Origin of the sequence: Allobosea sp. Root483D1, from assembly GCF_001429505.1 — a bacterium.
GTDB lineage: Bacteria > Pseudomonadota > Alphaproteobacteria > Rhizobiales > Beijerinckiaceae > Allobosea.
Window position 1 is genome coordinate 370601 of the sequence record NZ_LMJW01000020.1, and the last position, 56560, is coordinate 427160.

Here is a 56560-nt window from a genome sequence, read left to right on the forward strand (position 1 = left end):
GCCGGTCGACACCGATGCCGGCCGGCATGATCAGCGGCAGCAGCAGCGAGGCCAGGAAGATCACCGCGATGATCGGCACGCCGCGCCAGAACTCGATGAACAGCACCGAGATCAGCTTGACCACCTTCAGCTCGGACTGCCGGCCGAGCGCAAGCAGGATGCCGAGCGGGATCGCGATCAGGCTGGCATAGATCGAGATGAAGACGGTCAGCATCAGCCCGCCCCATTCGCGGGTCTCGATCGCACGCAGGCCGAGGCCGCCGCCGAGGAGCCAGACGCCGAGCGGCGGCAGGATGACGAGCGCGGCGAGGCCGAGGCCCAGCTTCAGCCGCTTCGGCGCGAAGACGATCGCTGCGCCGGAGAGCGCGAAGGCGAGCCCGGCGAGGTTCGGCCGCCAGCGTTCCTCCAGGGGATAGAATCCGTACATGAACTGGCCGAAGCGCGCCTTGACGAAGACCCAGCAGGCGCCGGTGCCGGTGCAGTCGTTGCGGGTCTGGCCGCTCCAGGTTGCGTCGATCAGGGCCCAGCGGACGATCGGGACGGCGATCCAGGCGATCGCTGCGGCGAGCAGCAGCGTCACCGTGGTGATGGTCGGGGTGCCGAACAGGCGCTCGCGCCAGCTGGTCGAAAGGTTTGCGGCGGCTCTCATCGGGTCACCAGCGCGATGCGGGCATTATACCAGTTCATGAAGGCGGAGACGGCGAGGCCGATGACGAGATAGACCGCGAGCGTCATGGCGATGATCTCGATCGCCTGGCCGGTGTTGTTGAGCGCCGAGCCCATGAACAGGCTGACCACGTCGGGATAGGCGATGGCGGCGCCGAAGGACGAGTTCTTCAGCACGTTGAGATACTGGTTGGTCATCGGCGGCGTCATCACCCTGAGCGCCTGCGGGATGGTGACGAGCCGCAGTGTCTGGGCGGGCCGAAGGCCAAGCGCGCTCGACGCCTCGATCTGGCCGTGCGGGACCGACTGGATGCCGCCGCGCACGATCTCGGCGATGAAGCCGGCAGTGTAGGTGACCAAGGCCGCCAGCAGCGCGACGAATTCCGGGATGACGACGAAGCCGCCGCGATAGTTGAAGCCGCGCAGCACCGGGATGTCCCAGCGCGTCGCCAATGTCGCCCAGGCCAGCGCCAGCACGGGGATGAGCAGGAGCAGGACGAGGCCGACGCGCAGGATCGGTGCGTCCTGGCCGGTCGCTTCCTTGCGCCGCCTGGCCCAGCGCAGGAAGAGCCAGTGCAGCAGGCAGGAGATCGCGATCGCGATGAAGGCGTATCTGAAGTTCGCGCCCGCATCGGGCAGCGGGATGGTCAGGCCGCGATTGTTGATGAAGGCGACGCCGAAGACCGAGAGGCTCTCACGCGGGGCGGGCAAAGCGGCGATGACGCCGAAATACCAGAACAGCACGAAGAACAGCAGCGGGATGTTGCGGACGAACTCGACATAGGCGCCGGCGATCGCCTGCACCAGCCAGATCGAGGAGAGCCGGGCGATGCCGATGAGGAAGCCGAGCGCCGTCGACAGCACCAGCGCGATCACCGTCACCAGCATCGTGTTGGCGACGCCGGCCCAGAACAGCGCGAGGATGTTGTCCGACTGGGTGTAGTTGGTCAGGACGAAGGGCACCTCGATGCCCGAGGTGCGCCAGAGGAAGTCGAAGCCCGAGGCGATGCCGGCCTGGACCATGTTCTGCGAGGCGTTGCGGATGAAATAGACCAGCAGCGCCACAAGGCCGATCAGCAACGCCGCCTGGTAGAAGACGTCGCGGACGCGCTTGTCATTGATGAAGGCGAGGACTTTGCTCAAGGGGCGTCCGTCCGGCTTGCTGCGTCATTCTCGGGCGCAGCGGAGCTGCGACCCGAGAATCTCCTGACACGAAGGCTGGTTTCCGAAATGGTCGGGTCAAGCCCGACCATGACGCGGTTGTCTCACTGGAACGGCGGGGTGAAGAGCAGGCCGCCCTTGGTCCAGAGCTGGTTCTGGCCGCGCTCGAGCTTCAGCGGCGAAGCCAGGCCGACGGTGCGCTCATAGCTCTCGCCATAGTTCCCGACCTGCTTGATCGCCTTGTACATCCAGTCGTCGGGCAGGCCCATCATCGCGCCGAAGCCGCCTTCGGCGCCGAGCAGGCGGCGGACCTCGGTGTTCTTCGAGTTCGCCTTCATCTCGTCGACGTTCTTGGAGGTGACGCCGAGCATCTCGGCGGCGATGGTGCCGTTCAGCACCCAGCGCACGATCAGCTGCCAGCGCTCGTCGCCATAGCGGGTCACCGGGCCCTGCGGGTCGTTCGAGATCGGCTTGGTCAGGATGACGTGGTCGTCCGGAACCTTGAGCTTGGCGCGCTGGCCGGCGAGGGCGCCGACGCCGGCGGTGTAGGCGTCGCAACGGCCGCTGTCATAGGCGGTGATGGCGTCGTCGTTCTTCTGGAAGTTGGTGATGGTGACCTTGAGGTTGCGCTCGCGGAACCAGTCGGCGGCGTTCTTCTCCTCGGTCGAGCCGGCGGCGACGCAGACCGAGGCGCCGTCGAGATCCTCGGCCGACTTCACATTGGCCTTCTTGCGGACGATGAAGGTCTGGCCCTCGTAGAAGTTGATGCCCTGGAAGTTGAGGCCGAGCGTGGCGTTGCGCGAGAAGGTGATGGTCGAGTTGCGCGAGAGCACGTCGACCTGGCCCGATTGCAGGATCGGCCAGCGCTGCTGCACCGACGTCGGCGTGTACTTCACCTTGGTGGCGTCGCCGAGCACGGCGGCGGCGAGCGCGCGGCAGTAATCGACGTCGAGACCGGTCCATTCGCCCTTGTCGTTGGCGAAGGAGAAGCCGGGCAGGCCGAGATGCACGCCGCATTCGAGATGGCCGCGCGCCTTGATCGCGTCGAGCGTCGGGCTGGGCGCGAGCTGCTGCGCGGAAGCGGCGAGGGTGCCGGCGGCGAGCAGCGCCGCGGCGAAAGTGATTGTCTTCATGTCCGTTCCCCATCCTGCGGCGTCATGACGCCACGTCTGGGCGACTATGCAACAGCCTGGCGGGGGAAGGTAAGGGGGGTAGGGGAGGTTTCCTGCCAGAGGCTGACGCGGCCGTTCGGTCGGCTACCAGCCGCGCTGGGCCTTGATCGCCCGCTTCTGCATGTCCTTCTGCTGGCGCCAGTAGTCCTTCTGCGCGTCGTTCTGCATGCGCTGCCAGTCGCGGATGCGGTCCTTTCGCGAGGTCGCGTCGCGATAGTCGTTCCAGTCGTAGTGATCGTCATGGACGTCGTCGTCGCCGAGCGTATCGAAGAATTTTCGCAATGCCGAGCGAGCGGGTTCGATCGGCAAGACAGAGGTCATCTCGGGCAGAGGCGCGAAGACTGGTGCGGCGGAGACATTGGAGCCGATGGCGAAGGTGAGGCCCAGCGAGAGGAGGGCGATGCGGATCGTCATGATGATGCTCCCTCCCGTCACTGCGCCGAGCGCGGGAAGGCATGCGGCAACTCGGGGCTGAGCCAGCGCATCTGCGTGATCTTGCCGGCAGCGTCGGTCTCGAAGCGCAGCCGAACGAAAGGCTCGCCGCCGGACATCTCAGCCGGTGCGACGAAGGCGCCGACCGGCGCCAGCCGCGCCTGGAACAAATAGGGGTCGTCCCTGTTCGGCTCGAGCAGGAGCTGCGCCTCGGTCTTTTCCAGCGTCAGGCCAAGCTTGCCCTCCATGAGTGCGACGGTGGCGTCGCCGAGGACGGATGAAGCGTAGCTGCCGGCAAAGGCGGCTGCGAGCGGCGAAAGCGGGCCGGGCACGAAGCCGGCGGCCTCGGTCTTGGCCGCCTCGCGACGGGTTTTCGCAGCGGCGGCCGCGAGCGCAACGTTATCGACGGCGGGGTTGCCGAGCACGCGATCGTAGAACCACATCGCCAGCGCGTCCGGCATGCCGCCATTCTCGAGATTGGTCAGGATGACGATGCCGGTCTTTCCATCAGGCAGGAAGCCGGCATGGGCGCCGAAGCCGGAGGTGCCGCCATTGTGCCAGATGATCCGGCCGGGCGGCGTCGCGGTCGCGACCCAGCCGACGGCATAGGAGGTGCGCTCGTTCATGGCGACGCGCGGCGTCCAGGTGACGTCGAGATTGTCCTCGGAGACCAGGACCTTGCCCTCGAACTGGCCGCGGCCGAGCTGCAGGCGCAACCATCTGCCCATGTCGGGAATGTTCGAGTTGAGCGCCCCGGCTGGCCCGAGCGCGTAGGGGAAGGAGGGGTGGAAGGGCACGGCGACGGGCTTGTCGGCGAGGCGATGGCCCTGCGCATGGTTGGGCGCGGCGGTGATCGCCTCGGCCGTCGCCGTCGTCGCGCTCATGCCGAGCGGAGAGAGCAGGCTCGCCTTCAGGGAATCGAACCAGGACGGCGCGCCATTGGCCTTGGCGACGATCTCGCCACCGACGACATGCGGGATGTTCAGATAGCGGAAATCGGAGCGGAACATCCCGAGCTGCGGGGCGACGCGCAGCGAGCGGATCAGCGTCTGCTTGTCGTAGCCGAGCATGGTGAGCGCGTCGTTGACGTAAGGCGTCAGGCCGGAGCGCTGGGCGGCGAGGTCGAGCACGCGGAAATCGCGGGTGACCCAGGGGTCGGCGAGCTGGAAATCGGGAACATGGTCGATGACCGGGTCGGTCCAGCCAAGCCGGCCGGCATCGACCGCCTGCGCCAGTGTGGTGGCGAGGAAGGCTTTTGTGGTCGAGCCGACCTGGAAGATCGTCTCGGGCGTGACCGGATCAGGCTTGCCGAGCGCGCGGACGCCGAAGCCCTTGGTGTAGATCAGCTTGTCGTCATGGACGATGCCGACGGCGACACCCGGCACGGAGAAGGCCTTCATGCCCTCGGCGACCTGCTTCTCGAAATCGGGCAGCAGCGCTTCGATGGAGGCCTGGGTCGGCTGCTGTGCCTCCGCCTTCGTCACATTGGCCGTGGCGGCGAGGCCGAGCAGGAGCGCGGCTCCGATGATGGGCTTCATTCAATATCCCCCAGGCATCGACTAGGCCAACAGACCGTGCTGCCGAAAGCGGGCCTGCCCGCCGGCGCCGGCACGATCACACGCCAGGTTCTGACTATAAGTAAATCGGATCTGGAGATTGTGACGGGATCGGCGACCCGGCCGAGACGCTGCTCAGCCGGGCAGGAAGGCGAGCTTTCCGTCCTCGCCCCTGATGGTCTCGATCGCAGTGCCGTAGAGCGCCCCGAGTCGCTCCGGCGTCAACAGTTCGCTCGCCTTGCCGCTGGCGAGCGCCCGGCCGTCGCGCAGGAGCAGCGCCCGGTCGGCATAGCGTAGCGCCTGGTTCGGGTCGTGGGTGGTGAAGAGCACGCCGAGACCCTCGGTTGCGAGACGGCGGATCTGGCTCATCACCTTGCCCTGGTTGCCGAAGTCGAGGCTCGCCGTCGGCTCGTCGAGGATGACGTAGCGCGGCTCCTGCGCCAGCGCCCGGGCGATCATCACGAGCTGGCGCTCGCCGCCGGAAATCTCGGTGTAGGGACGCTCCGCCAGATGGGCGATGCCGAGCCGGTCCAGCATCGCGGAGACCATTTCTCGATCATGAGAGGAGGGCGCGGCGAACAGACTTGAGCGGGCGGTGCGCCCCATCAGCACGATCTCGCTGACCGCGAAGGCAAAGGTGCCGGCATGGACCTGCGGCACATAGGCGAGGGCACGGGCCCGTTCGCCGATGGAGAGATCGGCTAGCGGCCTGCCATCGAGCGTGAGCGAACCGCCCTTCGCCGGTAGCAGGCCGAGCAAGGTCTTCAGCAGCGTGGTCTTGCCATGGCCGTTCGGGCCAAGCAGGGCCAGCACCTCTCCGCCAGCGAGGTCGAGCGCGATGTCGCGGCCGATCTCGCGGTCACGGTAGCCGTAGGCGAGGACGGAGGCTTCGAGGCTCATGACCAGCCTCCGCGCGCCGAGGCGAGCAGCCAGATGAAGAAGGGCGTGCCGATCACGGCGGTGAGGATGCCGAGCGGCGTCTCGACCGGGGCGGCAGTGCGCGCCAGCGTGTCGATGGCGAGGAGATAGCCGCCGCCGAGCAGCGCCGCCGTCGGCATCAGCCGGCCGAAATCGGGTCCGACGAGGAAGCGAGCGAGATGCGGCACGACGAGGCCGACCCAGCCGATGATGCCGGCGGCTGCGACGCTAGCCGCCGTCACCAGCGTCGCGGAGGCGATGATGGCGATACGCAGCGGGCCGGTGGCGAGGCCGAGCGCACGCGCCTCTTCCTCCGGCAGCGACATCACGTTCATCCGCCAGCGCAATGCCAGCAGGACGATGGCGCCGATCAGGACCGGGCCTAGCAGGGGGATCAGGTCGGGCTTGGCCGTGCCGGCTAGGCTGCCGAGCAGCCAGAAAGTCATGGCCGGGAGCTGGTTGTACGGGTCGGCCCAGTACTTCACCAGCCCGATGCCGGCGCCGAGCAGCGAGCCGACGACGACGCCGGTCAATACCAGTACCAGCACGGGATCGCCGCGCCGGATCGTCGAGCCGACCGCATAGACCGCGCCGACCGCGACAAGCCCGCCGACGAAGGCGGCGAGCTGGATGCCGAACAGGCCGAGCGAGAGATAGATACCGATGACGGCGCCGAGCGCCGCGCCGGAGGATGCCCCGAGGATGTCGGGCGAGACCAGCGGATTGCGGAACAGGCCCTGGAAGGCGCAGCCGGCAATGGCGAGCGCCGCCCCGCACAGGATCGCCGCGAGGATGCGCGGGCCGCGGATGTTCCAGACCACGGTCTCGACCTGCGCCGGCAGGCCGGAGGGATCGCCCGAGACGAGCGACCAGACGAGGCGGCCGAGATCGCCGGGCGCGACCGGATAGCGGCCGAGCGCAAAGGCGGCGAGTACAGCCAGCGCGAGCAGGACGAGGGCGATCAGATTGCCGCGCAGGGAGGAGGTCATGAGATCAACGGGTTTTAGTCCACCACGGAACCACGACATGGTCATCCCGGACAAGCCGCGCAGCGGCGCCGATCCGGGACCCATGCCTGAACCGTTCCGGAATGGATCCCGGGTCTCCGCTGCGCTGCGCCCGGGATGACACGACGATTTGAGACATCACCCCCGCCCTGCCAGCACGCGGTCGAGCTGGGCCTCGCTCGGCGTCACCTGGTAGAACAGGGTGTGGAAGTCGCGGGCGAGCTTGCGGATGTCCTCCGGGAATTGCGCGGGATAGAGCAACTTCGCCAGCCACCACAGGCCGATCGCCCGGTTGACCGAGGGCGGGAAGTCGACCCAGCCGAAAGGCAATTTCGGCGAGAGATGGACGCGGCCCTCGCGCACCGCCTTGACCCCGGCCCAGTTCGGATCGCTGCGCACGCTCTCAGCAAAGGCGAGGTCGATGGTGACTATGACGTCCGGGTTCCAGGCCAGAACCTGTTCGAGCGAGACCTGGGCGAGGCCGCTGCCTTGCTGTTCGGCGGCGGCGTTGCGAGCGCCGAGGAAGCTGAGCGTCTCGACATTGATCGAGCCGCCGAGCCCGGTCTCGAGCCCGCGCGGGCCGCGTGCATAGTAGACGCTCGGGCGCTTCCCGGTCGGGATCGCAGCGATGCGTCCGCGGATCGTCGCGAAACTGTCTTCGCACCAGCGCGCCAGCGTCTCGGCGCGCTCGCTCCGGCCGGTAAGCTGGCCGAGGATGCGGTAGCTCGCCGGGGTCTGGTCAAAGCGGCCGTCGAGCAGGGCATAGGGGATGCCGGTCTGCTGCTGCACGCGCTCGGCGAGCTCGACATAGGTGCGGCCGGTCGAGCCGGAATCGATGATCAGGTCGGGCCTGGCCTGGAGCACGGCTTCGAGATTGGCGCTGTTGCCGCGACCGGTGATGCGGCCGACCTCCGGCCGATCGCCGATCCCGGACAGCAGGAATTCGCGCTCCTCCGGCCGGTTGGCGCGGGGCCAGCCGAGCAGCAGGTCGGGCGCGAGGGTGTAGATCAGGATCGCCGCCGGCGGCCCTGCCGGAAAGATGCGCTCGACTTTGCCGGGAACCGGTACCTCGCGGGCGGCGCCGTCGCGGATCGTGGCAGCACGGGCGAAACGCGGGGCGGCCAGCGTCGCGCCAAGGCCGGCGAGGACGCAGCGGCGGTCAGGATGCAGCATGGGAGGCTTCCGTTGTCCCGTGCGAATGACTGCAGCGAAATGGCTTGATGTCGAGGAGCGGCGTGCCGTCGAGGCAGTCGAGCCCGCGCACCAGCAGGACGCCATCCTCGATGCCTTCGAGCTTCACCCGCGACAATGCGATCGGGTTCGGCCGGACCGGCGAGCGCAGTGCGAAGGTGCCGAGCGTGCCGCCGCCGCGTGGTGTCTGCGTCAGCAGATCGCGCCGCGCCTCATGCATCCAGTAGAGCAAATCGAGTTCGGCGAAGGTCTCGATGCCCTTGAGCGCTGCCTGCCAGTACGGATCGATCTCCACCCGGCATAGCGGCCCGTCTTGCCGGCCCTGGCGCGGACAGTCATCGCGCGTCGCAAACGGCGTGCGGATGCGGCCGATGAAGACGAGCCGGGCGTCGGCCCGCTCGGGCAGGGGCGCTTCGGTCTCGCCTGGCCGGGTCGCTTGCCAATCCATGATGTCGCCTTTCCGCTATCCCGCGCGTGGCAGACCCGGCGCCAAGAAGCCATGCCGTGCCAGAAACGACTGACCCTGCGGCGAGAGGATGAACATGGCGAGCCGATAGCCACCCGGCGAGGCCTTGTTCAGCACCGTCAGGCCGTAATCGGCGCCGACAGCGAGCTGGTCCGGCAGGCGCAGCATCGCGATCCCCGGCTGTTCGTTCGCAAGCGGCTGGGCATTGGTACAATAGGCCAGGAAGATGTCGGCCTCGCCGCTCGCCAGCTTGTGACCGTAGACATTGAGCCCGTCCGGCGCCGGCGTGCACTCCGGTCCGCCGGTGAGCTTCAGGGCTTTGGCTTCGAGCGCCGCCTTTGCACCGGGCTTCAGCGCCTCCGCTCTGGCAAAGACAGCGAAGGCATAATCGCCGGATGGGTCGGCCTTCGGCGACGAAGTGCCGAGCCTGACCTTGGGATCGAGCATCAGGTCGAGCAGGGTTGCTGCCGTGGCAACCAGCCCTGGCCGCAGGAAGGCGCAGAGCTCGTTGCGGGCGAAGAGCACGGCGGGACCGGCGAGGCCGGCGCGGGCCAACGCTTGCGGATGCTCCAGATTGGCCGAGGCGAAGACCTCGCCGGCCTCGCCTCGGACGAGCCGATCTTTGAGCAGGCCGGAGGCGCCGAATTGCAAGGAGACGGGAACACCCGTCTCGCTTTGGAAGGCGTCAGCAATGTCGAGCAGCGCCGCGCGCAGGCTGCCGGCAGCGTGCAGGCTCACCGGGGCTGGCGCAGTCAAGATCTCAGTTCCCCTCGCGCGGCAGGCTAGGCGCGACGAAACCGTGCCTCGCCAGGATGCGCTGCCCGTCCGGCGAGAGGATGTACATGGCCAGCCGATAGGCGTTCGGCGAGGCTCCGTTCATCACCGTCAGCCCATAATCGGCGCCGACCAGCAGCTTCTCCGGCAACCTGACCATGCGGACCCCGGGCTGCTCGCGGGCGATCGGGTCGGCATTGGTGCAATAGCCGAGGAAGAGGTCGGCGGCGCCGGTCGCCAGCAGATAGCCGGTGCCGTTGCGGTCCTGCGGGGTCGGGGCGCTGTTTGGGCCGCCGACGAGCTGCAGTGCCTTGGCCTCCAGCGCTGCCTTGGCGCCGGCTTTCAGCTTCTCGGCCTTGGCGAAGACCTGCCAGGCATAGTCGCCGGATGGGTCGGCCTTCGGCGTCGAGGTGCCGAGCTTGACCTTTGGATCGAGCATGCGCGCGAGCAGCGTGTTGCTGGTCACGTCCAGTCCGGGGCGCGCGAAGGCGCAGGTCTCGTTACGAACGAACAGCACGACCGGACCGGCCTTGCCATCCTTCGCCAGCGCGAGCGGGTGATCCATGTTCGCCGAGGCGAAGACCTCGGCCGGCTCGCCCTTGGCGAGAGCCTCGCGCAGCAGGCCGGAGGGACGGAAGCTGGTCTTGACCGGAATGCTCGCCGAGGTTTCGAAGGCTTTCGCGACCTCGGTCAGCGCGTTCTTCAGGCTGCCGGCGGCGTGGAGCAGCACCGGCTTCTCGGCTTGTTGCGCCGATGCGAGCGCCGGCCACAGGCCGACGAGAGCGATGAGAGCGAGCTTGCGCATCAGGTTCACGCCCCCGCCTGCCCGGCATTCGGGAAGAACAGCTGCTGGCCGTCGATCTTGTAGTCGGCGATCGCCTTCTGGCCTTCCGGGCTGGTCAGCCAGTCGGCGAAGAGCTTGCCGTCATTGACCTTCACATGCGGGTGCTTGGCGGGGTTCACCGACATCACGCCGTATTGGTTGAACAGGCGCTTGTCGCCCTCGACGGAGATGACGAGATCGCCGCGGTTCTTGAACGAGATCCAGGTGGCGCGGTCGGAGAGGACATAGGCGCCCATGGCGCCCGAGGTGTTGAGCGCCGCGCCCATGCCCTGGCCGATCTCGCGATACCAGGGGCCCTTCTGCGCAGCGATGTCGATGCCCGCGACCTTCCAGAGATTGAGCTCGGCGGCATGGGTGCCCGACTTGTCGCCGCGCGAGACGAAGGGCGCTGCCTTCTCCTGGATCGTCTTCAGCGCCGCGACGATGTCCTTCGTGCCGGCAACGCCGGCCGGGTCGGCTTTCGGGCCGATCAGGACGAAGTCGTTGTACATCACCGGCCGGCGCTCGGTCGAAAAGCCCTCCTCGACGAATTTCAGCTCCTGCGCCCTGGCGTGGACGAAGACGACGTCCGCATCGCCGCGACGGGCGGTATCGAGGGCTTGGCCAGTGCCCTGCGAGATGACGCGGACCTCGATGCCGGTCTTGGCCTTGAACAGCGGCAGGATGTGGTTGAACAGGCCGGAATCCTGGGTCGAGGTGGTCGAGGCCACGGTGATGAAGCGTTCGCCGCTCGGGGCGGCGGGCGCCTGGGCAAGGGCGACGCCGGTCAGGCCGAGGAACAGGCCGGCGGCGAGGACGGAACGACGGGGCAGGGCGATCATGGGCGTTTCTCCTGTCTTTAGTCTTTGTGGGTCACCAGAGCAGTTCGCCGGCGAGGAAGGCGCGGGCCTCGGCCGAATGCGGGCCGGCGAAGAAATCCTTGGCGGGTGCGTCCTCGACCAGCCGGCCGCGATGCAGGAAGAGCACGCGGTCGGCCAGGCGCCGGGCCTGGCCGAGATCATGGGTCGACATCATCACGGTGATGCCCTCGGCGACGAGGCCGGAGAGCAATTCCTCGATCTGGCGCGTTGCGGCAGGGTCGAGCTGCGAGGTCGGTTCGTCGAGGAAGAGCAATTCGGGACGCAGCGCCCAGGCGCGGGCGATGGCGAGGCGCTGCTGCTCGCCGCCGGAGAGCAAGCGCGCCGGCTGGCTGGCGCGCTCGGCGAGGCCGAAGCGCTGCAGCGCCTGTGCCGCGCGTGCCTTGCGTTCGGCGCTATTGGCACCGGCGGCAGCGAGCGCGTGGGTGATGTTGGCCTCGACCGAGCGGCGCAGCATGATCGGCTTCTGGAAGACCATGGCATGGCGCTTGGCGCGGCCTTCGGCTCCAGCGGCCCAGCGCACGGCGCCGCGGCTCGGCGTCAGCAGGCCATGGCAGAGGCGCAGGGTCAGCGACTTGCCGGCGCCGTTCGGTCCGAGCAGCACGGTCAAGCCCCCGGCCGGGATGGTGAAGCTGTTGGGCTCGACCAGCAGCTTGCCGTCGCCGGAGAAGGCGGCGGCCTCGACGGTGAGCGGCAGGATCGAGGTTGCGCTCAGCATGATCGCTCACCCGGCATAGCGCGCGCCGATACGGCTGGCGCCGAAGGCGATCGCGTTGATCGCGAGCGTCAGCGAGAGCAGGACGAGGCCGAGGCCCAGCGCCAGCGGCAGGTCGCCCTTCGAGGTCTCGAGCGTAATCGCCGTCGTCATGGTGCGGGTGTAGCCGGCGATGTTGCCGCCGACGATCAGGACGGCGCCGACCTCGGCGCTGGCTCGGCCGAAGCCGGCGAGCAGCGCCGTCGCCAGCGCAAAGCGTCCGTCGAAGAGCAGGGTCGGAATCGCGCGCAGCCCTTCGAGGCCGACCGAGCGCAGATGGTCGCGATACTCGCCCCAGAGGTCCTCGATCACCTGCCGGGTCAGCGCGATCACGATCGGCAGGACGAGGATCACCTGCGCGATGATCATCGCGGTCGGTGTGAACAGCAGGCCGAGCGGGCCGAGCGGGCCGGAGCGCGAGAGCAAGAGGAAGACGGCAAGGCCGGCGACGACGGGCGGCAGCCCCATCAGTGCGTTCAGGCAGACGATGATGGCCGCGCGGCCGGGAAAGCGCGCCAGCGCCAGTGCCGCCCCGAGCGGCAGGCCGATCAGCGCCGCGATCAGCACGGCGGTGAGCGTCACGCGCAGCGACAGGAAGACGATGCCGAGGAAACCGGGATCGAGCCCGACCACCAGGGCAAATGCCGCCTGAAAGATCGCGCCGACGTCCAAAGCCTGCTCCCGTGCGCTCGCCTTGAGAATGCAAGCATTTGCAATTGGTAGAGTTCAATGCGACGAAATGCCAACAGCGTAACTAGCGCAGGCAAACGCAGGCTGATGCAGGATCAGGTCTGGCTTACGACAGAAGAAGCGGCCAGTTATCTGCGCCTCAAGGACCGCAAGCTCTACGAGCTGGTCGGGCAGGGTGCTGTGCCCTGCACCAAGGTCTCCGGCAAATGGCTGTTCCCGCGCGCCGGGCTTGATCGCTGGCTGGAAGCCGGGCTGTCGCGACCGGCCGGGTTCGACGCGGTCCCGCCGCCACCGATCGTCGGCGGCAGCCAGGATTCGCTGCTGGAGCTCGCCATCCGTGAATCCGGCTGCGGGCTGGCGCTGCTCGCCGAGGGCTCGCAGGCCGGGCTCGACCGGCTCGTCCGCAACGAGGTCGCCATCGCCGCGCTGCATCTGCATGCGACGCCGGATGACGACGCTGCCAACCTCGCTGCGATCCGCGCCGAGCCTTCCCTGCACGATGCGGTGGTGATCAATTTCGCCCGGCGCGAGCAGGGGCTGCTGATCGCGCCCGACAACCCGCTCGGGATCGACGGGCTCGGCACGGCGATTACGAAGGGCGCCCGCTTCGCCCAGCGTCAGCGCGGCGCCGGCGCACAATTGCTGCTGATGAGCCTCTTGGAGCGCGGCGGTGTTCCGTCCGGCAGGATGATCGTCGCGGATGGCGTCTGTGCCACCGGCCAGGATCTGGCGCTGGCGATCCGTTCCGGCCGCGCCGATTGCGGCATCGCTGCGCGCGCCATCGCCATGGCCTTCGGCCTTGCCTTCCTGCCGATGGTCTGGGAACACCTCGATCTCGTGCTGCGTCGGCGGAGCTATTTCGAGCCGGCGACGCAAAAGCTGCTCGCCTGGATGCGCGGCCCCGACATGGTAGCGCGGGCGGCAGAATTCGGTGGCTACGACCTCTCGACCAGCGGGGCAGTGCGGCTGAACCGCTGAGCGGACGCTTGCGAAACAAGCTTGCAAATCGGGCGAGCAATTGCAGCGCCTGTTGCGCCGGCGCCAGCATAGTCTTCAGGCCGTTGCAGCAGGCAGGGGCGACCCTTGACGATCGATCTCGACACACTCGTGCAGGAGATGACCGCCTGGCGGCGCGACCTGCACGCCCATCCGGAATTCGGCTTCGAGGAGACGCGCACCAGCGCCTTCGTGGCTGGCAAGCTGCGCGAATTCGGCTTCGACGACGTCGCCGAGGGCGTCGGCGGTACCGGCGTGGTCGGCACGCTGAAGCGCGGCAGCGGCAACCGGGCGATCGCGCTGCGGGCCGACATGGATGCCTTGCGCATCCCAGAGCAGGGCGAGCTGCCGCACCGCTCGCAGAGCCCCGGCGTCATGCACGCCTGCGGTCATGACGGGCACACCGCCATGCTGCTCGGGGCCGCCAAGCTCCTGGCGGCGGATGGCGGCTTTAACGGCACCGTGCGCTTCGTCTTCCAGCCGGCCGAGGAATGGGGTCGCGGTGCGCTCGCCATGCTCGATGACGGGTTGCTGGAGCGCTTCCCGTTCGAGGAGATCTACGGGCTGCACAATGCGCCGAGGCTGCCGGTCGGTAAGTTCCAGACCCGTATTGGGCCGATCATGTCGGCGGAGGATAATTTCGAGATCGTCCTCACCGGCATCGGCGGCCATGCCGCCCGCCCCCATGTCGGCAACGAGACGCTCGTCGCCGCCTGCGCCTTGGTCACCAGCCTGCAGACCATCGTCTCGCGGCGCCTCAGCCCAGCTCAGATCGCCGTGGTGTCGGTGACGGAGCTGATCACCGACGGCACCCGCAACGCCCTGCCGGGGCAGGCGCGCATCCTCGGCGATGCCCGCAGCTTCCACCCCGAGGTCAGCGCCGAGATCGAGGCGCAGATGCGCGTGATCAGCGAGGGCATCGCCCGCGCCTACAACGTCGAGCAATCGGTCAGCTACACGCGCGAATTCGTGCCGCTGCTGAACCAGCCGGCCCAGACCGAAGCGGCGCTGGAGGCGGCGCAGGCCGTGCTCGGTCCCGAGAATGTCTCGGTCGTGTCGGAGCCCTTCACCGGCTCGGAAGACTTCGCCCGCTTCCTTGCGCATGTGCCGGGCTGCTTTTCCTTCGTCGGCAATGGCGACAGCGCCCCGCTGCACAGTCCGCGCTACGATTTCGACGACAGGGGGTTGATCCACGGGGCGCGCTTCCACGCCGAGATCGTCAGGCGGCGGTTGGCGCTGGGGTGAAACAGAAAACCCTTCTCCCCTCGGGGGGACGGTGGCAGCGCGAAGCGCTGACAGATGAGAGAAGGACAGGCTAAGCCTGCTCTCGCCTCACCCTGTCGCGCTGCCCTCATCCCCTGCCGGACTTTCTCCCCCGAGGGGAGAAGGGTTCTCTATGCCGAATCGTCTCCACGCACAGACCTTGTGCACATACTCCCGGTCGCGTTCGGCTTCGCCGAAGGGCGCGACGGGCCAGAGCCAGCTCTCATCCTCCTTCGGAAGCGCGACGCCGTGCGTCAGGTCGAGCCGCTCACGGATCGCGCCTTCGCGGTCGCGCTCGACCATCTCGACATCGCTGATCAGGCAGACATGGCCCTTGAAGCGGGAGAGGTCGTCGAGATGCCAGGCGATGCAACGGGCCGGAAGATCGCAGGGCAAAGCGGCAGCGCGGGCGGGATTGTCCTCGAGCCAGTCGGCCACCGGCCAGGCGAGCTGCGAGAGCAGGTTGGCGGAGACGACAAGATCGACGCTGCCGTCGGCGATGAGGTCGGCGAGCGGGTCCTGCCGGCTGCCGGCCTCGCCGGCGAGCCAGGCCATCGCGCCGGTGAGGTCGCGGCTGAGCAGGCTGACCTTCGCCTGCCGCCAGAGCTTCAAGCGCAGCAGCGGCAGATGGACGATGTCGACGAGCACGACCTCGTCGAAGCTCGCGCAAAGCGTCTCCAGCGGGATGTCGCGGGCCGGGCCGGAGCCGAGCACCACGACCTTGCGCCGCCTCGGTAGTGCGGCCGCGACCTCAGCGATGATGGCGCGGCAGCGGGCCTGATGCGGCTCCCAGGCCTTGCGCTGGCGCCGGCCGCGCGACCAGAGCGATATGCCTTCCTTCAGCAGGCCGAACCGGCGCGCCATTGGCGCGGCCGGGGACAGGGCTCGCAGCGCCAGCTCGGCGAGCATTAGGCCCCTCGGATCAGGTGAGCGCCCCACGACCTGCGACCGGCCAGACCGCCTCGACATGGGCGTCGGGGCCGCTGAGCCCGCGCACGCAGACATACCAGTCGTGCAGGTTGACGGTCGGGTCGCAATGGCCGGGCACGAGCAGGACCCGGTCGCCGCGGTGCGGCACGGCGACCGGGTCGCCGGTCAGGATGCCGTGCTCGTCGGACGGCTTGGTGTAGATCACGCCGTCGCGCTGCCACGGCACCGGCATGCCGGAATCGACCGCGGCTGCCTTGTGGCCGACATCGACGATGGCGCGATCCGGCACCGGCTTGCTCATCACGCCCGCGAGCACGAACAGCGCATGCTGGAAGGTGTGGAAGGTCGAGCCGTCGGCCATGCGATTGCGGGCATAGTCGGCGTCCATGAAGATGTAGGAGCCGCATTGCAGCTCGTTCCAGATGCCGGAGCGGCTCTCCAGCTCGAAGGTGCCGGTACCGGCACCGCCAACGGTCTCGCAGGCGAGGCCGGCCTGGGCGAGGCGCTCGATCGCATTGCGGGTGAGCAGGCCGGCGCGCTCGATCGCCTCGCTGCGCTCGTCGATCGAGCGCATGTGCTGGGCCGAGCCGTGATAGGCCTGCACGCCCCGGAAGCGCAGCGTGTTGCTGCGCGCCACCGCCTCGGCGAGCCGCACCGCCGCCTCGCCGGGCGCGACGCCGCAGCGCCGACCGCCAATGTCGAGCTCGACCAGCACATCGAGGACGACGTCGCTGCGGGCCGCAGCCTCGGCTGCCTCGCGTACGCCGTCGATATGGTCGACGCAGAGCCCGATGCGGGCATCACGGGCGAGCTTGGCCAGCCGGTCGAGCTTGGCGGCGCCGGCGATCTCGTTGGTGACGAGCACGTCGGTGACGCCGCCGGCGACCAGGATCTCGGCTTCACCGACCTTCTGGCAGCATTGCCCGACCGCGCCATGGGCGATCTGGCGCAGGGCGATCTCGGGGCTCTTATGCGTCTTGGCGTGCGGGCGCAGGCGCAGGCCGCTCGCCTCGGCGAAGGCCGCCATGGTGACGAGATTCCGCTCGAAGGCGTCGAGATCGATGATCAAGGCGGGGGTATCGATCTCGGCGAAGGACTGTCCGGCCCGGGCCGGCGGAGAAAGGGGCATGGGCTCTCGAATCTGGTGAATCAACTCATGGCTATCGGACGTCAGGTTCGTGTCCGGAGCAAGACCGGCAGTGGCGCTCGCATGGCGGCCATGTTAGGCCGCGCCCCATGAAGATCGGCCGCGTCACCGACGACACCCTTGCGCTCTTTGCCCGAGTCTGGCGTGAGCGCGGACGGCAATACCTGCCGCAGATGCTCGCCATCCTCTCCCTCGTCGTGGTCATCGCGGCGACGACGAGCTTCTATCCGCTGCTGATCAAGGCGGCGTTCGACGCCTTCGCCGACCCGATCGGGGCCGAGGCGACCGGTTTCGTGCGCCGCGCCGAACGGCTGGTGTCGAAATCGCTCGGCATCGAGATCGGCGTCGTCAATGCCGTCGCCGTCGTCGTGGTCATCGTCACCGCGATCAAGGGCTTCTCGCTGCTGACACAGACGGTGATGACCAACAGCGTCGTCAGCCGGGTCGAGGCGGACATGCAGAGCGCGCTCTACGCGCATCTGATCGATGCCGACCTCACGCAGCTGCAAAGAGAGAATCCCGCCTCGCTCACCCAGCGCTTCACCACCGACTTCACCTTCGTCAAGGAGGCGCTGACGCGGCTGGTCAACATCGCGGTCCGCGACGTGATGACGGCGATCGCACTGGTCGGCGCCATGCTCTGGATCGACTGGAAGATGACGGCGGTGGTGCTGCTGATCGCGCCGGTCGTGGCCCGGCCGATCGGCCGGATCGGCAAGAAGCTGCGCCGGATGGCGATGTCGCAGCAGGAGCAGACCGGCATCATGGCGGGCCTGGTCACTGAGAGCCTGCAGGGCGCGCGCGTCGCCAAGACCGATTCGCTCGAGCCGTATCTCAAGGACCGCGCTGCCTCCGCCTTCGAGACGATTCGGACGCTGAAGATGAAGGCGGCCAATGCCCGCGGCCGGCTCGATCCGCTGCTCGAGGTCGCCGGTGGCATCGCGGTCGCGGGCGTGCTCGCTGCGATTGGCGTGCGTATCACCTCGGGCACCTCCACCGTCGGCGACTTCACCGGCTATGTTTCGGCGCTGCTGCTCGCGGCCCAGCCGATGCGCTCGCTCGGCAATCTCAACGCCATCGTCCAGGAGGCCGGCGCCTCGTTGAAGCGCTATTACGCGCTGATCGACGAGATGCCGCTGATCACGCAGCGCCCGGATGCCAAGCCCCTGGTGGTCACCGGCGGCGAAGTCGCCTTCCGCGACCTGCGCTTCCGCTATCGCGACGACCAGCGCGGGCTCGAGGGAATCGATCTCGTGGCCCTGGCCGGCAAGACCACGGCGCTGGTCGGCCGCTCCGGGTCGGGCAAGTCGACCATGCTGGCCCTGGTGCCGCGGCTTTACGATCCCACAGAGGGCAAGGTCGAGATCGACGGGCAGGACACCCGCGACGTGACCCTGCTCAGTCTGCGCAGCCAGATCGGCGTGGTCAGCCAGGATGTCGTGCTGTTCGACGACACGGTGCGCGCCAATATCGGCTTCGGCCGCCCGGGCGCGAGCGAGAGCGACATCATCGCCGCGGCCAAGGCGGCGGCTGCGCACGACTTCATCATGGCGATGCCGGAAGGCTACGACAGCCGGGTCGGCGAACGCGGCTCACGGCTCTCCGGCGGCGAGCGCCAGCGTCTCGCCATCGCCCGCGCCGTCCTGAAGGACGCGCCGATCCTGTTGCTCGACGAGGCGACCTCGGCGCTCGACACCCAGTCGGAGCGGCTGGTGCAGCAGGCGCTGGCGGAGCTGACCAAGGGCCGGACCACGCTCGTGATCGCGCATCGACTCTCGACCGTGCGCGAGGCCGACCAGATCGTCGTGCTCGACGAAGGCAAGGTGATCGAGACCGGCGACCATGACGAGCTGATCGCCCGCGACGGCGCCTATGCGCGCCTCTATCGGCTGCAATTCGCGGAAGGGTAGAGCAATTCGCCTCGAGACCGAGCGCCTCATCCTCGATCTGCATGGCCTCGAGCATTTCGAGCCGCTTTGCCAGATGTGGGGCGATGCGGCGGTGGTGCGCCATATCGGCCAGCCCTCGACGGTGCAGGACGCCTGGATGCGGCTGCTGCGCTATCGCGGGCTCTGGCCGTTGCTCGGCTACGGCTATTGGGCGCTGACCGAGAAGGCGAGCGGGCGCTTCGTCGGCGATCTCGGTTTCGCCGATTTCCACCGGGCGGTCGAGCCGTCGATCCGTGGCATTCCCGAGGCTGGCTGGGTGCTCGCGGGCTGGGCCCATGGCCAGGGCTTCGCGAGCGAGGCGCTCACCGCCGCGCTGGCCTGGCTCGATGGGCAGCGCGCATACGAAAGCTCGGTCTGCCTGATTGCGCCGGAGAACGGGCCGTCGCTGCGACTCGCAAGGCGCTTCGGATTCCGCGATGAGCGCGCCGTCAGCTTTCTGGGGCACGACACGCTGCTGCTTCGGCGCGAGCGGCCGGCATAGCGCCAAAGGGGCGCCATGGCGCTCGCACAAGCATACCGGGCATGCGCGAGCCGCGGGCGGATGCTGACAGGAGCTGCCACATTCTATTGGCAGTGTCCCGGCCTAAAAAATTGAAAGAGACTTTGCCGTGACGACTTCGACTCCCGCCGCCGTGCCAGCGCGCAAGGCCACACGCCGCGAATGGCTGGGCCTGATCGCCATCGCCTTCCCCTGCATGATCTATTCGATGGACCTGACGGTCCTGAACCTTGCCGTGCCGACGCTGATGCGCGAGCTGAAGCCATCGGCGGGGCAGTTGCTCTGGATCATCGACATCTACGGCTTCATGGTCGCCGGCTTCCTGATGACGATGGGCACGCTCGGTGACCGGATCGGCCGGCGCAAGCTCCTGCTGATCGGCGCGGCCGCCTTCGGCGTGGCCTCGACCGTCGCTGCCTTCTCGACCAGCGCCGAGATGCTGATCGTGACGCGCGCCCTGCTCGGTATCGCCGGGGCGACGCTGGCGCCCTCGACGCTGTCGCTGATCGCGGTGATGTTCGAGGACGAGACCGAGCGCACCTTCGCGATCTCGATGTGGATCGCCAGCTTTTCGGCCGGCGCCGTGATCGGCCCGCTGATCGGCGGTGTGCTGATCGAATATTTCTGGTGGGGCTCGGTCTTCCTGATCGCGGTGCCGCCGATGCTGGTCCTGCTCGTCATCGGCCCGATCCTGCTGCCGGAATACAAGGCGCCACAGGCGGGCCGCCTCGACATCGCCAGCGCGCTGCTCTCGCTGGCGGCGATCCTGCCGGTGATCTACGGCGTGAAGCACTGGGCCGAGTTCGGGCTCTCGGCCTATGCCGCCGCTTGCATCGTCGCAGGGCTCGCGCTCGGCGTGGTGTTCGCGCGCCGGCAGAAACATCTCGCCGATCCGATGGTCGACCTCACTTTGTTCGGGATTCCCGCTTTCCGCGCGGCGCTGGCGATCAATCTCGCCGGCATCATGGTGATGTTCGGCAGCTTCATCTTCGTGGCGCAGTACCTGCAGATGGTGGCCGGGCTGACGCCGCTTGAGGCGGGCATCTGGTCATTGCCGTCGGCGATCGCCTTCACGCTCGCCTCCTTCGCGGTGACGCCGCTGTCCGTGCGCTTCAAGCCGGCGACGCTGATGGCTGGCGGCATGATACTGTCGGGACTCGGCTTCGTCTGGCTGGCCTTCGCGCCGAACCTTGTCCAGATCGTTGCTGCCTCGGTCATGTTCTCGATCGGCTTCACGCCGGTGATCGCACTGACGACCGGCATCGTGGTCGGTTCGGCGCCGCAGGAGCGAGCAGGCGCTGCCTCCGCCATGTCCGAGACCAGCATCGAGCTCGGCGGTGCGCTGGGGATTGCTGTTTTCGGCAGCCTGGGCACGGCGCTCTATCGCCAGGGCATGGCGAATCTCTCGGTCGCGGGCGTCGACGGCGCGACGCTCGCGCCGGCACGTTCGACGCTCGGCGGGGCGCTGGCGGCGGCGGAGCAACTGGCGCCGGACCAGTCGGCCCATCTGCTCCAGGCGGCGCGCGAGGCCTTCATGACCGGCTTCCACGCGGTCGCGCTGATCGCGATCGCCGGCATGGTGTTCTGCATCGCGGTCGCGCTGACCACGCTGCGTGACGCAAGGCCGACCGGCGCGCATTGAGCCGAAGCGTCATTCTCAGGCGAAGCGAAGCGCAGACCCGGGAATCTCGTGACGAAGAGGCGCTGGGCAGCGCCTCTTCCGGCTTGAGATGCTCGGGGCAAGCCCGAGCATGATGCCACTTATGGCTCGCGCTGCAACGCCTCGGCCGCGGCAGGGAAACCGCGGAAGGAGAGCGGCAGTGCGACCTCGCGCTTGGCGGCGTCGAGATAGCGCATCTGGCCGGCCTCACCGAAACCGCGCCAGCGCTTGAAGACCTCGTCGCTCAGACTGGCTTCAGCGAAGCAGCCGCCGGGCAGGCAGCGCTGGAACACGGCAAGCGCTTCGTCCTTGTCGGCGACGGTGACGCGCACGCTGGCCTTGTCGCCGAGCGACAGGTTAGGCGGAACCTGGATCACCAGCTTGATCGGCTCGTCCTTGACAGGCCGGCCGATCGCAACGAGCGCGATCGGGCCACGCTGGCCCTGTTGCTCCAGCGTCTGGACGATCTCGCAGACGCGGGCGGCGACGCTCGACTGGCAGCGCATCACCCAGTCGCCATAGGTCGCGGTGGTGTTGTCGGGTTGGGAGACGGCGCCGGGGGCGGGTGCCGTCTGGGCCTGAGCCGGTGCGGTCTGCGCCTGGGCCGGCCGTTGCGGGGCAGGCCGCTGCGCCGGTGCCTGGGCCAAAGCAGAGCCAGCCGCCAGGACGGACATGGAGACGGTGAGGATGGTCTGTCGGCTCATGGCGGGGCTTGTCCGGTCGCGGCGATAAACCGAGTTCAAGACCAGGATCGATCTTTGCGCAAGCCGGACCTATGAACGGCGGTCAAGGATGCCAGCCGATGTCCTCAGCCGGCGCCTCATCCTTGGCTTCCTGGGCGCGCGCTTCCTCCACGATGGCAAAGACGGCACGCAGTGCCGCCTCGACGCCTTCGCCCGATGCGGCCGAGAGCGCGATCGGCGTGCGTCCGGCGGCGCGCTTCAGGCGGGCGAGCTGCTCCTTGCGTACCTCCGGCGTCAGCGCATCGACCTTGGAGAGCGCCACGATCTCCGGTTTCCCGTCGAGATCTGCGCCATAGGCGGCGAGTTCCTTGCGTACCGTCTTGTAGGCCTTGCCGGCATGCTCGGTGGTGCCCTCGACGAGGTGCAGCAGCACACGGCAGCGCTCGATATGGCCGAGGAAGCGGTCGCCGAGGCCATGGCCTTCATGCGCGCCCTCGATCAGGCCGGGGATGTCGGCGAGCACCATCTCGCGGGCATCGACGCGAACGACGCCGAGGCCGGGATGGAGTGTGGTGAAGGGATAATCGGCGATCTTCGGCTTCGCCGCCGTCACCGTGGCGAGGAAGGTCGACTTGCCGGCATTGGGCAGGCCGACGAGGCCGGCATCGGCGATCAGCTTGAGGCGCAGCCAGACCCAGCGCTCCTCGCCCGGCAGGCCGGGATTGGCATGGCGCGGCGCCTGGTTGGTCGAAGTCTTGAAATAGGCGTTGCCGAAGCCGCCATTGCCGCCCTTGCACAGGGTAAAGCGCTGGCCGGGCTCGGTCAGGTCGGCGATCAGCGTCTCACCGTCCTCATCGAGCACCTCGGTTCCCGGCGGCACCTTGAGCACGATCGGCGTGCCATTGGCACCGTGCCGATCCTTGCCCATGCCGTGCTCGCCGATCCTGGCCTTGAAATGCTGCTGGAAGCGGAAATCGATCAGGGTGTTCAGTCCCTGCACGCATTCGATCACGATGTCGCCGCCGCGCCCGCCATCGCCGCCATTGGGCCCGCCGAACTCGATGAACTTCTCGCGCCGGAACGAGACGCAACCGGCGCCACCGTCGCCGGCCTTCACATAGATCTTGGCTTGGTCGAGGAATTTCATGGAGGAGTAGGTAGTCGCATGAGCGCTGGAGAGCAATGCGCTGCGATGCTGCTCGGGACAGGCGGTGACGCAGTTCGTGCAGAATTATGTTGCAGTGCAGCAACGAATGCCCATTTCAGGCGTTGTCACCTGCCAGCGCCACTCCGGCGGCTGACGAGTCAAGGGTCATGACGATGCGAAAGCTCTCCGACACGATCGCCCGGCTATCGGCCTATCGCACGCAGCTGGGAGCTGGGGCGGGCGTCGATGCGCCTGGCCATCTCGGTACCTTGCCGGATTTCGGCAGCAATCCCGGCGCGCTGCTCGCCAGGACATATGTCCCGCGCGAGCTTCCTGCCGGCGCGCCGCTCGTCGTGGTGCTGCATGGTTGCACCCAGACCGCTTCCGGCTACGATCTCGGCTCCGGTTGGTCGACCCTGGCCGAGCGCGACGGCTTTGCGCTGCTGCTTCCCGAGCAGCAGCGCGCCAACAACGCCAATCTTTGCTTCAACTGGTTCGAGCCCGGTGATACGCGGCGCGGCAAGGGCGAGGCGCTGTCGATCAGCCAGATGATCGAGACCATGATCGCGCGCCATGGGCTCGATCGGAGCCGGGTCTTCATCACCGGATTGTCGGCGGGCGGGGCCATGGCCGGTGTCATGCTCGCGACTTATCCGGAGCTCTTCGCCGGTGGCGCGATCATCGCCGGGCTGCCCTACGGAGTCGCGGCGACCATTCCCGAAGCCTTCGACCGCATGCGCGCCCATGGGCTGCCCGGCGAGCAGCGGCTGCAGGATCTGGTGAGCTCCGCCTCGCAGCACGAAGGGCCCTGGCCGACGCTCTCGATCTGGCAGGGCAGCGCCGATCGCACCGTCGCCCCCGCCAATGCCGCGGCGCTCATCGCGCAATGGCGCGGGGTTCACGGCCTGCCTGCCGAACCGTCGATGAGCGAATCGGTGGACGGCCATCGCCGACGCGCCTGGCGGGACGCAGCGGGCCGCGACCTGATCGAGGAATACACGATCGCTGGAATGGGCCATGGTACGCCGATCGCCGGCGACGGCATTGGCCGGAGCGGCCCGTTCATCCTGGCTGCCGGGATTTCCTCGACACGCCGGATCGCCCGGTTCTGGAATCTCTCGCCGGAAGCGGCCGATTCCGTGCCGCGATCTGCAACTGCTGCGGCGTCGCTCCCGGAGCCTGCGATTGCGGGCGTCGCGCCGGTTGGCCCAAGTAAAACGTCATCGGATAAAGCGTCATCGCATGCCGGTTCTGCAGGCTCACAGCAGGCGGCTGCCATGGGCGTTCGCAAGGTCATCGAGGACGCGCTGCGCTCAGCCGGGCTGATGCGGTAACGAAGTCCCTCGGTCCCGCCCTCCGAGGGCGGGACCGAGCGTTTCAGGCAAGGCAAGGCTCTTCGCTGCGGCTTTCCGCCTGCTGCTGCTGTTCGGCCGCCGGCAGCGGGGCCCAGCCGGACACACTCCAGCTCTTCAGCGCCGCCCAGGTCGAGCGGTCGAGCCGGAACTGCTCGCAGGGGAAGAGGCCGCCGCGCGCCGGAAGCGACTTGAGGAAGGAGCCTTCCTGCCGAAAGCCGCTCTTCTCCAGCACCCGGCGCGAGGCCGGGTTGATGACGCGGGTGTCGGCCTCGATCGCATCGATCTCGACCAGCGAGAACATGGTGTCGATCAGCGCCTGCACCGCCTCGGTGGCATAGCCCTTGTTCCAGTGCGGCGTGCCGAGCCAGTAGCCGATGAAGGGCCGCCCGGTCGCCTGCTTGTGCGCACCGATCATGCCGATCAGCTCGTTCGGCTTCTCGCGCGGGGTGATCGCCAGCACGAGATGCTCGCCGAGGGCATTGCCCTTGCGCGTCGCGAAGACGAAGGGGTCGGCCGCCTGCGTCGGATAGGGATGCGGGATCGAGGCCGTCATTTCCGCGACGGCCTTTTCGCCGGCGAGGCGCAGGATGGCGGTGGCATCGGCGATCCGCGGCCAGCGCAGCCAAAGCCGCCTGGTCTCGAGCCGGAAGACGTCGTCTCTCGTCAATTCGGGGAACATCGGGTCTCTCCGTCGGCGCAAACGAAAGGGGGAGATGGGCTTTGGTCCCATCTCCCCCTCGCTTGACCTTCGGGAAACCCGCTTGGGGTCTTTATTCCCTTGATCCGTCCGGTTCGATGGAACCGGCGGATCGAGAACATTCCCTATCCGCCGTTTATTCTGCGGCCACTTGGGCCGGGACTACGTTCACGAAAGCTCGGCCGAGCTTCGTCGTGAATCGGACGCGACCGTTGGCGGTGGCAAAGAGCGTATGGTCTTTGCCCATGCCGACGTTCACGCCGGCATGCCATTTGGTTCCGCGCTGGCGGATAATGATGTTGCCCGGCACGACCGCCTGGTCGCCGAAACGCTTCACGCCGAGACGCCTGCCTTCGGAGTCGCGACCATTGCGCGACGAGCCGCCTGCTTTTTTGTGAGCCATAACGCCCTACCTCAAAAACTCTTCAGTTCATGTAACCCGAATCGGCGGCAGAAGCCACCCCGACCGGGCGTGAAGCTGCGCTGAACCTGTCAGCGCCGGTCAGTAGTCTTCGCCGGAGGCGAGTTCCGCCTGATCGGCCTTGGCCCGCGGCGGCTTGCCGGCGAGCAGTTCCTTGGCCTGCTCGACCCACTCCTCGCGGGTGGCGCGGCCACGGAGCTTGAGCTCCTCGTCCCACTTGGCGACATCGGCCTCGCTCCAGGCGGCGATGTCGTTCCAGGAGGTGATGCCGGCGGCGCGCAGCTTCTTCTCGATGGTCGGGCCGACGCCCGAGATCAGCGAGAGGTTGGAGGCGTCGAGGCCCTCGGCCTTGGCTTCCGCCTTGGCCTTGGCAGGCTTGGCCGCAGCGGTCTTGGCCGAAGCCTTGCCCTTGACGGTTTCGCTGCCGGCCTTGAGCGCGACGGGAGCAGCTTCCCCCTTCTTCATCTCCGGCTTCTTGCCGCCGGTGAGGATGTCGGTGATGCGCACCACGGTCAGCTCGGCACGGAAGCCGCGCTTGCGCTTGGAATTCTGGCGGCGGCGCTTCTTGAAGGCGATGACCTTCTCGCCGCGGGTCTGCTCGACGATCTCGCCGGCGACGGTGATGTCACCGAGGAAAGGCGCGCCGATCGTCGACTTCTCGCCGTCGGTCAGCATCAGCACGGAGCCGAAAGCGACGGTGTCGCCCGGGTTGCCCTCGAGCTTGGCGATCGTAATGCGGTCATTGGCGGCAACGCGGAATTGCTTGCCGCCGGTCTTGATGACTGCGAACATCTTAGTGTTCTCCAGGTTGAGCCCCGCCCTGTCATGAGCCCTGAGGAGGGCGCACGCGGGACGGCTTTTTGGCAGTCGGTTGCGTGGTCGGGTTTGCTCTTTAAAGCCCGCTGAGCCGGCCGCATCGAAGCGGCGCCGTCGGCGGCAGCCAAAAGAGATCAGGCGCGGGTTTCCCCACGCCGGACGCCGCTTCCTAGTCGCGCATGGGCGAGCCGTCAAGAAAAAGCAGCATGGAGGCAAAGGATTTCAGGGCTGTGACAGGCTTCGTTCCGCATCGCACCGGAAAGGCTTGTGCGAAGGGGGCGCGTTGTGTAGTAACCAGCCCGCTTCGACCAGAGCGACCGCGGACAGGTGGCAGAGAGGTTGAATGCACCGCACTCGAAATGCGGCATACCCGCAAGGGTATCGGGGGTTCAAATCCCTCCCTGTCCGCCATCATCCCGCTAAGGGTTTGATCCAAAAATAGTTCTGAAAAATCAGTGGCTTGTAGCCGCCCGAGTGGTACACGCGGGTGGTACGCAATGGCTCTCGCAATGTCGCGCTCTTGGAAGCATCCCAAGACCGGCATCTACTGGTTCCGCAAGTGCGTCCCGGACGAGCTCCGGATCCTGCTCGGCAAGACCGAGGAGAAGCAGAGTTTCGGTACGCGGGATCCAGCCGAGGCCAAAATCAAGCAGCTTGAGGTCCTTGTCGCCGTCGAGAAGCGCTGGGCCATCCAGCAGCTTCCGACGGCATGGCTCCGAGGTTCGGAATTAGCATCGGTCAGTTGAAGCTTCGCCGCTTACCTTGTCGGTTGCCGGCTGGAGTTGGCCCATAGCTAAAGTCAGGAGCATCCGCTTTCCCGCATTCTGACTGACGTGGCCACGAAGCCGTCCCAAGGGGGCGGCTTCTGCTATCGCCTCCGGGGCTTGGAGACCTGGAAGCGACCGTTAGGGTCAGGCCGCCTTGGCGGCGGCGAGTTCGTCGCGGCTTTCGTGCAGCGCCTTTTCCAGGAGGTTGACCGCCCGATCGATTTCGGCGGTGGAGACGGTGAACCAGCTCAATCAGGCGCGTCTTGAAGCCGAACGGGCGGGTGGCCCGTCACAGGGAGTCGTCCTTCTGGCGGAAGCGCAGAAGCGCTTCGACGGCGCACCGATCACGATCCTTGCCTCGCAGAAATCCGAGATCAACACATCGATCAAGGGGATCTTGTCCAGGCGTTCCGAGCGCATTTTCGAAAGCGAGGAACGAAAGGTCGCCGCCGAATCGGCTTTGAGGAAACTGGATTCCCTGCGCTCCATGCGCCTCTTCTCCTCTCCGGTCACACGGCACCGGGATGAAGACGCCAGGCAGCGGGCGTTGGCGCGGATGGACGCACCGGAACGCGCGGCGGCGGTGGAAATATTCGATCCGCTCTTTGCCAAGGCGCAGGGAGGGGCGCGCCGACCATACGTATCGCGTGTGGAATGTTGCGGCATTGTGCTGAATTGTTTGGGGATTGTTAGAAAGCGTGTTATTTCAGTCACTTACAGAGTATACTTGGCCTTAAATCCCCAATCTTGGTTGTGAAGTTGCACCTGCCCGGTGTTGAACTCACAACCAGAGATGCGTCACGGGCGCGGAATTGACGGGGACGAGCGTGCAGTTTGGTCGTGGACAGGGGTGGGTGCAGAGCGCTGCGATCGTGACTTTGGCGATCGGGGGAACGGTCTCGATGGCAACACTGGCGCGAGCCGCCTGTACGCCCGGCGCCGTCGATGCAACAACACCTGCGCCGGGCTCCACTGTGACCTGCACGGGAAACACCGTTAATCAGAACGTTGACGCGGGGTACGGCACCGGCAATCAGACGGGCATCACGATCAATGTCGGCGATGGCGCGTCGGTGGAATCGGTCGGCAAAATCGGCATGTGGGTCGGCGATGCCGTGATCCGCAACGGGCTTGGCGCTTCGGTTCTGGGTCGGACAAGCGGCATCGACGCTGCCACCGGTTCTCTCGCCGTGACCAACTATGGTTCGATCACCGGCACGAACGGCGTCGGCATCAGCGCGAGCGCGGGAGCTGCTTCCGTCATCAATTTCGGGACGATCAGCAGCACGAACGGTACCGGCATCACTGCGTCTTCCAACCTGACGCTGACCAATCAGGCCGGCGGCGCCGTCCGGGGTGCAGTCGATGGCGTCGTTTCGACCGCCGGCGGCATCACGGTCGACAACGCAGGAAACATCACCGGGACCAACGCGGCCGCGATCGATGCCCTCACCGATATTACGGTGACCAACCGCGCCGGCGGTGTCATTTCCGGTGGGACACGCGGCATATTTTCACGCGGTGGCAACATCACCATCGACAATGCAGGAAGCATCACGAGCACGGGCGGTGTGGCGACCGTTTCCGCCGGTTTCAATAGCGTGAAGCTGATCAACCGGGCCGGAGCAAGTATCGGCGGCAGCGTCGCGGCATTCAAGACTGTCGACGTGGAAAATGCCGGAGATATCGGCGGCATCTCTGGGCAGAACGTCAGGGTGGTCAATACCGCGACAGGCACGATTGGTAGCATTGCCAGCATTGCCGGCGCCGATATCGTCAATTTCGGCAATGTGACGGACGTCAGGACGAGCGGCACTCTGGTCAATCACGCCGGCGGAAACATCGGTACCATCCTTGGTGCGGGGGCCTTGTCCGTCACCAATTTCGGAACGATGGGGGGGTGGGGAGCGGCTTCGGCGAACTGCAACTTGTCAACAATGTGGGAGCCACCATCAGCAGCGCGACGATGGCGGTTGTGGGAGGCCCCCTATACCCGGCGTCGATCTTCAACGCAGGCACCATCAGCGGCGGCATCGCCGCGGTGTATTTCGCGAGCAGCGGCAACACGCTCACGCTGGCGCCAACCTCCGTCATCTCCGGGTTGGTCTGGGCCGCCGTCCCTGGCAACACGTTGCAGCTCGGTGGCACCGGCACCGGCAGCTTCGATATCTCAAAACTCGTCCCGGGGCTCACAAATCAGTATTCTGGTTTCACAACCTTCAACAAGGTCGATAGCTCGCTGTGGTCGCTGACCGGCAACTCGACCTATGACGGCGCTGTCAACGTCAATGGCGGCACGCTTGCCGTAAACGGCAATCTCGCTGCCGCCAGCCTGCTCACCGTCAATGCCGGCGGCATACTCGGTGGCAACGGCACGCTCGGTGCCACCGTCATCAATGCCGGCACGCTGGCGCCCGGCAATTCCATCGGCACGCTGACCATGAGCAGCCTGGCCATGAGTGCGGGCTCGACCTATCTGGTCCAGGTCGAAGGTACATCGTCGGACAGGGCGATCGTCTCCGGCACCGCAGCCATCGCCGGCAAGGTCAGCGTCGATCCGCTCGCGCGTCTCCCATCGACCACGACCTACACGATCCTCAAGGCGGGCACGCTGACCGGCGCATTCGGCAGCGCCTCCGTCATCAACAATTTCGCGCGCAATCCACGGCTGAGCTATGTCGGCAATGACGTGTTTCTGACCCTCGATCCCGGCCTGCTGTCGCCGATCCTGTCGAGCAATGCCTCGATCAACCAGCGGAACGTTGCCGCCGGCATCGACAATGCTTTGGAGGGCGGCGTGACCCTGCCGTCGTCGTTCAATTCGCTGTTCGCTCTCACCGAAATCAATCTTCCAAATGCGCTGACGCAGATCTCGGGCGAGACCGCCACCGGCACGCAGCAGACGACCTACGATGCCATGACCCAGTTCATGGGCGTGTTGTCCGATCCCTTCACTGCCGGCCGCGGCGGCGCCGCGCCCGGCGCATCGTCCTTCGCCGCCGGGAGCGGTGCCCTCGCCTATGCTCCGGACAGGCGCACGCGCGCCGAGCGTGATGCCCATGCGATGTTCGCCAAGACGGCGCCGCGCGCTTACGAGGCGCGCTGGAATATCTGGGGTGCCGGCTTCGGCGGTTCGCGCACAACCGATGGCAACGCGGCCCTCGGCTCGAACCGCTCCACCGGCCGCAGCGCCAGCCTGGCCGTCGGCGCCGACTACTGGTTCTCGCCCGAGACCGTTGCAGGTTTCGGCCTGGCTGGCGGCGGCACCAACTTCTCCGTCGCCAATGGCGGCAGCGGCCGCTCCGGGCTATTCCAGGCCGGCGCCTTCTTCCGCCATAATTTTGCGTCGTCCTATATCGCCGCCACTGCTGCTTACGGTTGGCAGGACATCAGCACTGACCGTCTGATTTCCGCTGTCGGCCCCGAACGGCTCAGCGCAAGCTTCAATGCCAATGCCTTTTCGGGTCGTATCGAAGGCGGCCGTCGCTGGCTGGTGCCCGCGCTCGGCGGCATCGACCTGACGCCTTATGCCGCCTTCCAGGTCACGGCCTTGCGTCTCCCGGCCTATGCCGAGACCTCGCTCAGCGGTGCCGGCGGCTTCGCGCTGAACTACTCAGCCGAGACCGGCATCGCGGCCCGCACCGAACTCGGCCTGCGCGCCGAAAAATCCTTCGCAGTCGATGGTGCGCTTGTCACGCTGCGCGGCCGCGCCGCATGGGCGCATGACTACGATACCAACCGCAATGTCAGCGCCGTGTTTCAATCGCTGCCCGGCTCAACCTTCATCGTCAACGGCGCACGCGCCGCCCGCAACTCCGCGCTCACTTCTGCTTCGGCAGAGGTGTCCTTCAAAGGCGGCTGGTCAGTCGCCGCAACGTTCGACGGCGAATTCTCCGACGTCAGCCGCAGCTACGCCGGCAAGGGTGTCGTGCGCTACGTCTGGTAGCGCTACGCGCGCTCGCGTTTCTCCGATTGAAACGCCTTGGCGCTCCAGTCTCACCCGGGGCGATTGCCTGTTTGAGAGTAGCCTTGTCGACGATGATCCGGATAACGTCGTCGTCGACCTCGATCCGATCGACCACGGCGCGCATATAGGCTTTGCTGAACGGCACGTCGCCGGATGAGATGCTCTGGTGCATAAGCCCGCCGAACTGCTCGGTCGCTCCCGGATCGAATGAGAAGGCGGACGCAGTGCGCCCCCTGATGCGGTTGAGCGCAGCCTTCGCCTTGTCGCGATCGGCGTCCAGCGTCTTCAAGACGGCATCCAGATCAGTCACGCCCCCCTCGACCATGCGGTAGAGCAGGTGGAGTTTCTTCTCGGGTTCCCAACATTAAAGATATCGGACGCGCTTTCGGTCGCCGTTGATAAGGTAAAGCTCTTGCGGCTTGATGGGCCAAGCTACCGAACCATTTCAGGTAGTCGTGGCACCCAAAGCATCTCGCTCATTTTCCGATATTAGAACGCCATAATTGCGTATGGCAGCGTCCCGCGCCATACGTTCAACCTGCATGTTGCGAGGAGGCTTCCGCCTGTCCCCCGCTCGATGAGTGATGCCACGTCAACCGGCGGGCGCGAGTTCGGATGGAACGTACGATGCTGCAGCCGGAAGACCTGGTGTTCGGTGATGTCGCCTTGGATCGCAGCTGCCTGTTTGCTCATCGCGACGGAAAACAGATACGGTTTACACGCAGCGAGCGGGCGCTCCTTTTGCTTTTGACCCGGAATCCGCACAGTCTGATGCGGCGCAGCCAATTGCTTGACGCAATTGCGTCTGCGAACTCGGACACCTCAGATCGCAACGTCGATTTTCTCATCAACCGGGTGCGTTCAAAGCTGGGCGACAGCGCACGGTCCCCCAAATATATCGCCACGCAATATGGCGAGGGCTATGTCTGGATCGCCGCGCAAGTGCCGGCGGCCACCCTGAAGCCGGACTTCGCGCCAGCCCACGGATTTCTGGCGATCGCCCCCGTTGTCCCCCGGCATGATGAGCGTCTGACGAAACGGGCAGACTACATCACGGGACAGCTGCGCGAGACGATCGCGGGCAGGGTCGGCGCGGGCCAGACCGCAATCGTCGTGGGAAACGAAGAATGTGCCGCGACGCGATATGTGCTGAGGGTGAGCTTTCGCGACGGCGGGGCCCGCCTGGATTGCACGGCCACGCTTCGGGAGGTCCAGACACGGCGCATCATCCGGGCCTTTCGGGTCGAGTTCGCGGCGGCGGGCACGACATCGCTTACGCCGGAGATTGAACGTGTGTCGAACGACGTCATCGCGGCATTGGAGACAAATCTGCTCGAGGCTTCAGAAGGGCTCGGCACGCCCACCGACCAGCCGCTCGAGATCCGCTTGCGCAAGGCAACGACTCTGTTGTCGGCCTCCAATCCGAAATGGCTGGAAAAGGGCCTGCAGCTGCGCGATGCGCGGGAGAGGAATCCGGCCAGTGCGGACATCGCGCTTCAGTGGTGCCTGCATTTGTTTGCACGTCTCGTCCTCACCAATCCATTCACAGGCATCAGTCGTAGCGAGCGCGAGGATCTGGAGAGCGAGATCGAAGGAACTGTGCTGGAATGCCTGCCGCTCGTCGAGACCAATCCCTTGTTGATGCTCGCCGCCGCCAAGCTTCTTTACTTCGTCGATCGCGGCCATCTCGAACTGGCTGAGGATCTTGCGGAGCGTGCCTTCGCCCGCACGGCGGACTTTGCTGCCGCCCTGCCGTTGCTCGGGCAACTCCGGCAGGCGCGCGGCGATTTCGCCGCCGCAGTGGCGTTCTTCGATCGCGGTATCGAGATGGCGGATCCCGATTCCGAGTTCGAGAGGCACATGCGTGTCCTGAAGTGCATCGCGCTGCTGGCAGCCGGCGATCGCGAAGCGCTGGAGGCGACGGCCTTTTCCTGCGAGAGCCCGCACTCTCCGCCTGATCTCACCGTGATGATCGCCGTGCTCGTCACCCCGCCCGGCCAGTCGCTGCCGCAGGCGGTGACCGATGCTCTGGTCGCCGCCGGTCAGGAAGGAGCGCACAACGCGATCGATTATACCTACATGACCTCCGTGCGACACCTCACCTCGCTGCAGGCGCGCGCCAAAATCATGCAGGGGCTTCTCGCCCACCTGACCAGGCTGCACGGCGAGGATATCGTTCCGCCGTTCGTCCTGAGGGGAACGGGGCTGATCGGCTCGAGCTGAGCGCGCGCCCGCCCCTTATTTCCGGACGCCTCTTTCGCTGCCACTCCTTCGAGGGTGTATGAGCCGACCTCGATATCGAGCATCGCCTCATCAAACCACGTCACCCTTGAACGGGCATAATTTCGGCAGCTATAGCATGCCATGGAGGGCAATCGGCGGTATTTGGCGCGCCATTCAGGACAAAAATGCGAACACCTATGTTATTGAAATTGATGAATAATTTTTTTGTGCCAAGGCGCGATTAGTAAGTGGCTCATCGTAACCTTATCTTTGAGCGCGTTCGAGAATCTGGTCGATGGCGGACAGGTTGATCAGGGCTTCGACCTGAAGCAGAACCTTGGCTGGCGCGGCCTGGTCGAATTCGGCCGGAAGCGTGCATCCCGTCACCGCAGAACACCCAAAGTGCTTGCACTGTTCGCTAGGCATCAGCCTTTTGCCGATCGAGGCTCAGTGCTCCGGCAAACCTGCCGCGAGAAGTGCTTTCGCAAGCAACGCGGCCGCGGCCAACAAGATTGGGCTTGCATTTCTGATAGGCAGGAGGACATTTTCCAGGTTCGAATCCGGCCGCAACGCCATGCCTTGGTCCATGGCTGCTCTCGCTTCAGCCGGCCGTCCCAGGCCTATATAGGCGGCAGACAGCAGCATGTGGCTGCGTCCCGTCGCCGGGGTGATGGCGATGGACTTTTTCAGCCATGGCAAGGCGTCTTCGCTGCGACCCATCAACAGATAGGTCCTCCCCACATTGAGCTTCCATGTCCAGCGCGAGACCTGCGGCGTGTCGTAACTGTCGGCCCGCTTGAACGAGGCCAGCGCCTCCTCGAAGCGGCCCGCCTGGAGCTGGGCGAGACCCATATGCGTCAGCGCGGGTGCGTGCCAAGGATTCAAGGCCAACGCCCTGGCGCAGACAACAAGGCTCTCGGTGAATTCATTGGTGGCGCTGAGGAGCCGGCAAGAGGCGTCGAGGACGGGGATGCTGGTCGGTTTGATCCGCAAGGCGCGTTTCAGGATCGATCCCGCGTGGGCCTCGGCGGCGGCGCTCTCTGTCGGATCGTACCAGATCATCTGAACGCCGCGCATCTGAAGGGCTGCCAGAGCGACGGCGAGATCGACATTGTCGGGATCCTCGGCCAGCGCCTTTTCCAGCATCGCCTGTGACGTCGCAAAGCGCTCTCGCGACGTCTGGATGATGGACGCGGTAGCCTGCTCGATCACGACCTTGGCGCCACCGGCCGATGAGCGACCCTTGTGAGTGTCGGCATTGACGAGCGCATTGATGCGCATCGCCAGCGGATAACCGACGCCGGCCACGAGCCGGGACTGCTGCAACGCCAGATCGGCCTCGTCGATGACCACCGAGACCGGCGCGGTCCAGATGATCTCCCCGGTCGCCGTCCGGGTCATGCGCGCCTGCGCCTCCCAGGACCGTCCGGTTTTGCGGAGCTCGCCGGTCACGATGAAGTCCGCCTGCTGCGATGTCTGCGGCGCCACGACGCTGATGGTGTCGATCTGCGCCAACCCGTCCGCGAGGCGGGTCGTCATGATCGCCGCCATCGCCTTGTCCTCGTCGCCGGCGGCGATCGGCATCACCGCGATCGATGGCGGCCGCCCCGCCATGAGGAGCCCTGGAGCAAGCATCATCATGATGATGGTGAGGGCGACGATGCAGCCGAGCCCGGCGGTCGCGACGGCAGCGCGGCGGCGGCGCACGAAGCGGCGCCATGACGAGGCGGGGACGAGCGCAGGGCCGGTTTGCGTCGCGCTGCGTAGCGCAGGGTGCGCGGCCTGCGCTACGTGCGTGGCAGGCTCGGCCGAAACCTCGGCCTCGAACAGATACCCGCTGCCGGAGACGACGCGGATCACCTCGCGCCGATCGTCGCCGAGCGCGGTCCTGATCTCCCGGATGCATTGAAACAGGTTGTCTTCGCCGACATGGACGTTGGCCCAGACGGCGTCCATCAGCTCCCGCTTGCTGAGCACGCGCCCTGGATTGGTCGCGAAGAGGACCAGCATGGCCAGGGTTTTGGGGCGCAGCTTAACGGCTTCGCCGGCGGGTCCGCGCAACGTCGCGCGTCGCCGGTCCAGTTCAAACCCGGCGAACCGCAGCAGCATGCCTTCGATCACCCCGATTGTTTCATAGAGCGGCTCCCCGGCCCGGAGGTCCGCTGGAACGAGAATACCAGAAAACTTTCAGAAAATGCGCAGCCGCCTTTCAGGACGAGGCGATTGGCGAAACCGTATCTTCGTGTGCGTGACGGCGTCCAGATCCAGATGGTTCGAGATCGGCGAGAATCCGCAGGCCGTGGCCATGATGCCGGCCTGAACCGGGGAAGCGAAACGATCGACCCATGGCGATGGAAGCCGACCAGGTTTTGGCGCATCCTGCCCTTGGCACCTGCATCCGCAGGCAGGCAGAGGCGCTGATGCAGCTCCATCAGGCCAGCCCCCGCTTGGCGTCGCCCTTCGCGACGCAGCAGCGCTGGCTGATGTCGCAGGCCGCGCTGGCGCAACATTTCCGCAACGAAGCCGCGGCGGCCGGCAGCGGCCTGTTGGCACAGCGGGTCGTCGACATCGCCCTGCGTCACGGCCTCGCCAGCCGCAACACCGCGGCAGCCTTCATCAGCGAGATACTCAAATACGACATCGTCCGCCACATCGCAGGCAGCGCGGGCAAACGGGCGCGGCCGTTCGAGCCGTCGCCAAGAAGTCAGGGGCGATCACGATGACGGGCAATTGCAGCAATCCAACCAGCAGATGTCGGGCCCTCGTGGCCGACGCCTCAGCGGTGGTGCTGCTCGCGGGCGTCGCGCTCGCGGCGCTGGCCGGGACGGCAGCGGCGCAGGACGCGACATGGGGGCTCAATCCCGCTACGGGCGATTTCAACACCGGCGGCAACTGGACTCCGGCGACCGTGCCGACCGGCACCGCATCCTTTGGAGTGTCCAACACTATCAACCTGACATTCTCGGCCCCGACCACCACGATCGGCAGATGGACTTTCGATGCGGGAGCATCGAACTACACGTTTACCAACAATGCGCAAACGCTTGAATTCGTCGGCGCTGGCATCGTCGTCAACGGCGGTGGGCTCAGCATCGCGAACAACGGGACGCTGCAATTCCTCAACAGCAGCAGCGCCGGCAGCGCCGGGATCACGAACGACAGTGTGCTGGAGTTCCGCGACAACAGCAGCGCCGGCGGCGCCACGATCACGAACAATTATTTCGGGCACTTCTTCGACAGCAGCAGTGCCGGCAGCAGCGCGATCACGAACAACGGTGTTCTGTTGTTCTCCGGCAGCAGCAGCGCCGGCAGCGCCACGATCACAAACCCTATTAGCGCTATCCTGCAGTTCTACCAAACCAGCAGGGCAGGCACGGCGACGATCACGAACGGCGGTCTCCTGGAGTTCCGCGGCGCCAGCAGCGCCGACGGCGCCACGATCACGAACAACAACCTGCTGGAGTTCTTCGACAACAGCAGCGCCGGCAGCGCTGCGATCAGGAACAATTTCGGCGTGCGGTTCCGCGACACCAGCAGCGCCGGCAGCGCCGCGATCACGAACAACAGCACGCTGGAATTCCTCAACACCAGCACCGCCGGCGGCGCTACGATCACGAACGGCAATACCCTTCGGTTCCGCGGCGCCAGCAGCGCCGACGGCGCCACCATCACGAACAACAACCTGCTGGAGTTCCTCGACACCAGCACCGCCGGCGGCGCCGTGATTACGAACAGTTCGAATCTTCAGTTCTTCAACACCGCCAGCGCTGGCAACGCCACGATCGTAAACAACGACTTCGTGGGATTCAACGACGCCAGCAGCGCCGGCAGCGCCGCGATCACGAACAATTCCGGCCTGCGGTTCCGCGACACCAGCAGCGCCGGCAGCGCCGCGATCACGAACAATGCCAATCTCCTGTTCTTCAACAACGCCAGCGCCGGCAGCGCCACCATAACGAACTTCAACACCGTGCGGTTCGGCGACACCAGCAGCGCCGGCAGCGCCACGATCGCGAACGACGGAAGTCTGCAGTTTCAGCTCAGCGGCACCGCCGGCAGCGCCGCGATCACGAACAACGGTTTTGTGGACTTTCTTGGCGGCAGCACCGCTCTCTCCGCCACGATCACAAACTTCAACACCGTGCGGTTCGGCGACACCAGCAGCGCCGGCAGCGCCACGATCACGAACACTGGTGCCGGTTCCCTGGAATTCTACGATACGAGCAGCGCCGGCAACGCCACCATCACGACGAATGCGAACGGCTCGACGACGTTCCTCAATGCCACCACCGGCGGCACGGCGCGGTTCATCCTGGAAGGCAACGGCGAACTCGACGTTTCCGGTCGCGTGGGCGGCGTCAGCATCGGCGCGCTGGAGGGAACCGGCGGGCTCGTGCGCATCGGCGGCGAGACGCTCACGGTCGGCACACGCAACACCAACGGCAGCTTCGGCGGCGTCATCCGCGACGACGGGCTTGCCGGCGGCTTGACCAAGGTCGGCACGGGCACGCTGACGCTGACGGGGACGAGCACCTATACCGGCCCGACGCAGGTCGACGGGGGCCGGCTCATCGTCGACGGCTCGCTCGCCTCGCCGGTGACGATCGGCGCGAACGGCACCTTCGGCGGCTCGGGCACGATCCCGCAACTCACAGTCAACGGCACCGTCTCGCCGGGCAATTCGCCGGGCACGCTGACCGTCAACGGCAACGTCGTCTTCGGGCCGGGCGGCGTCTACGTCGCCGAGATCGAGGGTGCGCAGGCCGACCGCATCAACGCCACCGGCACGGCGCAACTGGCCGGCACGCTGCGCCTCGTGCCGCTGGGCGGGACGTATCTGTTCAACACGCCCTACACGCTGCTTCGCGCGCAGGGCGGACGCACTGGCACGTTCGGCATTGTGCAGACGCAAGGCTCGTTCGGCGCCGGCATCACGTCGCAGGTCGCCTATATCGGCGCCGACGTGAACCTGACGCTCGCGCCGGCTCCGCTCGCGCCGATCGTCGGGATCGGCAGCCCGCGCAACCCGGCCGCCGTGGCTGCCGGCTTCGACGCCGCGCTCGCGGCGGGCGCGAACTTCGACGCCTTCTTCCCGCTCTATAATCAGTCGGCGGCGAACCTGCCCGGGACGCTCAACACCTTCTCGGGCGAAGTGCATACGTCGGCCGCCGCCATGGGCTTCGACGTATCGGGGCGCTTCCTTTCGACCATGCTCGACCCGTTCGCGCTCGGTCGGCGCGGGCAAGCGGGGAGCGCGATGGGCGCGCCCTCCTTCTACGCCGCCGAGCAATACGCGAAGGCGCCCGGTCCGCTTGACCGTATCGGCCGCACCTCGCTCGACGTCGCCGCTCCCGATCCGCTCTATTCCGTCTGGGGCAGCGTCTTCGGCGCGACCGGCCATGTCGATGGCAGCACGGGCGTCGGCTCGGCCAGGCGCGACAGCGACCATGCCGGCGTCGCCGTCGGCGCCGACTGGCGCTTCGATCCCAATGCCGCCATCGGCTTCGCGGTCTCGGGCGCCAAGGCCAATGCCTCGCTCGCCAGTGGCCGGGGCTCGGCCGAGGCCGACGCCTTCCAGGCCGGCCTCTACGGCATGGCGCGCGCCGGCGCATTCTCCTTCGGGGCCTCGGCCGCCTATAGCTGGCTCGACGTCGAGGCGCGCCGCACCGTGCCGGTGCTGGGCTTCCAGCCGCTTTCGGCCAAGTATGGCGCCCACGGCTTCGGCGTGCGCGCCGAGGCCGCCTGGGAGGCGCTGCGGTTTGGCGGCATGACGCTCTCGCCGACCACCGCGATCCAGGCGCAGTCGATCCGCACCGACGCCTTCCGCGAGACCCCCGCCCCCGGCGCCGCCGCGGGCGTCGCCGCGCTCGCCGTGAACGGACGCACGTCGAATGCGGTGCGCACCGAGTTGGGCCTGCGGCTCGACGCCGACTTCCGCGCCGGCGCGACCTATCTGACCGCGTTCGGCAGCGTCGCCTGGGCGCATTATCTCGAGCGCGACATGACGATGTCGGCCTCGATCGCGGCGCTGCCGGCTGCGAGTTTCGTCGTGGAGGGCGCGCGCCGCGACCGTGACGCGGCGCTCGTCGGCCTCGGCCTCGACATTCGCCTGACGCCCGCCGTCAGCATCACGGCGCGGGCCGACGGCGCCTTCTCCGCCAACTCCGACGAGATCGGCGGCTCGGCGGCCCTGCGCGTCCGGTTCTGACCACCAGGACAATCGCTTGAATGTCATGAGTTTGGCTGAGCGATTGCGTTGAAGAGGTATTCATCGTCCCAACCGAGCGTTTTGCGGCGGGTCTTGATGCTGGCTTTGTCGTTGATTTGTGTCCGTCATCAGCGCCCTTGAGACAGTTTAGGGGTTTTTGAGAAGGGAGGATTTCTGGATCATCGCAGCCCTTATGGAGCGCAGATGAGACAGAAATCGGGTCCGGACAAAGCGCCGGCAGAGCAGGTCGTAAACGACATCCGCAGAGCGACGCGGCGACAGTTCTCGGCCGAAGAGAAGATCCGCATCGTGCTGGAGGGCGTGCGCGGCGCGCAGAGCATCGCCGAGCTGTGCCGGCGCGAGGGGATCGCCCCGTCGATGTATTACGGCTGGTCGAGGCCTCGCATCTGCCGACGCGGCGCACACTGGACAAGCTCGGCATTCCCCGCGCCACGTTCTACCGCTGGTATGATCGCTATNGCAGCCAGATCGCGTCTGGAACCGGATCCCCGACACAATCCGGGCCGCGATCGCCGCCTGGCTCGACGGCAAGGGCATGCAGCACGTTCGCGGCGCGCCCTACCATCGCCAGACGCAGGGCAAGATCGAGCGTTGGCACCAGACCCTCAAGAACCGCATCCTGCTCGAAAACGACTACCTGCCCGGCGATCTCGAACGGCAGGGCGCCGCCTTNCGTCGAGCGCTACAACCATGCCCGATCTCACGAAAGCCTCGGCAATCTCACGCCCGCAGACGTCTACTTCGGCCGCGGGCAGACCATTCCCGAGTCGTTGAGCGGCGCTGATGCATCGCCACTTCGTGGCAAGGGCCCGACAATATGTGCCTGAGCGAAACGACTCAATTCACACCGCGACCAGCCGCAGAAAAGGTCGGTACAAAGGCTGGTTCATAGGTTTCGGCTGCACGAGCGAGCAGCTTTGCCCGCAGGTCAGCAAGAATCGCGGAATAGGCGGGGTCACAGGCCCGGTTCGCTTCCTCCAGGGGGTCGAGTGCCAGGTCGGCCAGGAAAGGATCTTCTTTCTCTGGCAAGACCGGAGCGCCGTCCTGCCGGACCGTCATGTCGAGGCGATAGCGCGCGGTCCTGATGCAGGAGCGGCGCGGCCAGCCGCTGCCGTCCGCCCAGCGGCCGACGACCTGATTGGGCAGGGCGTAGCTATCGCGCGTGCCGTAGCCCACAGTGCTGAAGATTACTTCCGGCGGGGGATCGCGGAAAAGGTCTCGTCCCTGGAAGCTCTCCGCGGGTTGAACGCCGGTAAGGCCGCAGAGCGTCCTGGCGAGATCGAGGGATTCGCACAGATCCGCACGCGCCTGTGGTTGCAGCTGGCCGCGCCAGGCGATGAGGCGCGGGATGCGATGGACCTCCGGGAAGAAGGTGTGCTTCTGCAGTCGGCCGCGCTCGGCCAGCGAGACGCCGTGGTCCGCCTCGAGCACGATGATCGTCCGCTCAGTGAGGCCGCTCGCCTCCAGCGCATCGAGGATCACTCCGACCTGGTCGTCGAGCCATCTGACCAGGCCGTAATAGTCGGAGCGTATGCGGGCGAGATCGTCGGGCGAGAGCGCGGCCGCCTGCATGACATCGACGAAACTCTGTTCGAAGGCGCTTTCAGGAGGCCCTCCATCGATGCTGCGCGGCCAGTCGAGGTCGCGGTAGAGCGTGTCATAGGGCGCAGGCGGCATGACCGGGCTGTGCGGCTGAAGATAGCTGACGCGGGCGAGGAAGGGCTGTTCGGCCGCCGCCTCGCTGCGCAACCAGGTTGCCGCCGCCCGCGTGAGCTTGTTGCCGGGGAACTCGACGGGGCCGGGAAAGGTCCCGCCGATCGCAGCTTTCAAGGTCGGCGTCAGGATCTGCCCGCCGTCATCCTCCACGCCGTCGAAAAAGCCACCGAGATCAGCTCCGACATGGTCGTCGCTTTGCCAGGGCCGCAACGCCACCGGGAGATGGGTCTTGCCGAAGTTCAGAGTGCGATAGCCGTTCCGGGCGAAATGCTCGGGAAAGGTGATCAGGTCGCGGTCGTAGGGGTAGCTCGCCCAGGAGCCTTCATTGCCGTAGACGCCCGTGACCTCGGGCGGGTTCGCGGTCATCTCGCTGGTGCGCGACGGCACGCAGATCGGCGAATTGCAGAAGCAGTTGTCGAAGCGCACGCCTGCCGACGCGATCCGGTCGATCTGCGGCGTCGTGATCGCCGGATGCGGCGTGCCGTAGCAGGAGAGGGCGTCGGTCCTGAATTCATCGCCCATGATCCAGAGAATGTTCGGACGTGTGGTCATGCCCGTTTCTCCCCGGTCGGCCGCCCTGCAGAGGCGTTCGCGGTCAGCGACGCCCGCAGCCGCGCGGCGATGTCTGGATAGCGCGCGCTCAGATCGGTCGCCTCCGCGGGATCGGCCTCCGGCTCGACCAGGCGCCAGCTCTGGTCAGGCTGGGCCGCGAAGGCGGCGGCTTCCATCGCCTTGCGCGGCAGGCGCGGGTCGAAGCCGGCGACATATTTGAAGCGCCCGTCATAGACGGCTCTCCAGTTGCCGAGGCCGGCATGGACGACATCGCGATGGCTGCGGGCGGGATCCGCAAGCTGGTGCGCCAGGCTACGGCTATCGTTGCCCGGCAAGGGTTGCGCCTTGGCCATCTCGACGAAGGTGGCGTGCAGATCGAGCAGTGTCGTTGGAGCGGCGATCGTCGCGCCTTGCGCGACGGCAGGGCCGGCGATCACCAGCGGCACATGCAGCGAGGCCTGATGCGGGATGAATTTCTCCCAGTAGCCGCAATCGCCGAGCATCTCGCCATGGTCGGAGGTGAAGACGATGACGGTATCCTGCATCTGGCCGAGCGCCTCGATCCGCGCCAGCAAGCGACCGAAGATCGCATCGATGTTCTCGATCATCGCCGCATAATTGCGCCGGATCGCGCGATGGGCTTCCGGCGTCATGTCGGCGACGGGTGCGACCGGCGCGGGCGGGTCGAGACCGGCGGCGCCGGCCGCCATGGTGGCGGTCACGTCCATCGGCTCGTGCGGGCCGGTGAGGTTGACCTGGAGGAACCAGGGCTTGCCGCACTTTGCGCCCTCCTCGATCAGGGATAGCGCGCAGGCGCCGATCCAATTGTCGCAATAGGCCTCGTCCGGCAGGCCCGTGGCAGCGGTGTTGCGGTAATTGGCGCCGGCGCCAGGGAAATCGAGCGCATCGGCTCCGAGGGCAGGCGATCTGCGGGCCGCGAAATCCGACCAATGCGTCTCGGCCAGGCCGCACCGCTTGAGATGGGCGAAATAGGGCTCGGGGTGGCCATCGCGATGGGCGAAGATCGCGGCATGCTTGCCGGCGCTGTCGAGCCCGCCGGTGAAGCCCAGGCGTTGCAGTCGCGACGGGCCATGCAGCGCATGCTGCCCGTCCTCGCCCCAGTCGGGCTCGCCCTTGAGCAGGTCGAGCTTGCCGCAGGTCATGACGTTATAGCCGGCGTCGCGCAGCTGCCGATAGAGGTTCGGTGCATCGGGTGAGGCGCTGTAGCCGTTGTTGCGTACGCCGGCGCGGTCATATTCGTAGCCCGACGCCAGGCAGGCCCGCGACGGGCCGCAGATCGGTGACGGGCAGATCGCGCGCAGGAAGCGAACGCCGCGGGCCGCGAGCCGATCGAGCGCCGGCGTGCGCACGCGGCCTGCGTTGTGCGGACCAGCCCAGTCGCCACGCAACTGGTCCGGCATGAACAGCAGGATGTTGGGTTGGCGCATCCGGCTTCCTCGCATCATTTGATCAAATATAGCAGTGAAGAGGTCATATCTCTTGACATCCTGCGAGGCAATATGGCGTCTTCGTCGAATTGATGATCAAATCAGAGTTTCGACATGCCATCCTCGAAGCAGATCGCAGCCCGGAACGCCGCCGCGGTCGCCGAACGCTTTTCGATGAAGGGGCGGCGCGCCCTGGTGACCGGCGGCAGCGTCAGTCTCGGCCGCGAGATCGCGATCGCCTTTGCCGATGCCGGCGCCGATGTCGCCATCCATTTCTCGCGCGCGGCCGATACGGCCTTCGGCCTGCCGGACGCGTCTGAAACCACCGTCGCGGATATCAAGGCGCGCGGCGGCCGGGGGCTCGCGATCGAGGCGGATTTTTCGGTGCCGGGCGAAGCGCGGCGCTGCGTGCGGGAGGCGATCGCCGGGCTGGGCGGGCTCGACGTGCTCGTCGTCTGCGCCTCCGTGCAGAAGCGCACCGCCTTCACCGCCTTGCCGGACGACGAGATCGACTGGCAGCTCCGGATCAACTACCTCGCGACGATCGAGCTGCTCCAGGAAGCCATGCCCGGCATGAAGCAGCGGCAATGGGGACGGGTGCTGACGATCGGCTCGATCAACCAGACGCGGCCGGAGCCGGACCTTGCGATCTATGCCTCGCTGAAGAGCGCCCAGCACAACCTCGCCATCAACCTCGCGGCCGACTACGCCCCTTTTGGCGTCACCGTGAACAATCTGTCGCCGGGCCTGATCGCCACCGAGCGCAACCGGTGGCGCCGGCAGGATGCCTGGCAATGGCAGCGCATCCAGCAGAGTTCGGCGCCGATGCGGCGGGCCGGCGAGGTCGGTGAGATGGCAGGGGCAGCGCTGCTCCTGTGCTCGGAGGCCGGGAGCTTCATCACCGGAGCCGACCTGCAGGCGACGGGCGGCCGCCATCTTGGTTGGTGACGCCCCGCCGCGACAGCGACCCGGCTAGCCTGCGAAGAGCGGCTCGACCAGGCCGGCCACGCCGACATCGAGAGCCAGTAGCGCACCCGCCAGCGGCTCTGCCGCCAACGCTTCGGCGCTCAGTTTCTGGCGTGCCGTCGTCACGTAGAGCGTCCGCAGGTCGGGACCACCGAAGGCGCAGGAGGTCGGCTGGCTGACCGGCAACTCGATCAGCCGGTCGAGTCGGCCGTCCGGCGCGAAGCGGGCGAGGCAGCCGCCCTGATAGCGCGCGTTCCAGAGATAGCCGTCCGCATCGACCGTCGCTCCGTCGGGCCGGCCCGGCGCGGCGTCGGCGGCGGCGAAGAGGCGCCATGGGCCGACCTCACCGGTCGCGGGGTCATAGTCGGCCTGTTCGATCGCTCCCTGCCGCGTATCAGTGAAATAGAGGGTGCGACCGTCCGGGGCGAAGGCGATGGCATTGGCGACAATGACCGCCGACCTGATCTGCGAGACGGCGCCTGTCGCGTCGACACGGTAGAGGCCGCCGGTCGTCCGCAGGCCGAAATCCCACATGCTGCCGCAGAAGATGCGGCCGGCCGGGTCGCATTTGGCGTCGTTCAGCCGGTTCTCCGGCGGACCGGGCTCGACCGAGGCCAGCGGCGTCAACTCCGCCGTTTCCGGGTCGAAGCCGTAGAGGCCGTGCCTGACGGCGACGACCACGCCACCGCGCCGGCGGCCCACGACCGCCCCGATCAAATCCGGCATCGGCCAGGTCTTCAGCGCCCCCGTCGCCGGATCGAGCCGATGCAGGGCAGGCGCTCGCAGATCGATCCAGCACAGGCACTGCTCGCGCGCCAGCCAACTCGGCGACTCGCCGAGAACATCGCCGCTGTTGGCCGCAACAATCATTTTGGACGGTTTCATGCCGGCTGCTCTAGCCCGGCCGCCAACTGGGCGGCGGTCATCCGGGCCAGCAGGTCGTGCTTGGCCTTCTCGATATGCGCGCCCATCAGCAGCAGGGCCGAAGTCGAATCGCCGCGCTCGATCGCCTGGATCAGATGCTGATGATCGTTGATCACGCCGTGGAAGCGGGTCTCGTCATAGAAGCGGCCATCGTCATAGCCGTAGCGCTGCCAGAGCGCGGCAGCGAGCAGCCAGTGCTTGTCGACCAGCGACATCGCGCCCGGATTGCCGGCGGCGTCGTTGATCACCTCGTGGAAGCGCTGGTTCACCGGTCGCACCGCCTCGAAATCGCCATTGCGGACATGGGCCTCGAGCTCCTCCTGAGCGGCGCGCAAGGCGGCGACATGCCCGGCATTGCGCCGTTCCGACGCGCGCCGGGCCAGCATGGTCTCGACGGCGCTGCGGATGTCGAACAGGTCCTCGACGAAGCCGATATCGATCGGGCGCACGCGGGCGCCGCGGTTCGGCTCGATGATCACCAGGCCCTCGCCACTGAGCTGGCGCAAGGTCTCGCGGATCGGCATGTGGCTGACGCCGTAGCGGCTGGCCAGTTCGTCGATGCGAAGCCGGGAGCCGAAGGGAAGCGCGCCGGAGACGATGTCGTCGCGCAAGAGCTGCTGGACGTCGGGAACTCTCGCCATGGCCTGCCTGAACCCGGATTTGACCAAATCTCGCTCGCATAGCCGACAAGCCTTGTCAATTTCGGGCTTGCCAAGGATAGATTTGATCAAATAGACCTATTGCGTTCCAAAGCCGACGCGGGTCGGCCCAATGCCTTGTCGGGGGCGGATTTGCGTGATGTCGCCGGATCTTTGCGGGTGAGACCGTTCCACGGCTATCTGCGCGCCGATGGGCGCGTGGGCGTGCGCAATCATGTGCTGATCCTCGGTATCAACGGCCTCGCCTTGCGGGCGAGCGAACGGATCGCGCGCAACCTGCCGGGCTCGCTGCTGGTCGCGACCTCGGCCGGCCGCGGCCAGGTGGAGCCTGATCTTAGCCTGCATCTTGATCAACTCGTCGGCCTCGGCCGCAATCCCAATGTCGGGGCCGTGCTGGTCGTCGGCGTCGATCAGGCCGCGTCGGACCTCGTCGCGGCCCGGATCGCCGGCGCCGGCAAGCATGTCGCCAGCGTCAGCTTTGCGGAGTGCGGCGAAGACGCGCTCACCGTCAGCGATCTCGGCCTGCGCCGCGCCACGGAACTCAGCCGCATCGCCTCGCGGGCGCGTCGCACTCTGGCCGAGCCGGCAGGACTCGTCGTCGCCGTCGAATGCGGCCATTCCGACGCGACCTCCGGGCTCGCCAGCAACCCTGTCGTCGGGGCAGCGGTGGACCGGCTCGTCGCAGCGGGCGCCAGCGTCGTCGTCGGCGAGACGGTCGAATGGCTCGGAGCGGAGCATCTGCTCGCGCGCCGCGCGGTCAATGCCGATGTTGCCGCCCGGATCCGCGAGGCGGTGACCCGCCGCGAGGCCATCGCGATCGCTTCCGGGCGCAGCCTGACCGGCAACAACCCGGGCGAGGAGAACATCAAGGGAGGCCTCTCAACCATCGAGGAGAAATCGCTGGGCGCCATCGTCAAATCGGGCACCGGCCCGATCGCGGGTGTGCTCGGCGTCGCGGAAGCGCCGCCTGGGCCCGGCCTCTATCTGATGGACGGCCCGTCCTTCTCGCCGGATTCGATGACCGGCTTTGCGGCGGCGGGCGCCATGATCATGCTGTTCACCACCGGCCCGGGCAACAGCTTCGCCAGCGCGATCGCACCGACGATCAAGGTCTCGGCGCACCCGGAAACCGTGACGCGGCTGCCGACGCAGATCGACTTCGACGCGAGCCTGGTTCTCGCCGGAGGCGAAACGGTGGCCTCCGGCAGCGAACGTCTCGTCGAGGCGATCCTCGACGTCGCCGACGGAACCCTGACCCTGGGCGAGATCGTCGGCGAGGGGCTGGAAGTGCCGACGCGCATCCGGGGGTCGCTGTGATCCGAGCCGGCGCGCCCTGGGAGCTCATCCGCTGGTTCGGCGGAATGCTGATCTATTGCCGGACCATGGCGGTGTTCCTGCTCGCCTGGTACCTCGCTGCCGAAGCCGTGCCGAACAAGCTGCTGCTGCCTTCGCCGCTCGCGGTCGCCCAGGCGCTGCGCGAGAGCTGGCTCGATGGCGAGCTGACCGCCAATGCCGGCATCAGCCTGCTGCGCCTTCTGGTCAGCGTCGCGGCGGCTGCTGTTCTCGCCATCCCGATCGGCCTCGCCATGGGGCGCAGCCGGATGATCAGCGACCTGCTCGAATGGCCGGTGGAGCTGCTGCGGCCGATCGCCGGCATCGCCTGGATTCCGCTGGCGCTGTTCATTTTCGGCATTGGGCAGCGCCTGCCGATCTTCATCATGTTCTACACGGCGTTCTTCCCACTGCTGCTCGGCACGGCGGCGGGAGCGCAATCCGTCGACCGTCGCCTGATCGCAGCGGCGCGCACCATGGGCCTCTCGCGCGGCACGATCATGCGTCGGGTGGTCGTGCCGGCCGCGCTCCCATCCGTTTTGGTGTCGCTGCGCCTGGCGGTGGCGGCGTCATGGACGGCCGTGGTCGCGGCCGAGCTGGTCGGTGCACCGAGCGGCCTCGGCTACGCCATCGAATATTACCGGAGCATGCTGGCGACGCCCACCGTGATGGCCTTCATCGTGGTCATCGGATTGCTGGGCTTCCTGACTGACCGCGCTTTGCGCTGGCTCGGCGACGCGCTCGCTCCCTGGGCCCGGACGGAGGGCCGGCAATGAACCGTTTGGCGCTGAAGCTCGCCCTGCCGATCCTGCTGCTGCTCGCCTGGGAGCTCATTGCAAGCGGCTCGCCGCGTGCGCCCCGTCCGAGCACCGTACTGCAGGCGGCCGTCGCGATGATCGCGAGCGGCGACCTGCCGACGGGGCTGGCGACCAGTCTGCTGCGCGTCTTTCTCGGCTTCGCGACGGCTTCCTGCCTTGCGGTCCCTCTCGGCATCGTCATGGGCAGCGTCGCCGTGGTCGAGCGCAATCTCGACCCTCTGGTCGAAAGCTTCCGGCCGATCGCGGCCATCGCGCTGCTGCCGCTGATCATCCTCTGGCTCGGCACCGGCACGCAGGCGGCGGTGGCGATCGTCGCCTATGCGGCCTTCTTCCCGATCCTGATCAACACGATCGCAGGGGTGAAGCGCATCGAGCCTAGTCTGATGCGGGCGGCCTACACGATGGGCGTGGGCACGCTGACGCGCATGCGCGTCGTGCTGCTGCCGGCGGCGCTGCCCGCCATCCTCGTCGGCATGCGCATCGGCCTGGGCGTCGCCTGGACCGCGATCATCGCCGCCGAACTCGCGGTCGGCGCCAAGGCGGGCGGCCAGGGCGGCATCGGCCAGATGATGTTCGTGTTCTACGCCTACAGCGTCGAGCTCAACGGCATCGTCGTCTGCATGGTCGCGGTCGGGATCGTCGCCCTGCTGCTCGATCGCGCGCTACGCTTCGCCCTCGCCCGCGCCGTGCCATGGAGCACCCCATGACAGACGCCGAGATGACAGACGCCAAAATGACGGACGCAAAGATCCGCCTCTCCGGCATCGGGAAATCGTTCGGGGCGCCGGCCGCGCCGGTCGTCGCCGTCCAGGACCTCTCGCTCGACATCCGGCCTGGCGAGTTCCTGACCATCGTCGGCCCGTCCGGTTGCGGCAAGACCACCGTGCTCAACATGCTGGCCGGGCTCGAGACCCCGACCACGGGCACGATGACGCTGGACGGCCGGCCGATCCGCGGGCCCGGCGCCGAGCGTGGCGTGATGTTCCAGGACTACGCCCTGTTCCCGTGGAAGACGGTGCGCGGCAATATCGGCTTCGGCCTCGTTCACGGCCCGGCGGGCGCAGGCCTCTCGGCGGCGGAGCGCGAGGAGCGCGTCCGGCGGGTGATCGAGCTCGTCGGGCTGACGGGCTCCGAGGAGAAGTACCCGCATCAGCTCTCGGGCGGCATGCGCCAGCGCGTCGCGCTCGCGCGGCTGATGGCCAACGAGCCGCAGATCCTGCTGATGGACGAGCCGCTGGCGGCGCTCGATGCCCAGACCCGGATCATCCTGCAGGACGAATTGTTGCGGATCTGGGGGCAGGACAAGCCCGCCGCCGAGCGCCGTACCGTCGTCTACATCACCCATTCCATCGACGAGGCGGTCTTCCTGGCCGACAGGGTGGTCGTGCTCTCGAGCCATCCCGGCCGCCTCAAGCGGATCGTCGAGATCGACCTGCCGCGGCCCCGCGACGACGCCACCCGCCTCAGCAAGGCTTTCGCCGATCTCTGCCAGTCGATCTGGCAGTCGATCCGCGAGGAGGCCTACCGCGCCACGATGACCTGAAAAAACAAGAGGGAGGAATGCCATGAAGACCAGAAATCTGATGCCTACCCGCCGCCAGCTTGTCGTCGGCGCCGCAAGCGTCATCGCCATGCCGGGAATCGTCCGCGCTCAAGCGCGCAAGAGCGCAAAGGTCTCGGTCGGCCGCCAGCCCTATGCCGCCGGCAACTCGCCGGTCACCCAGCGCATGATCGGCGAGAAGATGCTGGAGAAGGCAGCCGCCGATCTCGGCTACGACCTGACCGTCGACTGGCGCGACTATCCGAGTGCCCTGCCGATGGTCGAGGCCTTCATCTCCGGCAATCTCGACATCGGCATGTGGGGAAATACGCCGATCGTGCGGCTCCTGGCGCAGGGGCAGCCGATCAACCTGCTCTCCGTCGGCGAAGGCCATATGCGCTTCGTGCTGGCGGTGCGGAAGGATTCGCCGATCAAGTCGATCGCCGACCTCAGGGGCAAGACGGTGGGGGCGCTGGTCGGCGGCGATCCCTACAACGCCCTGTCGCAGATGCTGCTCTGCGAGCTCGGCAATGCCGATCCGCGCTCGTTCGACATCAAGGTCGTGAACACGCCGACGCAGGCGCAGGCCGCCTCGATCCCCGACGGCATGGATGCCTCCATCGTGATCTATCCGGCCTTCCTCAAGGCCCAGGCCGAAATCGGCATCGTCGGTGTCATGAACTCCTTCGGCTACAGCGAAGCCGGCTATGACGGCCCGGCCGGCAAGGGTGCGGGCCATCTCCTGCCGGGGGCGAAGAAGTCGAAATTCTTCCCTGACGGCTACTATCTGCACCGCTCCTTCTGGATCTGCAGCGACCGCATCGTCGGCGCCGATGCCGGAATCGGCGAGGCCTTCCTCGTCGCCAGCCAGCGCGCCGTCGCCGAGCTGGTCAAGGAGAAGCCCGGCGACGTCGCGACCTCGGTCCAGAAATACTGGGGCCTGCCGCCCGAACTCGGCGCCAAGGCGGTCGAGGACGAGGTGCTGTTCCAGCGCGGCTGGACCTGGCCGACGGAGGGCGATGCGTCGGCGATCACGCAGATCTCGCAGTTCATGGTCGAGGGCAAGCTGATCCCGAAGCCGCTCGAATGGGACAAGGTCAAATCGGCCTTCGCCAAGGCCAGCCCGCTGCTCAAGAAGGCCTATGACGCGACCGGCAAGGTCCCGGCCGAAGGCGGCTTCACCGACCAGAAGGCCAAGGACCTGCGCGGCCTGCCGGCCTGGCAGGCCGACCAGTGGAAGGCGCCGGCCTGAGGGCTTGCCCGACAGAGCGCCCCGCCAGCGGGCGGGGCGCCGGTTTCGATCCAGAATGAAGGATAATCATCATGACAGCGGTCGGCTTCATCGGTCTCGGCACCATGGGCGCGCCAATGGCCCGAAACCTCGTGAAGGCGGGCCATGCCTTGACGGTCTACGACCTCAATGAGGGCGCCGTGGCGAAGCTGGTCGCGGCCGGCGCCACCGCCGCCGCCTCGCCCGCCGCGGTGGCTAGCGCATCCGAGGTCGTCATCACCATGCTTCCCGACGCGCCGGACGTGGAGAAGGCCGTACTCGGCCAAGGCGGCATCGCCGAGGGCCTGAGGCGCGGCAGCCTCTACATCGACATGAGCACGATCGACCCGCAGACGACGCAGGCGATCGGCGCCGCGCTGAGGGAGAAGGGCGTCGAGATGCTCGACAGCCCGGTCGGCAAGACGGTGGAGCACGCCATCGCCGGCACCTCGACGCTGATGATCGGCGGCGAGACGAACGTGCTGGAGCGGGCCCGGCCGGTGCTCTCGGCGATGGGCCAGGACCTGATCCATTGCGGCGGCCTCGGCATGGGCCAGGCGATGAAGCTGACCAACAACCTGCTCGCCAGCGTGCTGATCACCGCGAGCTCCGAAGCGCTGGTCTGCGGCGCCAAGGCGGGCCTCAGCCTGGAGACGATGATCAGCGTCCTGAAGACGACGATGGCGTGGAACCAGCAACTCGCCGTCGCCATGCACAACCGCGCGCTGAAGGGCGATTTCGAGCCCGGCTTCATGGTCAAGCTCGCGCACAAGGATTGTCGCCTCGCGCTGGCGATGAACCGCTCGCTCGGCATCGAGACGCCGGTCGGCGCAGCGACACTCGCAGCGCTGCAGGAGGCGATCGAGGCCGGCCTCGCCAGCAAGGATGTCGGCGCGGTGCTCAAGCTGCGCGAGGATCCTGCCGGGGTGCAGGTCAGGCTTCCCGCATGACGGAAGCTGCCGCCATCGTCCTGCACGCGGCCGACGATGTCGCCGTGCTGGTCGCCGCCGTGGCGGCGGGCGATGACGTGGCGATCCGCGGCGCGCGCGAGGGGCTGAGGCTCGTCGCCGGCGCCGCGCTAACGAGCGGCCACAAGCTGGCGCTGCGCGATCTCGCCGCCGGCCACTACGTCCGCAAATACGGCGAGGTGATCGGCCGGCTGACGGCGCCGGTCGCGGCCGGCGACCATGTCCATGTCCACAACCTCAAGAGCCTGCGTGGCCACACCGGCTGAAGATCGGCGCGTCACGCAGGGGAAGACAACAGGAAGGGGAGAGACGCATGCTCAAGACCATCCTCGCCGCAACCTCGGGCCTCGTGCTCGCCATGATCGCAGGCTCGGCCTCGGCCCAGAGCTGGCCGGACCGGCAAATCCGCATGATCATCCCGTTCCCGCCGGGCGGGCAGCAGGAGGTCGCATCCCGCATCCTGGTCGAGAAGCTCTCGGCCGAGCTCGGCCAACCCATCATCATCGACTCGCGTCCGGGCGCCGACGGCAATGTCGGAACGGAAGCCGTCGCGAAGAGTGCGCCCGACGGCAACACGTGGCTCGGCTCGAGCGTGCCTTTCACGACCCAGGTCGCGCTGCACCCGAAGAGCCTGCGCTATAGCCCGACCAAGGATTTCGTACCCGTCGCCACCTTCGGCACCACCACCTTCATGTTCACCGTGCCGGCGGAGCTGCCGGTCAAGGACCTCAAGGAGTTCATCGCCTACATCAAGGCGCAGAAGGGCAAGGCCTCCTATGCCGGCTCGGGTCGCGGCTCGGTCGTCCATCTGGCGACCGAGAAGTTCAAGCAGAGCGCCGGGCTCGAGATGGAGATGATCCCCTATGCCGGGCAGCCGCCGGCGATCTCCGACCTGCTGGCGGGGCGCGTCCAGTTCATGGCGCTGGGCTCGGTCTTCGCGGCTCCGCTGGTCAAGGCCGGCAAGCTGAAGGCGCTGGCCGTGATGGACACCAGGCGCAATGCCGAGCTGCCCGACGTGCCGACCGTCGTCGAGGCCGGCTATCCCGATCTCGCGCTGAAGAGCTTCTTCGGCATCCATGTTCCGAAGGGTACGCCCGAGGCGGTCATCCAGCGCATCAACGCGGCGGTCAACAAGGCGATCGTCATGCCGGATGTCGCCGAGCGCTTCGCCAAGAGCAATGTCGATGCGGCGGAGCCGAACACGCCCCAGCAATACGGCGCCCTGATCGAGCAGCAGATCGCGCTCTGGGCCGGTATCGTCAAAGCCGCCGGCATCGAGACCGACTAGCGCGCTTTCCGTTCGACCGGAACGGTCGACCGACAGGAATTCGCGCAGAACAAAGAACTTCAGCGGCGGAAGACGTCATGCGGGCCGATCTCAAGGACATCGCGGCAGGTTTGCTGCTGATTGCGGCTGCGCTCTTCTTCGGTCTGATCGGCTTCGCGCAACTGCCGCTGGGGACGAGCTTCCGCATGGGACCTGGCTATTTCCCGGCCCTGTTGTCGGGGCTGCTAGGCGTGATGGGGCTGGTCATCGCCGGCCGCGCGATCGGCGCAAGCGCGGCGGTCTTCGTGGGACGGGTTCCCTGGCGCGGCATCGTCCTCACCAGCGGCGCCACGGTCGGCTTTGCGCTGCTCGTGCCGCGCTATGGTCTGGTGCCGGCGCTCGTCGTCGCGGTTCTGCTCTCCGCCTTCGCCAGCCAGCGCATGACGTTGATGCTGGCGCTCGGCCTCACGGCCGGGCTGACCGCGTTCTGCGTCCTGCTGTTCCGCTACGGGCTGGGCGTGCCGATACCGCTCCTGGGAGCGTCGTGATGGATCTGCTCGGCCATCTCCTGCTCGGCCTTCAGGTGGCGATCTCGCCGAACAACCTGCTCTTCTGCTTCATCGGCGCTCTGCTCGGCACGCTCGTCGGCGTCCTGCCCGGCATCGGCCCGGCCGCGACCGTCGCACTGCTCCTGCCGATCACCTTCACCATGGCGCCCGAGACCTCGCTGATCATGCTGGCGGGGATCTACTACGGCGCGCAGTATGGCGGTTCGACCACCGCGATCCTGATCAACCTGCCAGGCGAAGCGAGCTCGGCAGTGACCGCGATCGACGGCTACCAGATGGCGCGCCAGGGACGGGCCGGCGCGGCGCTGGGCATCGCCGCCATCGGCTCCTTCATCGCCGGCAGCGTCGCGACGCTGGTGATCGCCTGGTTCGCCGAGCCGATGACGACGGTGGCGCTCAAATTCGGGCCGGCGGAGTATTTCTCCCTCATCCTGCTCGGCCTTGTCGCCTCCATCGCGCTGGCGCACGGTTCCGTGCTCAAGGCACTGGCGATGATCGTGTTCGGCATGCTGCTCGGGCTCGTCGGCACAGATGTGAACTCTGGCCAGTTGCGCTACACCTTCGGTGTCGGGGAACTGGCCGACGGGCTCGGAATCGTCGCGATCGCCGTCGGCGTCTTCGGCGTCGCCGAGATCTTCAGGAACCTGGAAGACGAGCAGGAACGCGAGATCGGTGTGAAGACGGTCTCGGGGCTGATGCCATCGGCCGCGGATCTCAGGGCTTCGGCCGCGCCGATCGCCCGCGGCACCGTGATCGGGAGCGTGCTGGGCGTGCTGCCGGGCGGTGGTGCGCTGCTCGCCTCCTTCGCCTCCTATGCGGTCGAGAAGAAGCTCGCGAAGGATCCATCGCGCTTCGGCAAGGGTGCGATCGAGGGTGTCGCTGGCCCTGAAAGCGCCAATAATGCCGGCGCCCAGACATCGTTCATCCCGATGCTGACGCTGGGGCTGCCCGCCAATGCCGTGATGGCGCTGATGGTCGGAGCGATGACGATCCAGGGCATCGCCCCGGGCCCGAGCGTCATCACCGACAAGCCCGAGCTGTTCTGGGGGCTGATCGTCTCGATGTGGCTAGGCAACCTGATGCTGGTGCTGCTCAACCTTCCGCTGATCGGGATATGGGTGCGGCTGCTCAGCGTCCCGTATTACATCCTGTTCCCCGGGATCATCGCCTTCTCGGCGATCGGCGTCTATTCGGTCGCCTCGAACGTGTTCGACCTCTACACGCTCGCGGCCTTCGGCCTGGTCGGCTATCTCTTCGTCAAGCTCGGCTTCGAGCTGACGCCGCTCCTGCTCGGCTTCGTGCTCGGGCCGATGATGGAAACCTATCTGCGCCGGGCGATGGTGCTGTCGCGCGGCGACCCCGCTTATCTCATCACGCAGCCTCTCAGCGCGGCCCTGCTGGCCGCGACCGCCGGTCTGCTCTGCCTGCTGCTGTTGCCGTCGGTCACACGCAAGCGCAGTGAGGTCTTCATTGAAGAGGACTGAACCGAACCCGGGCTGCGGCTGCGGCGGGTCTCTCGGGCGCGGCGATGTCGCAGACCGGGCTCCGCACCCGATCCCCGCGGGCGGGGCCGGCGACATCTCGACGATCGTCGCCATTCCCGGCGGACGCGCCGAGGTCGGCACCGATGCGCCGGTCTTCGAAAGCGATGGCGAGGGGCCGCGCCGCTTCGTCACGACAGCGCCGTTCCGGCTCGACGAGGCGGCGGTGACCAATCTGCGCTTCCAGCGCTTCGTCGAAGCCACCGGCTATGTCTCCGAGGCGGAGCGCTATGGCTGGTCCTTCGTGTTCTCGGGACATCTGCCTGAAGGCAACCATGACAGCGTGCGCGTGACCGGCGCGGAATGGTGGCGCAAGGTCGAGGGCGCCTGCTGGCGCGCGCCCGAGGGACCGGGATCGCATCTCGCCGAGCGAATGGACCATCCCGTCGTCCATGCCTCGCACCGCGACGCTCTCGCCTTCGCCGCCTGGGCCGGGGGGCGGCTGCCGTCCGAAACCGAATGGGAGCACGCCGCGCGCGGCGGATTGGCCGGCACGATGTTTCCCTGGGGCGACCGAGAGCCCGACGACGTCGATTTCCTGCCCTGCAACATCTGGCAGGGCTCCTTTCCGGCGCGCGATACCGGCGCGGACGGGTATCGCGGCACCGCGCCGGCACGCGCCTTCACGCCGAACGGCTACCGCCTGTTCCAGATGTGCGGCAATGTCTGGGAGTGGAGCGCGGATGCATTTCGTGTCCGCTCGCTCAAGCGGGCCGCGCGCGCCTTGAACATGAGCGCTGTCCGCGAAGGCCGGCATCTGCTCAAGGGCGGCTCGTTTCTCTGCCACCGGTCCTATTGTTTCCGCTACCGCATCGCGGCCCGCATCGGGAATACATCTGATTCCAGCACGAGCCATACCGGATTTCGTATCGCCTACGACATCAAGGGGGCTGCGCCCTGAACGCGGTGCTCGTCCGCGCTCGCCTTTTCATGTCCCGGTACGGTTCACGAGCTGCAGAACATTCCACGGCGCTTGAAATGCGCCGCTGGCTGTCGTCGGCACGCTGCCGGGAAGCGGATATTCGCGGCGCCGAAGCCGCGCTGACCCAGGCCGGGCGCTCTACATGCACGAGCCGCGGGCAGCGCCGCGCCCCAGCAGGGATCGGTCACTGTCCTGAAACCGATCCAAGCGAAGACCTGCCGCACTCGTCTCAGATGTCACGTCTCAACTACCGGAATCGCAAGATCAGGCTGACGAGCTCGACCTGGTTCGCCGTCGACGTCTTCGCATACAGTGCTTTCGCGTGGCTCCTCGCCGTCTCGTGCGAAATGCCGAGGGAGGTGGCCGCCTCGATGACCCCGTGCCGCTCGATGATCGCTTGGGCCACCCGCAACTCGGACGGCGTCAACCGATAGTGCCGCCCGAAGGTCTCGATGTCGTGCCGGGGGGCTTCCTCCAGGTCCTTCACTGTCACCATCGCGAAGGCGGGGGCGAAGAAGCCGAGCGCGTTTCCACGCAGGCGGATCGCATGGAAGACCAGAGGCCTCTGACCGGGCCGGGAAACCGTCACCGGCCGCAAGGCGGCAGCGTCCGGCGCGAGGTCCGGCCAGATCGATGCGGCAAGGTGCCGGTCGAGCGCGTCGCTGGCACAATGAGAAAAGGCGATCCGCCCCTGCCGGATGTGGAACTGGCGCCCGACCATGGCCTCGGCCGCGGCGGTCATCCTGACGATACGGCAGAACCTGTCGATGAACAGACAGGCGCCAGCCGTGGCGTCGGCCGCATCAACTGCACCGTCCAGCCTGATGAATT

General features: G+C 67.0%; 53 protein-coding genes, 1 tRNA gene and 2 pseudogenes (2 of these 56 cut by a window edge). 28 read left to right on the top strand and 28 right to left on the bottom strand.

The window, feature by feature from the left end; translation table 11 throughout:
• The 14 genes from ASE66_RS20355 to ASE66_RS20420 all read right to left on the bottom strand — a co-directional run.
• On the bottom strand, positions 1-649 hold the 5' portion of the coding sequence (locus ASE66_RS20355) for an amino acid ABC transporter permease (RefSeq protein ID WP_082613599.1). The gene continues 392 nt to the left of window position 1, outside the view; 649 of the gene's 1041 nt are visible here — the first part of the coding sequence; it begins with the start codon at positions 647-649; its stop codon lies off the left edge, out of view.
• Positions 646-1809, bottom strand: coding sequence for an amino acid ABC transporter permease (locus ASE66_RS20360; RefSeq protein WP_200964623.1), 1164 nt, complete (start codon positions 1807-1809; stop codon positions 646-648). The genes ASE66_RS20355 and ASE66_RS20360 overlap by 4 nt, the downstream gene beginning before the upstream one ends.
• Positions 1810-1931: 122 nt before the next feature.
• Complete coding sequence (locus tag ASE66_RS20365) at positions 1932-2960, bottom strand: amino acid ABC transporter substrate-binding protein (RefSeq protein ID WP_057191527.1); 1029 nt, start codon at positions 2958-2960, stop codon at positions 1932-1934.
• A 123-nt stretch (positions 2961-3083) separates the two neighbouring features.
• Positions 3084-3413, bottom strand: coding sequence for a hypothetical protein (locus ASE66_RS20370; protein WP_057191528.1), 330 nt, complete (start codon positions 3411-3413; stop codon positions 3084-3086).
• Positions 3414-3430: 17 nt separating this feature from the next.
• Positions 3431-4969 carry a serine hydrolase gene (locus ASE66_RS20375; protein WP_057191529.1) on the bottom strand — a complete coding sequence of 513 codons (1539 nt, stop codon included), beginning with the start codon at positions 4967-4969 and terminating at the stop codon, positions 3431-3433.
• A gap of 153 nt (positions 4970-5122) precedes the next feature.
• A complete protein-coding gene (locus ASE66_RS20380; RefSeq protein ID WP_057191530.1) occupies positions 5123-5887 on the bottom strand; it encodes an ABC transporter ATP-binding protein in 765 nt (254 codons plus the stop codon).
• Positions 5884-6894 carry a FecCD family ABC transporter permease gene (locus ASE66_RS20385; protein WP_057191531.1) on the bottom strand — a complete coding sequence of 337 codons (1011 nt, stop codon included), beginning with the start codon at positions 6892-6894 and terminating at the stop codon, positions 5884-5886. Before ASE66_RS20385 ends, ASE66_RS20380 begins: the two co-directional genes overlap by 4 nt.
• 156 nt (positions 6895-7050) lie before the next feature.
• Entirely contained in the window at positions 7051-8085 is a 1035-nt protein-coding gene (locus ASE66_RS20390) for an iron ABC transporter substrate-binding protein (RefSeq protein WP_057191532.1), read from the bottom strand.
• On the bottom strand, positions 8072-8551 hold the full coding sequence (gene tsaA / locus ASE66_RS20395) for a tRNA (N6-threonylcarbamoyladenosine(37)-N6)-methyltransferase TrmO (RefSeq protein ID WP_057191533.1): 480 nt from the start codon (positions 8549-8551) through the stop codon (positions 8072-8074). Before tsaA ends, ASE66_RS20390 begins: the two co-directional genes overlap by 14 nt.
• 15 nt (positions 8552-8566) lie before the next feature.
• A complete protein-coding gene (locus ASE66_RS20400; RefSeq protein ID WP_200964624.1) occupies positions 8567-9325 on the bottom strand; it encodes a molybdate ABC transporter substrate-binding protein in 759 nt (252 codons plus the stop codon).
• Between the two features lie 4 nt (positions 9326-9329).
• Positions 9330-10148: a molybdate ABC transporter substrate-binding protein gene (locus ASE66_RS20405; protein WP_057191929.1), complete on the bottom strand. Its 819-nt coding sequence runs from the start codon at positions 10146-10148 to the stop codon at positions 9330-9332.
• Between the two features lie 5 nt (positions 10149-10153).
• A complete protein-coding gene (locus ASE66_RS20410) occupies positions 10154-11008 on the bottom strand; it encodes an extracellular solute-binding protein (RefSeq protein WP_057191535.1) in 855 nt (284 codons plus the stop codon).
• Between the two features lie 31 nt (positions 11009-11039).
• Complete coding sequence (locus tag ASE66_RS20415) at positions 11040-11762, bottom strand: ATP-binding cassette domain-containing protein (RefSeq protein WP_057191536.1); 723 nt, start codon at positions 11760-11762, stop codon at positions 11040-11042.
• 6 nt (positions 11763-11768) lie between these two features.
• On the bottom strand, positions 11769-12470 hold the full coding sequence (locus tag ASE66_RS20420) for an ABC transporter permease (protein ID WP_413814280.1): 702 nt from the start codon (positions 12468-12470) through the stop codon (positions 11769-11771).
• Between the two features lie 105 nt (positions 12471-12575).
• Here ASE66_RS20420 and ASE66_RS20425 point away from each other — a divergent pair, with 105 nt between their 5' ends.
• Both ASE66_RS20425 and ASE66_RS20430 read left to right on the top strand, forming a co-directional pair.
• Positions 12576-13466, top strand: coding sequence for a helix-turn-helix transcriptional regulator (locus tag ASE66_RS20425; RefSeq protein WP_057191537.1), 891 nt, complete (start codon positions 12576-12578; stop codon positions 13464-13466).
• A 105-nt stretch (positions 13467-13571) separates the two neighbouring features.
• Positions 13572-14729 carry an amidohydrolase gene (locus tag ASE66_RS20430; protein ID WP_057191538.1) on the top strand — a complete coding sequence of 386 codons (1158 nt, stop codon included), beginning with the start codon at positions 13572-13574 and terminating at the stop codon, positions 14727-14729.
• 87 nt (positions 14730-14816) lie between these two features.
• Here the strand turns inward: ASE66_RS20430 and ASE66_RS20435 are convergent, their stop codons facing one another.
• Together ASE66_RS20435 and ASE66_RS20440 are read right to left on the bottom strand one after the other, a co-directional pair.
• A complete protein-coding gene (locus ASE66_RS20435) occupies positions 14817-15656 on the bottom strand; it encodes a hypothetical protein (RefSeq protein ID WP_057191539.1) in 840 nt (279 codons plus the stop codon).
• A gap of 13 nt (positions 15657-15669) precedes the next feature.
• The gene (locus tag ASE66_RS20440) at positions 15670-16806 is read right to left on the bottom strand and encodes a DSD1 family PLP-dependent enzyme (RefSeq protein ID WP_057191540.1); all 1137 of its coding nucleotides are present in this window, start codon (positions 16804-16806) and stop codon (positions 15670-15672) included.
• Positions 16807-16913: 107 nt separating this feature from the next.
• Between ASE66_RS20440 and ASE66_RS20445 the strand changes: the two genes are divergently transcribed.
• From ASE66_RS20445 to ASE66_RS20455, 3 genes are all read left to right on the top strand, one after another.
• Positions 16914-18734 (top strand): ABC transporter ATP-binding protein, encoded by a 1821-nt coding sequence (locus tag ASE66_RS20445; RefSeq protein ID WP_057191541.1) that lies wholly within the window; start codon positions 16914-16916, stop codon positions 18732-18734.
• Positions 18697-19254, top strand: coding sequence for a GNAT family N-acetyltransferase (locus ASE66_RS20450; protein ID WP_057191542.1), 558 nt, complete (start codon positions 18697-18699; stop codon positions 19252-19254). Before ASE66_RS20445 ends, ASE66_RS20450 begins: the two co-directional genes overlap by 38 nt.
• 127 nt (positions 19255-19381) lie before the next feature.
• Entirely contained in the window at positions 19382-20914 is a 1533-nt protein-coding gene (locus ASE66_RS20455; RefSeq protein WP_057191543.1) for an MFS transporter, read from the top strand.
• 119 nt (positions 20915-21033) lie between these two features.
• Here ASE66_RS20455 and ASE66_RS20460 read toward each other — a convergent pair whose 3' ends face one another.
• Both ASE66_RS20460 and obgE read right to left on the bottom strand, forming a co-directional pair.
• Complete coding sequence (locus ASE66_RS20460; protein ID WP_057191544.1) at positions 21034-21636, bottom strand: invasion associated locus B family protein; 603 nt, start codon at positions 21634-21636, stop codon at positions 21034-21036.
• Positions 21637-21718: 82 nt separating this feature from the next.
• Positions 21719-22762, bottom strand: coding sequence for a GTPase ObgE (gene obgE, locus ASE66_RS20465; protein ID WP_057191545.1), 1044 nt, complete (start codon positions 22760-22762; stop codon positions 21719-21721).
• Positions 22763-22935: 173 nt separating this feature from the next.
• On the opposite strand from obgE, the gene ASE66_RS20470 reads away from it, so the two are divergent.
• Positions 22936-24096, top strand: a complete 1161-nt coding sequence (locus ASE66_RS20470) for an alpha/beta hydrolase family esterase (protein WP_057191931.1) — start codon at positions 22936-22938, stop codon at positions 24094-24096.
• 43 nt (positions 24097-24139) lie between these two features.
• On the opposite strand, the gene ASE66_RS20475 is transcribed toward ASE66_RS20470, so the two are convergent.
• From ASE66_RS20475 to ASE66_RS20485, 3 genes are all read right to left on the bottom strand, one after another.
• Positions 24140-24796: a GNAT family N-acetyltransferase gene (locus ASE66_RS20475; RefSeq protein ID WP_082613600.1), complete on the bottom strand. Its 657-nt coding sequence runs from the start codon at positions 24794-24796 to the stop codon at positions 24140-24142.
• Positions 24797-24950: 154 nt separating this feature from the next.
• Positions 24951-25217, bottom strand: a complete 267-nt coding sequence (rpmA, locus tag ASE66_RS20480) for a 50S ribosomal protein L27 (RefSeq protein ID WP_057191546.1) — start codon at positions 25215-25217, stop codon at positions 24951-24953.
• Between the two features lie 99 nt (positions 25218-25316).
• Positions 25317-26027 carry a 50S ribosomal protein L21 gene (locus ASE66_RS20485; RefSeq protein ID WP_057191547.1) on the bottom strand — a complete coding sequence of 237 codons (711 nt, stop codon included), beginning with the start codon at positions 26025-26027 and terminating at the stop codon, positions 25317-25319.
• A 345-nt stretch (positions 26028-26372) separates the two neighbouring features.
• On the opposite strand from ASE66_RS20485, the gene ASE66_RS20490 reads away from it, so the two are divergent.
• The 5 genes from ASE66_RS20490 (at position 26373) to ASE66_RS20505 (ending at position 30764) form a co-directional block, all read left to right on the top strand.
• Positions 26373-26462 (top strand) — tRNA-Ser (locus ASE66_RS20490).
• Positions 26463-26560: 98 nt separating this feature from the next.
• The gene (locus tag ASE66_RS20495; protein WP_057191548.1) at positions 26561-26797 is read left to right on the top strand and encodes a DUF6538 domain-containing protein; all 237 of its coding nucleotides are present in this window, start codon (positions 26561-26563) and stop codon (positions 26795-26797) included.
• A gap of 259 nt (positions 26798-27056) precedes the next feature.
• Positions 27057-27575, top strand: coding sequence for a hypothetical protein (locus ASE66_RS32180; protein WP_156412253.1), 519 nt, complete (start codon positions 27057-27059; stop codon positions 27573-27575).
• Between the two features lie 145 nt (positions 27576-27720).
• Positions 27721-29070, top strand: coding sequence for a hypothetical protein (locus ASE66_RS33325; RefSeq protein ID WP_244494998.1), 1350 nt, complete (start codon positions 27721-27723; stop codon positions 29068-29070).
• Positions 29067-30764, top strand: coding sequence for an autotransporter domain-containing protein (locus ASE66_RS20505; RefSeq protein ID WP_244495021.1), 1698 nt, complete (start codon positions 29067-29069; stop codon positions 30762-30764). Before ASE66_RS33325 ends, ASE66_RS20505 begins: the two co-directional genes overlap by 4 nt.
• On the opposite strand, the gene ASE66_RS20510 is transcribed toward ASE66_RS20505, so the two are convergent.
• Positions 30718-31095 (bottom strand): hypothetical protein, encoded by a 378-nt coding sequence (locus ASE66_RS20510; RefSeq protein WP_156412255.1) that lies wholly within the window; start codon positions 31093-31095, stop codon positions 30718-30720. The two genes, ASE66_RS20505 and ASE66_RS20510, sit on opposite strands and share 47 nt — an antisense overlap.
• Before the next feature lie 317 nt (positions 31096-31412).
• Here ASE66_RS20510 and ASE66_RS20515 point away from each other — a divergent pair, with 317 nt between their 5' ends.
• The gene (locus ASE66_RS20515) at positions 31413-33008 is read left to right on the top strand and encodes a helix-turn-helix domain-containing protein (protein ID WP_057191552.1); all 1596 of its coding nucleotides are present in this window, start codon (positions 31413-31415) and stop codon (positions 33006-33008) included.
• A gap of 447 nt (positions 33009-33455) precedes the next feature.
• On the opposite strand, the gene ASE66_RS20520 is transcribed toward ASE66_RS20515, so the two are convergent.
• Complete coding sequence (locus ASE66_RS20520) at positions 33456-35129, bottom strand: winged helix-turn-helix domain-containing tetratricopeptide repeat protein (RefSeq protein WP_244494999.1); 1674 nt, start codon at positions 35127-35129, stop codon at positions 33456-33458.
• Positions 35130-35353: 224 nt separating this feature from the next.
• Here ASE66_RS20520 and ASE66_RS20525 point away from each other — a divergent pair, with 224 nt between their 5' ends.
• The 4 genes and pseudogenes from ASE66_RS20525 to ASE66_RS33335 all read left to right on the top strand — a co-directional run.
• The gene (locus ASE66_RS20525) at positions 35354-35731 is read left to right on the top strand and encodes a hypothetical protein (protein ID WP_057191553.1); all 378 of its coding nucleotides are present in this window, start codon (positions 35354-35356) and stop codon (positions 35729-35731) included.
• Positions 35732-35772: 41 nt separating this feature from the next.
• A complete protein-coding gene (locus ASE66_RS20530) occupies positions 35773-39216 on the top strand; it encodes an autotransporter domain-containing protein (protein WP_057191554.1) in 3444 nt (1147 codons plus the stop codon).
• Positions 39217-39420: 204 nt separating this feature from the next.
• Positions 39421-39695: pseudogene (locus ASE66_RS33330) on the top strand (transposase); the annotation flags it as partial.
• 1 nt (position 39696) lies between these two features.
• Positions 39697-39909 (top strand): annotated as a pseudogene (locus ASE66_RS33335) (hypothetical protein); the annotation flags it as partial.
• 165 nt (positions 39910-40074) lie between these two features.
• On the opposite strand, the gene ASE66_RS20535 reads toward ASE66_RS33335, so the two are convergent.
• Together ASE66_RS20535 and ASE66_RS20540 are read right to left on the bottom strand one after the other, a co-directional pair.
• Positions 40075-41505: a sulfatase gene (locus ASE66_RS20535; protein WP_057191555.1), complete on the bottom strand. Its 1431-nt coding sequence runs from the start codon at positions 41503-41505 to the stop codon at positions 40075-40077.
• Positions 41502-42953, bottom strand: a complete 1452-nt coding sequence (locus tag ASE66_RS20540) for a sulfatase (protein ID WP_057191556.1) — start codon at positions 42951-42953, stop codon at positions 41502-41504. Before ASE66_RS20540 ends, ASE66_RS20535 begins: the two co-directional genes overlap by 4 nt.
• Positions 42954-43067: 114 nt before the next feature.
• Here ASE66_RS20540 and ASE66_RS20545 point away from each other — a divergent pair, with 114 nt between their 5' ends.
• The gene (locus tag ASE66_RS20545) at positions 43068-43901 is read left to right on the top strand and encodes an SDR family NAD(P)-dependent oxidoreductase (RefSeq protein WP_057191557.1); all 834 of its coding nucleotides are present in this window, start codon (positions 43068-43070) and stop codon (positions 43899-43901) included.
• A 24-nt stretch (positions 43902-43925) separates the two neighbouring features.
• Here the strand turns inward: ASE66_RS20545 and ASE66_RS20550 are convergent, their stop codons facing one another.
• Positions 43926-44804: an SMP-30/gluconolactonase/LRE family protein gene (locus ASE66_RS20550; protein ID WP_082613603.1), complete on the bottom strand. Its 879-nt coding sequence runs from the start codon at positions 44802-44804 to the stop codon at positions 43926-43928.
• A complete protein-coding gene (locus tag ASE66_RS20555; RefSeq protein WP_057191559.1) occupies positions 44801-45484 on the bottom strand; it encodes a GntR family transcriptional regulator in 684 nt (227 codons plus the stop codon). The genes ASE66_RS20550 and ASE66_RS20555 overlap by 4 nt, the downstream gene beginning before the upstream one ends.
• A gap of 177 nt (positions 45485-45661) precedes the next feature.
• On the opposite strand from ASE66_RS20555, the gene ASE66_RS20560 reads away from it, so the two are divergent.
• The 11 genes from ASE66_RS20560 to ASE66_RS20610 all read left to right on the top strand — a co-directional run bounded on the left by ASE66_RS20560 (position 45662) and on the right by ASE66_RS20610 (position 55708).
• Positions 45662-46819, top strand: a complete 1158-nt coding sequence (locus tag ASE66_RS20560; RefSeq protein ID WP_057191560.1) for a UxaA family hydrolase — start codon at positions 45662-45664, stop codon at positions 46817-46819.
• Entirely contained in the window at positions 46816-47610 is a 795-nt protein-coding gene (locus ASE66_RS20565) for an ABC transporter permease (RefSeq protein ID WP_057191561.1), read from the top strand. Before ASE66_RS20560 ends, ASE66_RS20565 begins: the two co-directional genes overlap by 4 nt.
• Entirely contained in the window at positions 47607-48359 is a 753-nt protein-coding gene (locus tag ASE66_RS20570) for an ABC transporter permease (RefSeq protein ID WP_057191562.1), read from the top strand. Before ASE66_RS20565 ends, ASE66_RS20570 begins: the two co-directional genes overlap by 4 nt.
• A gap of 26 nt (positions 48360-48385) precedes the next feature.
• Positions 48386-49195 (top strand): ABC transporter ATP-binding protein, encoded by an 810-nt coding sequence (locus tag ASE66_RS20575; protein ID WP_082613650.1) that lies wholly within the window; start codon positions 48386-48388, stop codon positions 49193-49195.
• A gap of 22 nt (positions 49196-49217) precedes the next feature.
• The gene (locus tag ASE66_RS20580; RefSeq protein ID WP_057191563.1) at positions 49218-50444 is read left to right on the top strand and encodes an ABC transporter substrate-binding protein; all 1227 of its coding nucleotides are present in this window, start codon (positions 49218-49220) and stop codon (positions 50442-50444) included.
• Positions 50445-50515: 71 nt separating this feature from the next.
• Positions 50516-51412, top strand: coding sequence for an NAD(P)-dependent oxidoreductase (locus ASE66_RS20585; protein ID WP_057191564.1), 897 nt, complete (start codon positions 50516-50518; stop codon positions 51410-51412).
• Positions 51409-51696 (top strand): SAF domain-containing protein, encoded by a 288-nt coding sequence (locus ASE66_RS20590; RefSeq protein ID WP_057191565.1) that lies wholly within the window; start codon positions 51409-51411, stop codon positions 51694-51696. The genes ASE66_RS20585 and ASE66_RS20590 overlap by 4 nt, the downstream gene beginning before the upstream one ends.
• Before the next feature lie 47 nt (positions 51697-51743).
• On the top strand, positions 51744-52718 hold the full coding sequence (locus tag ASE66_RS20595; protein WP_057191566.1) for a Bug family tripartite tricarboxylate transporter substrate binding protein: 975 nt from the start codon (positions 51744-51746) through the stop codon (positions 52716-52718).
• A gap of 77 nt (positions 52719-52795) precedes the next feature.
• Positions 52796-53245 (top strand): tripartite tricarboxylate transporter TctB family protein, encoded by a 450-nt coding sequence (locus tag ASE66_RS20600; RefSeq protein ID WP_057191567.1) that lies wholly within the window; start codon positions 52796-52798, stop codon positions 53243-53245.
• Positions 53245-54750 carry a tripartite tricarboxylate transporter permease gene (locus ASE66_RS20605; protein ID WP_057191568.1) on the top strand — a complete coding sequence of 502 codons (1506 nt, stop codon included), beginning with the start codon at positions 53245-53247 and terminating at the stop codon, positions 54748-54750. The genes ASE66_RS20600 and ASE66_RS20605 overlap by 1 nt, the downstream gene beginning before the upstream one ends.
• Positions 54737-55708 (top strand): formylglycine-generating enzyme family protein, encoded by a 972-nt coding sequence (locus ASE66_RS20610; RefSeq protein WP_244495000.1) that lies wholly within the window; start codon positions 54737-54739, stop codon positions 55706-55708. The genes ASE66_RS20605 and ASE66_RS20610 overlap by 14 nt, the downstream gene beginning before the upstream one ends.
• A gap of 268 nt (positions 55709-55976) precedes the next feature.
• On the opposite strand, the gene ASE66_RS20615 is transcribed toward ASE66_RS20610, so the two are convergent.
• Positions 55977-56560, bottom strand: the 3' portion of a protein-coding gene (locus ASE66_RS20615) for a helix-turn-helix transcriptional regulator (protein WP_057191569.1). 502 nt of this gene lie beyond the right edge of the window; only the last 584 of its 1086 coding nucleotides appear in the window; its start codon lies beyond the right edge, outside the window — the gene reads right to left on this strand; it ends in the stop codon at positions 55977-55979.

Coding starts and splice junctions, on each gene's coding strand:
- ASE66_RS20365 (WP_057191527.1), bottom strand. CDS start 2,960: ATGAAGACAATCACTTTCGCCGCGGCGCTGCTCGCCGCCGGCACCCTC.
- ASE66_RS20370 (WP_057191528.1), bottom strand. CDS start 3,413: ATGACGATCCGCATCGCCCTCCTCTCGCTGGGCCTCACCTTCGCCATC.
- ASE66_RS20375 (WP_057191529.1), bottom strand. CDS start 4,969: ATGAAGCCCATCATCGGAGCCGCGCTCCTGCTCGGCCTCGCCGCCACG.
- ASE66_RS20380 (WP_057191530.1), bottom strand. CDS start 5,887: ATGAGCCTCGAAGCCTCCGTCCTCGCCTACGGCTACCGTGACCGCGAG.
- ASE66_RS20385 (WP_057191531.1), bottom strand. CDS start 6,894: ATGACCTCCTCCCTGCGCGGCAATCTGATCGCCCTCGTCCTGCTCGCG.
- ASE66_RS20390 (WP_057191532.1), bottom strand. CDS start 8,085: ATGCTGCATCCTGACCGCCGCTGCGTCCTCGCCGGCCTTGGCGCGACG.
- tsaA (WP_057191533.1), bottom strand. CDS start 8,551: ATGGATTGGCAAGCGACCCGGCCAGGCGAGACCGAAGCGCCCCTGCCC.
- ASE66_RS20405 (WP_057191929.1), bottom strand. CDS start 10,148: ATGCGCAAGCTCGCTCTCATCGCTCTCGTCGGCCTGTGGCCGGCGCTC.
- ASE66_RS20410 (WP_057191535.1), bottom strand. CDS start 11,008: ATGATCGCCCTGCCCCGTCGTTCCGTCCTCGCCGCCGGCCTGTTCCTC.
- ASE66_RS20415 (WP_057191536.1), bottom strand. CDS start 11,762: ATGCTGAGCGCAACCTCGATCCTGCCGCTCACCGTCGAGGCCGCCGCC.
- ASE66_RS20425 (WP_057191537.1), top strand. CDS start 12,576: ATGCAGGATCAGGTCTGGCTTACGACAGAAGAAGCGGCCAGTTATCTG.
- ASE66_RS20435 (WP_057191539.1), bottom strand. CDS start 15,656: ATGCTCGCCGAGCTGGCGCTGCGAGCCCTGTCCCCGGCCGCGCCAATG.
- ASE66_RS20440 (WP_057191540.1), bottom strand. CDS start 16,806: ATGCCCCTTTCTCCGCCGGCCCGGGCCGGACAGTCCTTCGCCGAGATC.
- ASE66_RS20445 (WP_057191541.1), top strand. CDS start 16,914: ATGAAGATCGGCCGCGTCACCGACGACACCCTTGCGCTCTTTGCCCGA.
- ASE66_RS20450 (WP_057191542.1), top strand. CDS start 18,697: ATGCGCGCCTCTATCGGCTGCAATTCGCGGAAGGGTAGAGCAATTCGC.
- ASE66_RS20460 (WP_057191544.1), bottom strand. CDS start 21,636: ATGAGCCGACAGACCATCCTCACCGTCTCCATGTCCGTCCTGGCGGCT.
- obgE (WP_057191545.1), bottom strand. CDS start 22,762: ATGAAATTCCTCGACCAAGCCAAGATCTATGTGAAGGCCGGCGACGGT.
- ASE66_RS20470 (WP_057191931.1), top strand. CDS start 22,936: ATGCGAAAGCTCTCCGACACGATCGCCCGGCTATCGGCCTATCGCACG.
- ASE66_RS20475 (WP_082613600.1), bottom strand. CDS start 24,796: ATGTTCCCCGAATTGACGAGAGACGACGTCTTCCGGCTCGAGACCAGG.
- rpmA (WP_057191546.1), bottom strand. CDS start 25,217: ATGGCTCACAAAAAAGCAGGCGGCTCGTCGCGCAATGGTCGCGACTCC.
- ASE66_RS20485 (WP_057191547.1), bottom strand. CDS start 26,027: ATGTTCGCAGTCATCAAGACCGGCGGCAAGCAATTCCGCGTTGCCGCC.
- ASE66_RS20495 (WP_057191548.1), top strand. CDS start 26,561: ATGTCGCGCTCTTGGAAGCATCCCAAGACCGGCATCTACTGGTTCCGC.
- ASE66_RS33325 (WP_244494998.1), top strand. CDS start 27,721: ATGGCAACACTGGCGCGAGCCGCCTGTACGCCCGGCGCCGTCGATGCA.
- ASE66_RS20515 (WP_057191552.1), top strand. CDS start 31,413: ATGCTGCAGCCGGAAGACCTGGTGTTCGGTGATGTCGCCTTGGATCGC.
- ASE66_RS20525 (WP_057191553.1), top strand. CDS start 35,354: ATGGCGATGGAAGCCGACCAGGTTTTGGCGCATCCTGCCCTTGGCACC.
- ASE66_RS20535 (WP_057191555.1), bottom strand. CDS start 41,505: ATGACCACACGTCCGAACATTCTCTGGATCATGGGCGATGAATTCAGG.
- ASE66_RS20540 (WP_057191556.1), bottom strand. CDS start 42,953: ATGCGCCAACCCAACATCCTGCTGTTCATGCCGGACCAGTTGCGTGGC.
- ASE66_RS20545 (WP_057191557.1), top strand. CDS start 43,068: ATGCCATCCTCGAAGCAGATCGCAGCCCGGAACGCCGCCGCGGTCGCC.
- ASE66_RS20550 (WP_082613603.1), bottom strand. CDS start 44,804: ATGAAACCGTCCAAAATGATTGTTGCGGCCAACAGCGGCGATGTTCTC.
- ASE66_RS20555 (WP_057191559.1), bottom strand. CDS start 45,484: ATGGCGAGAGTTCCCGACGTCCAGCAGCTCTTGCGCGACGACATCGTC.
- ASE66_RS20570 (WP_057191562.1), top strand. CDS start 47,607: ATGAACCGTTTGGCGCTGAAGCTCGCCCTGCCGATCCTGCTGCTGCTC.
- ASE66_RS20575 (WP_082613650.1), top strand. CDS start 48,386: ATGACGGACGCAAAGATCCGCCTCTCCGGCATCGGGAAATCGTTCGGG.
- ASE66_RS20580 (WP_057191563.1), top strand. CDS start 49,218: ATGAAGACCAGAAATCTGATGCCTACCCGCCGCCAGCTTGTCGTCGGC.
- ASE66_RS20585 (WP_057191564.1), top strand. CDS start 50,516: ATGACAGCGGTCGGCTTCATCGGTCTCGGCACCATGGGCGCGCCAATG.
- ASE66_RS20590 (WP_057191565.1), top strand. CDS start 51,409: ATGACGGAAGCTGCCGCCATCGTCCTGCACGCGGCCGACGATGTCGCC.
- ASE66_RS20595 (WP_057191566.1), top strand. CDS start 51,744: ATGCTCAAGACCATCCTCGCCGCAACCTCGGGCCTCGTGCTCGCCATG.
- ASE66_RS20600 (WP_057191567.1), top strand. CDS start 52,796: ATGCGGGCCGATCTCAAGGACATCGCGGCAGGTTTGCTGCTGATTGCG.
- ASE66_RS20605 (WP_057191568.1), top strand. CDS start 53,245: ATGGATCTGCTCGGCCATCTCCTGCTCGGCCTTCAGGTGGCGATCTCG.